Below are 57,671 nucleotides of genomic sequence, written 5' to 3' on the forward strand. Positions count from 1 at the left end.
GGGCGAAGACGTCGGTGCTGATGAAGCCCAGCGGGTGCCCGACGTGCAGGCCGGAGCCCGACGGGTACGGGAACATGTCCTGGACGAACAGCTTGTCGCTGGGCACCTGCTGCCCCTCGACGGCGAGCGGCCCGACGGGGTTGGGCGCGTGGAAGGTGCCCTGGTCGGCCCAGTGGTCCTGCCAGCGCTGCTCGATCTGACCCGCCAGCGCGGCCGTGTAGCGGTGCGCCGGGACGTCGGTCCCTGTCGCCTCAGTCATGACGTCTTCCTCCGTCGGAGCCACTCCAGAAACAACTCGACCCCTCAGCCACCAGGGCATGAGGGGTCGCCGCGCCGGCCGGGCCGGGCCCGGTCAGCGCGGCAGGCTAAGGAGCAGCCGAGCCGTGTTCATGTGCACATCGTAACTTGCTGGTCAAAGCCGTTCGGAGGGGACCGCCAGTGCGACGAACTGGGTGACCTGCGTCGCGGAGAAGTTGTTGTCGCTGACCAAGATCAAACTGCGCTCGCCGTTCGGCAGCTTCGGACCCCAGGTCATGCCCTCGAGGTTGTCTACAGTGGACAACCCGAGGTCGGCCGCGTCGAAGAGGAACCGCTTCTTCACCGGCTTGACGTGCTTGGCGCCGGCCAGGGACCTGACGTTCAGGACGTTCGTGGCGCCGCTGGTGTCGATCTCGTAGACGCGCACCTTGTTGCCGACGCCGGTGCTGAACGAGCGCTCCATCATCAGGAACTTCGTCGGGTCGGCCTGGTCGACCGCCAGCATCGAGGACACGCCGGTCGTCGCGAACGCCGTCGGCGGCACCGGCGCGGCGAACAGCGGCTCCTGCGGGTAGGCGTACTGGGCCAGGACCGGCCCGAAGCGCGACTGCAGGGTGATCCTCGAGAGCGCGCCGGACGTCGTGGTCGCCTCCGGGCCGTCCTGCAGCAGCGGGCCCTCGACTTCACTGGCGATCAGCGAACCGAACCCGGCGAACGTGAGGCCCTCGAGGACCAGGTTCTGCCGCGGCCCGGCCGTCGGCGTCATCTTCTCGTTCGCGGGGATCGGCAGGTCGCGGACGTATTTCCCGTCGCGGCGCGCCTCGCGGATCGACGGGTCGATCAACGTCGTCGCGGTGCGCTCGCCCTCCTGCGACCAGTAGTAGCCGCCGCTCCACGGGTCGACGCGCAGCTCTTCCGGGTCGATCGTCTGCTCGTTCTGCGGCTTCGAGGGGTCGTTCTGCGTGAGCGGCGGGTACGGCGTGCCGTCGGGGCGCAGGAGCGGCTTCGTCCCCGTGAGGGTGACCGGGCCGACGCCGTCCGCGGACACCGGGAAGGTCGCGGTGTAGAAGCGGGCCGGGTTGATCGCCGACCGGTCGTCGCAGATCAGCGCGTAGCCGCCGGTCCGGGGGTCGTAGTCGATGCTGGACAGGCCGCCGACCGTCGTGCCCTGGAACTGCAGGGCGTTCGGGACGATCGTTTCGCCGAGCAGCCGGACGGGCCGCTGGTGACTCTCGGTGGCACTCGCCGGCGCCGCGGCGAGGATTCCCCCGATCAGGGCAGCGGTCAGGACGGTGGGCAGTACACGCGGTGACATGGCCTGTAGCACAGTCGATCAGGGTATCCGGCAGGTTGCCGGGACGTCACGCTTATCCTTGACCGGTGTTCGCTATCGCGCTGGTTCCGGTCGTGCTGGGTCTGCTCGTCGGTTTTGGTGGGTTCCTCGGGTTCCGCGAGCGCTTGACGCGCGAGGGCGGCACCGGAGTGCGCACGGAAGCGGCGTTGCGCAGCGAAGAAGCCTTCAAGCTGGCCAACCGCGTCGCGGGCCTGCCGACCATGGCCGGGGGCGCGATCGCCGTGCTCTCCGGGCTGGCCGGGCTGGCCATGCCGACGACCGGCGGCCTGATCTCCGCCGCGCTCGCGGGCATCCTCGCCATGGTGCTGCTGGTCATGGGCGGTGGCGTGCTCGGCAACCGGGCCGCGCTGACCGTGCCCGCGTCGGCTCCGGCGGCGCCCGCCGGCTGCAGCGGCTGCGCGTGCGGCGCCGGTGGCTGCGGTGTCTTCAAGAAGGAAGACGCCTAGTTTTCGAATGTCTCAGTTCCGCTGGAGGTCGCCCGGGTGGGTGGCCAGCAGCGCGAGCGGGATGCCCTGGCGGCGCAGCACCTGGCTCCACAGGTCGCCGTGGGGCGAGGCCAGGATGTCGCTCGGCAGCGCGGGCACGATGACCCAGTCCTCGCGCTCGATCTCGCCCGCCAGCTGCCCCGAGTCCCAGCCCGCGTAGCCGGCGAAGACGCGCACGCCGCGGACCTTCGGGACCAGCGCCTCGGGGTCGGTGTCCAGGTCGACCAGCGCGACCGGCCCGCGGACCGCGATCACGCCCGGCACGCTCGCCGCCGTCTCGCCGGTGCGCAGCGCGGCCAGGCACAGCGCCGTCTTCTTCTCGACCGGACCGCCGACGAACACCGCCTGCGGCTCGGCGACGTGCCCGCCCCAGTTGGGCAGCACGTCGTGCACGGCGACGTCGCTCGGCCGGTTCAGGACCACGCCGAGCGTGCCTTCGTCCCGGTGATCGATGACGAACACCACGGTCCGCTTGAAGTTGGGGTCGACCATCGTGGGGGCGGCGACCAGGAGCGTTCCCGGCTCAACCTCGGCGTCCGCTGGCACGCGACCCATGATCTCACCTTCGGCCCGGCGAATTACTTCGGCTCGGGAACAATCGCCCCAAGAGCCTCGTTTGAAACAGTGGTCGGCGCACTCCGTGTCCCCCGGGCTCACTGAAGAACCGCCTTTGTGGAATACCGTCCGGCTGGAGCCACACTGCGCATAGCCGCCGAGAGGCGACCTCAGTGCGTCGACCACCTACTACTCTGGCTCCGTGACGATCAGCGCCGGTGCCGAGACCAGCCGACAGGGCCCCCGGGAGCTGTTGAAGGACCCGGACTTCCGGCGTCTGCTCTTCACCCGCTTCGCCGCCAGCTGGGGCGACGGCGTCTTCCGCGCCGGGCTCGCCGGAGCCGTGCTGTTCAACCCCGAGCGCGGCGCCAACCCGCTGGCCATCGCCGGCGGGTTCGCCGCGTTGCTGCTTCCGTACTCCGTGGTCGGGCCCTTCGCGGGCGCGTTGCTGGACCGGTGGGACCGCCGTCGCGTCCTGATCTTCGCGAACCTGCTCCGCGGGCTGGCGATCGTCGCCGCGTCCGCCGCTGTCGGACTCGGGTTCGGCGGGCTCGGGCTGTTTTCGCTGGCACTGGCCGCGGAAGGCATCTCGCGCTTCATCGGCTCCGGGCTTTCGGCGTCGCTGCCGCACGTCGTGCGCGCCGAGAGCGTCGTGACGGCGAACGCCTTCGCGACGACGCTCGGGTCCGTGGTCGCCGTCATCGGCGGCGGGTGCGCGATCGGCCTGCGCGCGCTCTTCGGCGGCGACGACGTCGGATCGGCCGAGACCACCGCGTTCGCCGTCGTCGGCACGCTGGTCTCGGCGTTCATCGCGCGCGGGTTCGCCAGGGGCGTGCTCGGCCCGTCCGTGGTCGACGAGCCGACGAACCCGGTGCTGGCCGTCGCGCGCGGGCTGGCGGACGGCGCCCGCCACGCCTGGCGCGCGCCCAGCGTCACGGCCGGGTTTCTGGCGCTGTTCGCGCACCGGGCGTCGTTCGGGGTGTCGCTGCTGGTCACCGTGCTGCTGATGCGCAACTACTTCACCGACCACGGGCTCTTCCGCGCCGGCCTGCCCGGGCTGGGGCAGATGGCCGCGCTCGCCGGCACCGGCCTGCTGCTGGCCGGGCTGCTGACCGCGCGGCTCATCCGCAGGTTCGGCCGGCTGCGCGCGGTGCTCGGCTCGCTGCTGCTGGCGGCGATCGCGCAGTCCGCGCTGGGCCTGCCGATGGTGCTGCCGCTGGCGCTGCTCGCGTCGTTCGTGATCACCGGGGCGGGGCAGGTGCTCAAGCTCTGCGTCGACTCGTCGATCCAGCTCGACGTCGCCGACGAGGCACGCGGCCGGGTGTTCGCGCTGTACGACACGCTCTTCAACATCACGCAGGTCGCCGCGGTGTCACTGGCCGCGCTCGTCGTGCCGGACGACGGCCGCGCGCCGGGCCTGCTCATCGCCGCGACGGCCTGCTACCTCGTCGGCGGGGCCGGGTACGCGCTGGCCCGGCGGCGCGCGATTCGCTGACGCAAAGACCCGAACCGGTCACGATGACTGCTCCATTGGCATTAGGGTGACGAGCGATCATTAGTAGGTTCGAGGGACACCGGGGGCACCTGTGACCACCGCGGGCGACGACCGTGCACGGCTCGAAGCACGCAATGCCGCGATGAAGGACCAGATGGACACCCTCCTGGAGAACTTCGAGCGGCAGACCGCGCAGCTGCGCGACGCCCAGGCCGCGGCCGCCGAGACCACCGCGCAGGTGAGTTCGCCCGACGGCCTGGTCCGCGCCACGATCGACGCCGGTGGCAGCCTCGCGAAGCTCGAATTCGCGCCGACCACCTTCGAGCGCACGACTCCCGCACAGCTCGCGAACACCGTCCAGACGTTGGTGCGGCAAGGGTCGCTGCAGGTCAAGCAGAAGATCGCGGACCTGATGGCGCCGATCACCGAAGGGCTGCCGGACCTCGCCGACCTGGTCGAGGGCGCGCCGTCGCTGGCCGGGCTGGTACCGCAGATCCCCGAGTTCGTCGAGGAAGAAGCGCCCGCGCCGCGTCCGGAGTCGTTCGAAGACGGCGGTTCGATCCTGCGCAACGAGCAAGCGCCCCCGATGCCGGCCCCGAAGCCGGCCCCCAAGCGCGTCCGCCCGCCGCGGGACGACGACGAAGAGCCGCCGTCGTCCTGGATGACGAGGGGTGACTGATGCCGGAGGGGGGATCCGGCTTCACCGCGGAACCCGACGCGGTCCTGCGCGCGTCGAACGGCCTGGTCACGGCCGCGGACGGACTCGACAACGCGGTCAAGGCGCTGCAGAGCGCGCTCGCCGCGCAGGGTGAGTGCTGGGGGACCGACGACTCCGGCAAGGAGTTCGCGAAGGACTACGTGCCGGGCGCGCAGGGCGCCGTCGAAGGGTTCACCAACCTCGTGCAGGGGCTGCGGGGGATGCAGCAGAACGTCGCCAAGTCGATGAAGGCCCTCTCGGGTGCCGACGAAGACGTGACGTCCCAGCTGAGCAAGGGGCATTGACGCGTGGGTATGGAGATGCCCGACGCGGTCAAGTGGCTGCTGCCGATCGTCGTCGGGGAGAGCTGGCCCGAGGGCGACGAGACCAAGCTGCGCGCACTGCGCGACGCGTGGCACACGGCGTCGACGGCGATCGCGCCGGCGTCCGAGGCGGGCAACCAGGCAGCGTCCGGCATCCGCGACAACTGGACCGGCGACGGCGCGGACGCGTTCGCCGAGCAGTGGAAGAAGTTTGTCGAGGGCGACGAGGCGTACTTCAAGCAGCTGGCCGACGCGGCTCGGGCGCTGGGTGATTCGTGTGATCAGACGGCGTTGGACGTCGAGTACACGAAGTACATGATCATCATCTCGCTGATCGTGCTGGCCGCCCAGATCGCGGCGATGATCGCGGCGGCGGCGGTCACGTTCGGCGGCTCGACGGCGGGGATCGCGCCGGCCCAGATCGCGACGCGGATGACCGTGCAGATGCTGTTCCGGCAGCTGCTCGAGAAGCTGGCGCAGCAGGGGTTCAAGCAGGTCGCGAAGGAGCTGCTGGAGAAGCTGCTCAAGCAGGGCCTCAAGAAGATCGGCATGGAGGTCCTCAAGAACGAGGCCATCAACCTCGGCATGGACGCGGGTATCCAAGGCCTGCAGATGGCGAAGGGCGACCGCAAGGACTGGGACTGGTCGAAGACCTCGGACGCGGCGATCTCGGGCGCGGTCGGCGGCGTCGTCGGGGCGGCTTCGGGGTCCATCGGGCGCGGGGCGACCGAGGGGTTGTCGCACAGTGCCGGTGGACAGGTCGCGGACGCTGCCATGCGGGCGGGGGCGCGGGGCGCGGTCGAGGGCGTCGCGCAGACGGTCGGGCAGGCGGCGGTTACCGGGGATCTCGGGTCGTTGACGCCGGAGCAGCTGCTGATGGGCGCTTCGAGCGGGGCGGTCGGGGGTGCGGTTGGCGGGGCGAAGGAGCAGCTGCACTCGGTTCACGAGGCGAACATTCCGCGGGCGGAGCCTGATTCGGGGTCTGATTCTGGGTCGGGCTCGCGTGGGGAGTCGGAGGGGCGGGAGTCCGCGCCCGAGGGGCGGTCCGAGTCGGCGGGTCGGTCCGAGTCGGCGCCTGAGTCGGGTGGCGAACAGGCGCGGGGGGAGTCCGCGCCTGAGTCGCGGGGTGAACGGCCTCAGCAGGAATCTGCGCCCGAGTCTCGGGATGAACAGTCGCGGCACGAGTCGGGTGGCGAACAACCTCGGCAGGAGTCCGCGCCAGAGACGCGCGGCGAACAGGCGCGGCAGGAATCTGCGCCCGAATCGCGGGCCGAACAACCTCGGCAGGAATCTGCGCCTGAGCCTCGCGGCGAACAACCTCGGCCGGAGTCGGCGCCGGAGACGCGAAGCGACCAGCCCGAGGCTCGGCGAGAGTCCGCACCCGAGTCCGGTGGCGAACAGCCGCGGCAACAGTCCGCGCCGGAGACACGGGGCGAGGCACCCGAACCTCGGCAGGAGTCCGCACCTGAATTGCGGAGTTCCGAACCCGAGGTGCGTCGGGAGCAGCCGTCGTCCGCCCCCGCCGAGCCGCGGTCGGAACCCGAGGCGCGGAGCGCACCGGATCCTGAGCCGCAGCAACGCGCGGCGAGCCCGGCTCCAGTCGCCCACCAACCCGAGTCACATCGGGCAGCAACGGAACCCCAGGGCGGCTACGGCATGGCGCCGCCCCCGGACCTCGGCCGCCAGAGCGGCGGACGTCCGCTGGACAACGTCGGGGCAGCGGGTTTCACGGGCGGCCAGAGCCAGCCGTTCGCGGCCGATGCCGGACCGGCGCCGATCCAGGGCGGTGGGTCGCCACAGTCGCCGGGTGGGTTCACGCCGCCGCCCCCACCGCCGGGCATGCCGGCCGGCGGTCAGGGGTCGATGCCGTCTCGCGGTGGCGAGCAGCCGCGGATGGCGGATCCGCGCCGGATGATGCAGGGCGGGCAGCCGCCGCTGGCGGGGCCGCCGTCGGGGTTGCCAGGTGGGCAACGGACTGGTCGACCGCAACCGGGCGGCCCGGTTCCCCACGGTGGGCAGGCTTCGCGCGGCGGGCCGGGGGCGCACCCCGGTGGGCAGGCGGGCGGGCGGCCGCCGCATGCTGCGCAGTCTTTTCGGCAGGGTGGCCAGCCACCACACGGTGGGCAGCCGCACCGGCAAGGCCAGCCACCGCTCGGGCAACCGCACCAGCTCGGCGGGCAGCCACCACACAACGGGCAGCCACTCCAGCCGGGTGGCCCTGCCCCGCACGGTGGTCAGCAACCTCAGCCACCACACGGCGGGCAGCCACTCCAGCCGGGCGTCCAAGCACCGCACGGTGGTCAGCCACCCCAGCAAGGTCAGCCACCGCTCGGCGGGCAGCCACACCAGCAAGGCGGGCAGCCACCACACAACGGCCAGCCACCCCAGCAAGGTCAGCCACCGCTCGGCGGGCAGCCACACCAGCAAGGCGGGCAGCCACCACACAACGGCCAGCCACCCCAGCAAGGTCAGCCACCGCTGGGTGGACAGCCGCATCAGCAAGGTGGGCGACCGCCGCAGGGTGGGCAGGCCGGGGGGCCGCCGCGGCAGGGTGGGCCTGCTCCGCAGGATCCGCGGTGGTTGCTGCACGGTGGGCAGCCGCCGGTGCCGGGTGGGCCGGTGGTTCGTGGTGGGCAGCCGCAGGGCGGGCCGCCGCACAGCGGCGGGCCTCAGGGTGGGCCGCCGCGAGGTGGGGCTCAGGGTGGGCCGCCGCCGGTTGGGGGGCCGGTGCATCCTCGGGGGCCTGGTGGGCAGCCGCCGCAGGGTGGGGTGCCTCCGCATGAGCCGCGGCGGATGCCGCCTGTGGGTGGGCAGTGGCCTGCCGGGTATCCGAATCAGCCTCGGGGGCCGCAGGGGCCGGGGCCGCATCCTGGTGGGCGTCCGCCGATGCCGCCTCCGCCGGGTGGGCGTCCGCCGGTGCCTTCGCACGATCCTCGGGTGGGGCCGCCGCGTGGGCCGTTCGAGCCGCCTCGGCCGGTGCACCCGGGTGAGCAGCAACCGCCTGTCGCGCACGAGACGCGCGACGAGCAGCGCCCAGCCGCACCGGCGTCGGCCGAGCGCGCCGGTGTCGAGGCGACGGCTCAGCACACCGCTGAGCAGCGCTCAGTGGAGCCGGAAACCGGCACGCAAGAGCCGCGCGCCGGCGAGCAGCCAAACGCTCAGCACGCCACCGAACAACGCCCGGCGGAGCCGGAAACCGGCACGCGCGATCAGCGGTCGGCAGAACCGGAAACGGCTACCCGCGAACAACAGCCGCCTACCAGCGACGACTCGCCGGGCGCCGCGGAGCAGCCGACGGCCGAGCGTGCTGCGGAACAGCGCCCGACTCAGCCCGAAAACGCCACGCGCGAACAACAGCCGCCTACCAGCGACGACCACGGCACAGCAGAACCGCGCGCCGCGGAGGACCCGGCGGCTGAACAGCGCGCGGAAGAACCCGAAGCGCACGCCGGCGAAGAACACCGCGAAGCGACCGCGGAACAAGCACCCCGGCCCCACGAGCCCTACCTCGACGACGGTGACTTCCACACCGATGATCCCGCTGGGATCCGGCGGGTCGAGGACACCTTCATGGACTCCGGGCGCCAAAGCCTGGAAGACGGCGAGTGGCGGCACGAACAGGTCCGCCGCGAGGCGCTCGGCAAGCGCGACGAGCACCATCCCGGGATGTCCGACGACGGGGCTTTCGCCGTCCACGCCTACACGCGGTACGAGATGGTCGGGCCGCTCAACCGGGCGCTGCGGATGGGCGGTCCAGAGCTGGTCGACCTCGCCCCTCAAGCCGGGGCGCTCGTTTCCGGGCTGAACGAACTGCCGCCGCACGTCGGGACTGTTTCGCGGCGGGTGGACTTCGGGGGGAACCCCTCGCGGCTCGAGGCCTTCATCGCGCGGTTCCATGACGGGGCGCACATCACCGAGCCGTCGTTCCTCAGCTCCTCGAAGGTCGACGCCGATCACCCGCGCAGCAAGTTCCCCGGCGAAGTCGAGATGCGGATCCAGTCCAAGACCGGGCGCGACGTCGAGTCGATGGCCAGCATCGGGCACGAACGCGAGGTGCTCTTCAAGGCCGGGACGCAGTTCAAGATCACCGGCGTCGAAGAGGGGCCGGGGCACCCCAACCACAAGCCGAAGCCGGAGCCGGGGCAGCCGCACTACGTCGTGCACGCCGAGGAGATCGCGCCCGGGGATCCGCGGCACCTGGGGCCCGACGAGGCGCGGCAAGCCATCGAGCAGCGGCGGGCCGACGAGCGCGCCGACGAGGAACGCTTCCAGCGCGAGGCCGACGAAGAACTCGAGCAGTTCTACGCCGAGCACCCCGAGCTGCGGCCGGGAGACATGTCGAAGCTGACCGCCTTCGACGACCCGAACGCCACGCCGTTGCCCGAGCGGGTGCCGCCGGCGACCGGGGAGCCGGACGGCGGGTGGTCGCGGCTCGCCGAGCCGCTGGCGCCGGGTGGGCAGCCCGTGCTGCACGCCGGGTCGGTCGAGACCCCGCAGCAGCACGCGCGGCTCGTGCGGGACGCCGTTCCCGAGCTGGGCGCGGTCAACACCCGCAACCACTACGGCCCGGACGCCCTGCAGAACGGCTTCCGGACCAACGCCGCCGAGTCGATGGTCGCGTTCGAACGGCGGATGAACGGCGAGGACGTCGTCGCCGGGCCCGCTCGGCAGCAGAGTCTCGGCGAACTGGGCGAGCAGCTCGGCGGGCAGTGGCACGGCCGGGGCAGCTTCGACGACGTCGCCCGTGACCTCGGGGAACGTCCCGTCGGCGCGCGGACGGCCGTCGCCTTCGAGACGCCGAACGGCGAGACGCGGCTGGTCGCCGGCGTGCACACCGAGCACGGGGTGCTCTTCGCCGATCCCGTGACCGGGCGGCTCGCCGAGCTGCCGCACGACGCCACCGGCATCCACGCCATGCCGCTCGGGGGCGGGGACGCGCCGCCGGTGCACCACGAGGGCATCGCCGACCGGCTCAACCCGACGACCGAACGGGTGCCGCACGACGAGGGCTACCTCTTCGACGGCGAGCACCGGGGCACCCCGGCCGACCACGAGAGCATCCGCCGCGCGGTCGGTGACGAGGACATCTACCAGCAGATCCACGACCGCGCGCTGGACCGCCGGGACGCCGCGGGGCTGCCGCTCACCGACGAGGGCGCCGTCGCGCTGCACGGCTACACCCGCGGCGAGTACGCCTACGACGTCAACGAGGCCCTGCGGCGCGGCCCGGACCATCCCGGGTTCGACCTCGCGCACGAGAACACCCGCGCGATCGTGGACGGCCTCAACCAGGTCCCCCGCACGTCCGGGGAGAGCGTGCGCGGTATCGACGTCGGCGGCGATCCGCGGCTGGCCGAGCTGGTCGCCGGGCCGTACGAGCCGGGGGCGGTCGTCGTCGAGCCCGCGTTCTCGAGCGCGTCGATCAAGACCGGCGAGTTCTCGACGTCGAAGTTCGGCGACGACGTCGAGCTGCACGTCCGGTCGGACAACCTGCGCGACATCTCCAAGCTCGCCGAGAACCCGGGCGAGCGCGAGACACTTTCCCCGCCCGGCACCCAGCTCCTGGTGCACGAACGCCGGCTCGAAATCACGCCCGAAGGCCGCCGCAAGTGGGTCATCGAGGCCGAGGAGATCGGGCCGGGCCACCCGCGCTACCTCGATCCCGAGGCCGCGCAGCAGAAGATGGCCGAGCGGCGCGCGGAAAACGACCACAACGCGGCCGAGTTCGAACGCCGCAGGCAAGCCGCGCTGATGGAGCGGCTCAACGGCTTCGACGAGCCCGAGCACGTCGCGCCGTCGCCGGAGCAGCCGACCGTCCACGACACCGTCGACGAGACGCCGGCCGAGCCGGTGCCCGCCGCCGAGCCGGGGCCAGACTACTCGCGGCTGGCGCGCTCGACGAACCCGCCCGCCGAACCGGCCATCCACGCCGGCGGGACGACGCCGAGCGAGCGCGCGGCCTACGTCCAGGACCGGCACCCGCACCTGCGCGACGTCAACCCGGGCTTCCACCAGCCTGGCGCGCTCGAAAACGGGTACATGTCGAACTGCACGCGCGGTCCCGAGGCGTACATGGACCGCATGCGCGGTGGCGACATGACGGCCGAGCCGATCCTGCTGCACGAAATGGGCACCCGCGGCACGCTCGAACACCTCGAAGGCCGGTTCGGCGAGACGTTCTCCGCGCGCGGCAGCTACGACGACGTCATCCGCGAGCTGCGGGAACGGCCGCTCGACCACCACGCCGTGGTCGCCGTGAAGTACGACGGCCCGAACGGCGTCGTGTACGGGCACGTGGCGATGGTCGTGCACACCCGCGACGGCGTCGCGTTCATCGACCCGCAGTCCGGCGACCTCATGCACCTGCCGCAACCGCCGAAGAGCATCAAGCTGATGCACCTCGGCACGCCGGACGAGGTGCACCTCGGGTCCGACCACGTCACCGGCGACCACGGCGGGTACGGGACGGCGGCCCCGCACGACGCCTTCCTGGCCCGCGACGACGTCGCCGCGGCACTCGACGGGCACGCGTCGGCGGACTACATCCGCGAGCACCTCGGGCAGCACCCCGAGCTGATCCGGATCCTGAGCGAGCCGGGCAACGACTACCTGACCCGCTCGCTGCTGGACAACCCGAAGACCCTCGAAAGCCTGCTCAAGCACCCCGAGGCGATCCCGATCCTCGAGGACGCGGTCCACGAGGTGAACGAGCGCGGCTACAGCGTGATCGACGATGTCGAGCGGTCGGAGGTCGAGCCGTTCGACCCGACGCCGGAGCAGGCGGAGATCTCCTCGGACGTCGCGCAGATCGCCGACGGCGCCTCGGCGATCTCGCGGCAACACGGCAGCTTCGACCGAAGCCGGATCGGCGATCCGGAGTACTGCGAGCAATGGGTCGCCGAGGAACGCGAGCGCTGGCCCGAAACCCAGGGCACGCTCAACCGGATCACCGAGCGGATCGCGGGCGAAACGGATGGACACGCCGGGTTCCGCCCGGAGCCGAAGGACGACGTCCGGGCACTGGCGAAGATCGCGAAGCACGAGTGGAACGGCGCGAAGCTGACCGACCTGGTCGGCACCAAGATCCAGTTCGACCAGGTCGCGGACATGTACCGCGCACTGGACGCGGTGCGCAACGATCCCGAACTCAGGATCGTCGACTTCACGGACCGGCTGGCCGAACCGAAGGACAGCGGCTACCGGGACCTGCAGCTCAACGTCCGGCTGCCGAACGGGCACGTGGCCGAACTGCGGCTGCACCTGACGCACATCGACGAGGTGGCGTCGTACGAGCACGCGCTCTACGAGGTGCGCCGCGACTTCGAGACGTTCAGCAGGAAGGACGGGCGTGAAGGACTCCTTTCACCGGAGGAGGCGGCGCTCGCCGCGGCACTGACCGAACAGGTCCGAGGCCGTTTCGAGGAAGCGTTCCGGCGGGGACTGACATCCGAGGAGAACGGCTGATGGCCTTCCAGACCCCCATGTTCTACAAGTACTACTCCCAGACCTACCGGATCGACTCGACGCCCGAGGGCGGGTTGAAGGGCACCATCCTCAACCTCCGCACGGGGTTCTTCGAAGAGGACAGCAGTCACATCCGCGAGCTGATCTGGTCGACGACCGAGTCCAACATTCGCGGCCCCTTCGGCGAAGAGAAGTTCATCCGGGAGACCGAGGTCGAGCGGAACCAGTACCTGACCGGGGACGGCCCGATCTTCGCGCTCTACGAGACGATCAACGGGATTGACAACGCAGCCTTCCGGGAGGGACGCAACCGGACCGCGCAGGAGACCGCGCTGGTCCACGCGCTGCAGAAGCGCACCTTCAAGATGTGGGAGGACGAAGCCGCTCGGCGCGCGGCCGGGCAAGCGCCGACGTTCGAAGCGAAGCCGCGCTACCCGAGGCAATGATTCACGTGGAACAACGACTTTCGCCGGACGAGCAGCGCACCCTCCTGGTGCAGCTGGGAAAGCTCCTGCGCGACCACCGGGTGGACGCCGCCGGGCCCGCGGCCGTCGACTTCCGGCAGGTCGGGGCGCACCGCGAACTCGAAGGCCACAACGCGACGACGTCGGACGCGCTCGGCGAGCTCTTCGCCCAGCTGCGCAAGGGGATGTCCACCGAAGACCGCGGCACCTGGCTGCAGGCGCGCTTCACGCTCAACCCCGACGGCACGTTCGACTTCGACTTCGCCCGCGACGACGAGCCGGTGTGGACCGAGCCGCCGCCCGCGTCCGCCTACCCCGACGAGCTCGCCGCGTTCCCGCGCGCCGACGCGCACATCCCGGACTGGTGGCGGCTGCGCGCGCAACTACCGCTCGGCCTCGAGTTCCGGCACGCCGAGATCGGCGGCCCGGACGTCGAGCGGCCGCCGCTGACCGACACCGAGGTGCCGCTCGTGCTGCAGTACCTCGAACGCGAAGCCGTCGTGCACGAAGACGCCGACCAGCGCTTCCACACCGACGGCACCTGGATCTGGTCCGAGGCGGTGCCGCTCCTGCTCGCGAAGCACGGCGTTCCGCCCGAACCGGACCTGGTGGCGCACATCCGGCGCAACCACTTCCAGCCGCCGTACGTCGAGCCGCTGGTGCGGCGGACCGCCGAGGCGGACCTGCGGGGCGAGCCGCGGCCGAAGCCGGGCCGCGCGGACGTCAAGAAGACCGCCGGGGACGTCGCCGCCGAGCTGGAGACGACGCCGGATCCGAAACTGGCCGACGACGAGCTGCTGATCGTGCTGGTCCAGCGGCTCGGCGAGCACGGCGTCTGGCCCGAGGCCTACCGGGTCGGGGACCGCGCCGACGGCACGTGGTGCCTCAACTTCACGCCCGACGGCTGGGAGGTCGCCGCCTACGCCGGCGGGAAGCCGCGCGAGCCGAAGTACTTCGACCGGCTCGAAGACGCCGCGCAGCAGCTGCTGGGCGCGTTGCTCCTGCACCCGGCCCGGATGACCGCCGGCCACGAAACACCCCTCGAGACGGCCAAAGAGCTCGACGACTGGCCGGTGCACCCGGCTCCGGGTGAGCCTCCCCTCACCCTGCTCCGCAACAAGCGCATCACCCGGCTGGTGGCGGGTACGGTCGTCCTGCGCTTCGGCGAGGAACCCGGCAACCTCGTCCACCACGGGGAGGTACGGTTCGCCACGACGTCGCTGCCGCTGGAACGTGAGCGGGAACGGCGGAGCTACCGGCTGAGACGCCCGCTGCACGTGATCACCGGCATCACGGTTCCGTGGGCGAACCTGCCGGGTGGCGCGGTGGCCTTCGTGCTGCCGAAGCCGATCGCCGAGCACGAGTCCGACGGAAGCCTGGAGAGGATCGAGTAGGTGGAAGCGGCGGAAGCGATTGCCAAGGTCGGCCAGTGGCTGCGCGCGGTGCACGGCCCGGACGTCTCCGGTCCCGCGGGCCTGCGGGTGGACACCGAGAAGGTCCTGCGCATCCCCGAGGGCTGGTCGGTGCCCTACAACACCATCGCGTTCCTCGACGAGGGCCGGCCGGAGAAGGAGATCTTCCCGCCGCCGTCGGTCGTGGTCCGCGAGCCGGACGGCGAGCTGCGCCAGGCGCACCCGCACCCCGGCGGGCTGTCCGTGCCGGTGGCGTTCCCCGGCCAGGAGAACTGGCGCGAGGTCGTCGACCCCGAGTACGTGAAGGCCGGGCTCGGCGAGCTGGGCGTGCCGCTGCAGGCCGTCGCGGGCTGGGTGAAGGTCGACGCCGAGGGCAACCAGACCGGCGAAGAGCGCGAGAACCCCGAGTACAAGGCCGGGCCGATCCGCCGCGGCTACCCGAAGCCGGAAAACACCCTCGAAACGCTGCTGTCGTTCGGCAGCGTCGGCTGGCTGACCCGGGAGCTGCTGCTCATCGGGCTGATCCGCTGCGAGGTGTTCGTCCCGCTCGACCTGGAGACCGGCAAGACCGACCGGTTCTACTTCGCCGAAGAGCGCAACGAGCTCAAGGTGTTCAGCTCGACCCGGCACCTGCCCTCGCGCGAGCACGGCTGGTGGAAGGTCGACGTCGCCACGCTCGCCGAGTTCGAGCACCCGCCGAACCTGGTCATCAACGGCGGCCCGACGACCATCGAGGACGTCTCCAGCGGCGAGCTCGCGGAGATCGTCAAGCGGTTCCCGCGCCACGAACCACGCATCGACGTGCACGGCCGCTGCCCGGAGGCCGAGGAGGACCTGATCCGCGTCGCCGCCGACACCGCGTCGCGGATGGGGCTGCCGGACCCGGTGAAGCCGCCGCTCAAGGCGGCCGAGAAGGCCCGCCGCCGCGGCTTCGAGCTGACCGCGGAGGAGTGCGCGAAGACCGTGCTCGGCGAGTCCTGGCTGAAGCGGCTGCAGATGCCCGAGCCGCCGCGGAGCAAGCCCAACGACCTGCGCGCGAACGGCCTGGCCCCGGCCTACGACAACGCCGGGCGCACGGTGCCGCGGCTCGACACGTTCGGCAAGTACCCCGAGCGCGACCTCGACGGCTTCCGCTACGGCTGGCAGCGCGTCACGGGCGCGTACGTCGGCTTCGCGCTCGGCGAGGCCCTCGGCGCGGCCGTCGACCGGATGATGCTGCACGACATCCACGCGAAGTACGGCATCGAAGGCGTCACCGAGCTGCTGCCGGCGTTCGACCAGGTGGGCCGGATCGGCTCGCTGACGCAGCGGCTGCTGTTCTACACCGAGGCCGTGATCCGCAGCCCGCACCGCGAGCAGCCGGAGTCCCGCGAGGCCGAGCAGCTCTTCCCCGGCGTCGTCCGCGGGGCACTGCAGCGCTGGCTGCGCACCCAGGGCGCGCCGATGGAGAACGCGGACGGCTGGCTCGTCCAGGTCCCCGACCTGCACGCCCGCCGCGACGCCGACGACGCCGAGCTCAACGCCTACCACCAGCTCGCGACCGAGCCGGCCGGCGCGGCGCCGCTGACCGGCCCGGCCGCGCTGATCCCGGCGCTGCCCGCCGCGCTGACCATGGCCGGGCCCGGCAGCGGGTTCAGCGGCGGCGCGCGCCAGGCGGTGCGCGACCTCGTCGGCGTCACCCACCCGACCGAGCCCGACCTGGCCGCCGCGACCTACCTGACCTGGCTGTTCGAGCACGCGCTGACCAAGGAGGCGTTCAGCTTCCCGATCTGGAACCTCAGCCGCGAGGTGCTCAACCCGGACAACCAGTTCCAGCAGGGCCCGGAGTGGACGGCGATCGGGGACATGGTCGCCGAGTCGGTGCCGTTCTTCGGCGAGCACGGACTGCCTGACCTGCGGATGGCGGAGCTGATCGGCGACGGCCAGACGACGCTGTCGGTGCTCGGACGCGCCTTCGCCGCGCTGTCCGGCTTCGAGAACTACCCGGAGCAGGCGCTGCTGCGCGCCGTCAACCACTCCGGCCGCAGCGCCCTCACCGGTGCGCTCACCGGGGCCCTGCTGGGCGCGCGCACCGGGATCCCCGGGCTGCCGCAGAAGTGGGTCGACCAGCTGGAGCTGCGCTACCTGGTCGAGAACGTCGCTTCGGACGCCTACTGGCACTTCGACCGGCACTCGGCGCTGAGCGCGCAGGGTGACGCGTGGATCGAGCGGTACCCGCGGCATTAGCCCGAGGATGGGGAGAATGGAAGAACAGGAAGCCGTCGCTCGCGTGCGGGAGTGGTTGCGCACGCGACCGGGCGGTGACCGGCTGCGGATCCGGGACGAGTTCACCGTGCGCCGCCCGGACGGCTGGCGCTTCACGGTCAACGCGGCCGCCTACCTCGACGGCACCGACATCGGCGCCGGCCTGGTGCCCAGCCCGGTGGTGTTCGTGCCGGACGACGGCGGCGAGATCACGCTCGACCAGGAATCGATGGCGAGCACCCCGGCCGAGGACCAGTGGCGGCCCGACATCGACCCCGAGTTCGACGAGAAGGCGTTCCCGGACCTGCCGGTGCGGGCGATCCGCGGCTGGACCCGGCCGACCGGCGAGTACCGGGTCAACGAGCAGTACACGCCGGGCCCGGTCTGGCGCGGGTTCCCGGTGCCGGCGACGGACGCCGCGAAGCTGCTGAACTACCTGGCCGTGGGCTGGATCAGCCGCCCCGAGTTCGCGCGGGCGCTGCTCGACTGCGAAGTGCTGGTGCCGCTGCCGGACGGCGAGCCGCTGGTGCGGCCGGTGCCCGCCACCGGCGAACGCGAAGTCATCGCCTACAGCTCGTCGGCGCTGGTGCCCGGGCGCTACCCGCGCCGGTGGCGGGTGCCGGTCCGCGAGCTGCCGCCGTCCGCCGGGCTGACGCTCGACCCCGGCAGCGGGCTGGTCCGCAGCCTGACCGCGGCCGAGCTGGGCGCGACCGGCGAACGCGGCCCGCGGGTCGAGGAGCCCGCGCCGGAAGCCGGGCCCGCGGTCGCCGAGGCGCTGCCCGCGCTGGTCGAGGAGTTCGGCGTCGAGCCGCCCGACCTGCTCGAACGGCACCTGCGGTACGCGGTCAACCACGCCCGCGACCACCACTTCGAGCTGACGCCCGAGGAGTGCGTCCGCTACCTGCGCGGGTTCGCCTGGCAGTACCGCAACGGCGTCCGGCGCCGCGCGGGCCAGGCCCCGCAATGGCCCGCCGACCTGGGCGCGAACGGCCTGATCGCGCACGTCGGCGAGGACGCGCAGCCGCGGCCCGTGCCCTGGACGTTCGGGAAGTTCTCCGCCTTCGGCACCCCGGCCGGCCGCTTCGCGTGGCACCGGATCGTCGGCGCGTACGTCGGCTTCGCGATCGGCGACGCGCTCGGCGGCGGTGCCGACCCGGCCGGCCCGCTGCCGCTCGGCGGGCTGACGCGCCACCTGCTGTTCCACACCGACATCGTGCTGCGCGGCCTGCCGCCGGTGCCGACCGGCGAAGTCCCGGCCACGCTGCCCGAACCGGACCCGGTCGGCTGGCTCGCCGTCGCGACCCGGCACGCCGGCCCGCCGCCCGCGGAGTTCTCCGCGCTGCTGGCCACGGCGCTGGCCGCGACCCCGGCCGGCGCGGTCGCGCTCGCCGACGTCGACGGCGAGCGGTACGCGAAGGACGTCGCCCGCGAGCTGACCGGCAGCGGCGCCGGTGCCGAGGTCACCGAAGGCGTCGAGCTGCTGATCGCGGTGTTCCAGGCTCTGCTCACCCGCGACGCGTTCGCGCTGCCGGTGCACGTCCGCCTGCGGGAGCTGGGCGGCGACCTCGCCGAGTCGACGCTGGCGCTGCGCGAAGACCGCGACGCCGACGACGTCGCCCAGCTCGAAAGCATCGGCGACGGCCGCAGCGTGCGCTCGGTGCTCGGCCGCGCGCTGCTCGCCGCCGCCAAGCGCGGCTACGACCCGGCGGCGGCGATCACGCTCGCCGCGCGGTCCGGCCCGGTGGCCGGCGCCATCGCCGGCGCGCTGGTCGGCGCCCGGAGCGGCCTGCCCGGCCTGCCCTGGGTGACCTCGCTGCCCGACCTCGGGCTGCTGGAAGACATCGCGAGCGACGTCTTCTGGTACTTCAACCGCAACGGCCTCCAGACGGAGACCGTGGAACACGCGCGGTGGGAGCGCCGGTACCCGAGCGGCCGGTTCACCCCGCGGCCGAAGGGACCGGACATGCGATCGCGACTGCGGGGGAGCCTGCTGGCCGGGGCGATCGGCGACGCGCTGGGCGCGAAGACGGAGTTCGACTCGATCGACCGGATCCGCGAGATCGCGGGGCCGGCCGGGATCACCGACTTCATCCCCGCGTACGGCGGCGTCGGCCGGATCACCGACGACACGCAGATGACGCTCTTCACGCTCGAAGCGCTGATCCGGGCGCACGCCCAGCAGCGGAAGACCGGGTCCGCGGACGTCGTGCACTCGCTGCAGCTGGCCTACCAGCGCTGGCTGCACACGCAGGGCGTCGCGTGGGACCGGGCGCGCGGCCCGCAGTCGGCCGTCGAGGCGCCGGACGGCTGGCTGATCACCCACCAGGAGCTGTTCAGCCGCCGCGCGCCGGGCCTGACCTGCTTCGGCGAGCTCGAGGCGTACGGCCGCTCGGGCGTCCGCGGCACCATCGAGCGGCCGATCAACAACTCGAAGGGCTGCGGCGGCGTGATGCGGGCCGCGCCGGTCGCGCTGTGGTCGGACGACCTCGCCGAGGTGTTCCGGCTCGGTGCCGAGAGCGCGGCGCTGACCCACGGTCACCCGAGCGGGTATTTGTCGTCCGGGTGCTTCGCGGTGATCGTGCACGAGCTGCTCCGCGGCAAGCCGCTGCTCGACGCGGTCGCGACCGCGCGGGCCGAGCTGGTGAAGCACGCGGGGCACGAAGAGCAGAGCGATGCGCTCGACGCGGCGCTCGCGCTGGCCGAGCAGGGGCCGCCGACGCCGGAGAAGCTCGAATCGCTCGGCGCGGGCAACATCGGCGAGACCGCGTTGTCGATGTCGGTGTACGTCGCGCTGACCACCGCGGACGCCGACACGGCGCTGCTCGCGGCGGTCAACCACAGCGGGGACAGCGACTCGACCGGCTCGGTCTGCGGCAACCTCGTCGGCGCGATGTACGGCGAGGAAGCACTGCGGAAGAGCTGGCTGGAGCAGCTGGAACTCCGCGACGTCATCGTCGGCCTGGCGGACGACGCGATCACCGAATTCGGCCCGGGTGCGCCGGCCGACGACCGGTGGTTCGCTCGGTACCCGGTCGACTAAGTTTCCTGGGGTCACTGGGGCAGGGGAGGACAAAACGTGCGTTACCGGGTTGAGGTGGCCGAACGCCCGGACGGCCTGTACGCGACGTGGGGCGAGGGGACGTTCCGCGCGCAGCGGTCCACCACGGACGGCACCGTGCTGCTGTCCGTGCTGCCGGAGGAAGAGGCGCCGGACGGGTTCGACAAGGAGCACGACGGGCGGCCCGCGCGGGTGGTGCCGGCGAGCGAGGTGCCCTCGACGTTCACGCTGCGCACCTTCGCGGAGTACGACGGCGAGGTCTTCGAGGTCGCCCCGGGCGAGCGGCCCGAGCTGACCCTGCGCTGGGTCCGCGACGACGCCGTCCGCGCGGCTCAGCTGGGGCTGACCGACTTCTCGGTCACCGTGCCGGCCAAGCAGCTCACGGCGTTGTGGCAGACGCGGCTCGACTTCACCGAGGCACCGGAGGCCCGGCCGCGGCCGGGCGGCGACGACCAGAACGCGCTGCTGCGCGCGATCGGCCGGACGCTGCTGCACACCGTGCCGGGCGGCTGGTCGCGGGTCGGGGCGCAGTTCCGGCAGGTCGGCGACTACGCGGAGATCGAGGTCCGCGCGGTCGGCGACGAGGACGGCCCGGTGTCGGTGTCGCTGCCCGCGGTGCCCCGGCTCGGCGGGCTCTTCGCGCGGCTGCGCGCCGCCATGTTCCAGCCCGAGGCCGGCACCTGGTTCCAGGGCACGTTCACGCTCGACTCGGCGTCGTCGTTCGACTTCGACTTCGACGCCGACCGCGAGCCGGACTGGCGGGTGCCGCCCAACGACGGCGGGCGCCCGTCGACCGCCGCCTACGAGCTGGAGCTGGCGACCTACCCGCGCGCGCCGAAGCACATGCCGCCGTGGCTGACCGCGAAGGCCGGGCTCCCGCTGGACCTCGCGTTCCGCCTCGCGCGGGCCGCGGACGCGCACACCGAGGGCGAGCGCCCGGTGGTCAACCGGCCGCCGGTGCCGCCGGACCAGATCCGCGGGGTGCTCGACTACCTGTTCCGCTCGCCGGTCGCGCTGCACCGGCCCGCGCCGCTGCCGGACATCTTCGGCGCGCCGGGCGCCAAGCCGGACGTGCCGAACGCGTTCCACACCGACGGCACCTGGATCTGGCCCGCCGCCGTGCCGCACTACCTGCGCAAGTACGGGGTGCCGCCGGAGCCGGAACTGGTCGAGCACATCCGGGCGGCCGGGTTCCGCCCGCCGTTCGTCGGCGAGCTCGTGCGCGCGACGGCGGAGGCGGAGGTCAACGGCTCGCCGCGGCCGGCGCAGACGCCCGCCGACCTGCCGGACGAGCGCGCGCTGACCCGCGTCGCCCGCGGTGAGCAGGTGCGGAACCTGCGCGGCGCGGAGACGCTGGAGCTGCTCCAGCAGCGGCTCGCCGAGCACGGCGTGCCGGCGGCCGCCTACCGGATCGGCGCGAACGAGGTGCCCGCCGAGGGTGTCTGGACGCTTCGCCGGGCCGAGAACGGCTGGGAGGTCTCACGGCCGCCGTTCGACGAGCCGGTGGCGTTCGGCTCGCTCGGCGACGCGGCCCGGTTCCTGCTCGGCGTGCTGCTGATGCTGCCGCCGCGCCCGGCCGAGGAGTCCGACCAGCCCGCCGACTGGCCCATCCTGCCGATGCGCGGCGAACCGCCGTTGAACTTCTACCGCGGCAAGCGCCTGATCACGCTCGCGCCGGGCACCACGGTCGTCCGGTTCGGCAACGAGACCGGCAACCTGGTGCACGCCGACGGCTCGCGGTTCGTCGAGACGTCGCTGGCGTTCGAGCGCGAACGCGAGAAGCGGCTGTACCGGGTGCTGCGCGGGGTGCGCGTGCTGACCGGCGTGACGGCGCCGTGGGGCGGGATGCCGGGCGGCGCGGTCGCGTACCTGCTGCCGCGGCCGCTCGCCCAGCACGTCGAGACGGGCGCGCTCAGCAGGCAGTGATCAGGACGGCGGGCGACCACCAGTAGTCGGCGAGCGGGGTGACGTCGACGTCGGTGAAGCCCGCCGTCTCGAGCTGCTCGACCCAGCCTTCGGCCGGTTGCTCCCAGTTCGTGCGCTCCTGCCCGGAGACGATCCCGAGCAGCACCGGCAGCAGGAAACCCTGCGCGACCAGGGAGGCGTCGTCGCCGTACTCGGCGACCCCGCGCTCGTAGCGTTCGACGAGCGAGCGCAGGTGCGCCGGCGAGCCTTCCTCGAACTCGGGGACGTCGAACTCGGCGATGACCAGCTTCCCGGTGCGCAGCTGCAGGGCGCGCAGCACGTCCGCGCGCTGCTCGGGCTCGATGGACTGCAGCGCGAACGTCGACTGGGCGAAGTCCCACCCGAGATCGTCGCGGGCCAGGAAGTCCTGGGCGGTCGACTGCCAGCACTGGGCCGAGGGCACCCGCTCGTGGACGCCGTCGAGCAGCGCGGCCGACGGCTCGACCAGGTCGATCCGCGCCGGGGTGTGCGCCGCCTGCTCCAGCGCGGGCACGACGGCGAGGCCGTCCCCGCAGCCCAGGTCGAGCAGCGATTCGGGCTTCTCGGCGTCGTAGCGCTCGGCGAGCGCGGCGCTCAGCGCCCGGTACAGGCCGACGTTGCCGCCACCGCGGATGAACGCCGTGAACGCGCCCGGCTGGTCGTACACCGGCGCCGAGCCGTCCCCGCCCAGGTAGGCCCGCAGTTCGTCGGCCAGCGAAGAGCCGGCGCGCCCGGCTTGGGCGGCGAGGGCGGCGGCCTGGTCGCGGTCACCGGCGCGGTGGGCGGCGAGGGCGTCGGCGAGCAGCTCGATCGAGGTCATGTCTCAGGGGATATCAGAACGGGACCCAGAGCGTCACTCGCGTGCCGCCCCCGGCGAGTCCCGATTCGACCCGCGAGGTCCCGCCGACCTCGGCCAGCCGCGCGGTGATGGACTCGCTGATGCCGAACCCGGCCGGGTGATCGGCGGCGCTGAAGCCGCTGCCGTGGTCGCGGGTGATCACCGCGATGCCGCCGTCGCGCTCCTCGACCCGGACCACCACCCGGTCGGTGCCGGAGTGCTTCATCGTGTTCCGCAGCGCCTCGCGCACGGCGTCGCGGATCGCGATCTGCCGGACCTCCGACAGCGTGTCGTCGTCCAGCTCCGCCACCACGAGCTGGGCGCGCAGGCCGTCGCGCGCCATCTCGGCGGCGAGCGCGGCGAGCTTCTCGCCCAGCGGCCGGGCCCCCGCCTCGGCCCGCTCGGACTTCGCAGTCTCGATCGTCTGCCGGATCTCCATCGCCTGCGCCCGCGCGAGCCGCTGGATCTCGACCAGCCGCTCTTCGGGGTTCGCGGTCCCGGACAGCGCCATCGCCTCGAGCGTCTGCAGCACGGTGTCGTGCAACATCCGGTGCTGCTGGGCGCGTTCGGCGAGCCGTCCGTTGCGGGTGCCGTACGCCAGCGCCAGCCGGGTGCCGAGGCCGGTCAGCAGCAGCGCGGCGGTGGCCAGGAACAGCTCCGCGAGCAGCACCGAGTACGTCGAGAACGCGGCGCCGACCTCGAACCGGCCGGTGTTGAGCCAGTTCGCGAGCATCCGCAGCGGGAAGCTCGCCAGCCCGAACACCAGCCCGCTCGGGACGCCCAGCGCGAGCGTCAGCAGCCCGGCCTCGCCGAAGAGGTGGACGCTGCTCACCGCGAGCGCGTCGAAGTAGCCGTCCGCCGGCACGGTCACGGCGAGGACGAGCGGCGAGAGCACGGTGAAGACCAGGTCGACGGCGAGGAGCTTTCCGGCGTCCCGGCCGCGGAACGGCGCCGAGCGGAACATCCAGCGGAGGCCGATCACGTTCAGCGCCACCGACAGCAGCGTGAACACCCCGACCGGCAGCAGCCCGGTCGAGCCGTGGTGGGCGGCGTAGACGCCGAACTGGCCGGGCACGGCGAGCAGCCGGTAGGCCAGCGGGATGAGCACGACGTACCGGGTGGCGCGCAGCAGCAGGCCGTCCCGCTCGCCCGGGTCGATCGGGCCGTTCATCCGCGAGATGCGCCGCAGCGCGTGCATCGGCGTGGGGTCGGCGATCTCGTCGGGCAGCTCGCTCGTGGCGGCGGCGATCGCGGGGGCGCCGCGGCGCATCAGCGCCACCAGGAAGCTGCCCCCGCCCCCCGTCACGGCTCAGCCGTTCCCGATGCCGTTTTCCGCGGCCCACTGCCTGAGCTCGGCCACGGCTTCGTCGTGCGCCAGCGGCCCCCGGTCCAGCCGGAGGTCCTTGAGGAACTTCCACGCCTTCCCGACGTCCGGCCCCGGCTGGATGCCCAGCAGCTCCATGATCTGCTCGCCGTTGAGGTCCGGGCGGACGCGGTCGAGGTCCTCCTTGGCCTTCAACGCCGTGATCCGGGCCTCGAGGTCGTCGTACGTCGCCTGCAGCGCGGCCGCCTTCCGGCGGTTGCGCGTGGTGCAGTCGGCGCGGACCAGCTTGTGCAGCCGGGTCAGCAGGTGGCCGGCGTCGGTGACGTACCGGCGGACCGCCGAGTCCGTCCACTCGCCCTTGCCGTAGCCGTGGAACCGCAGGTGGAGGAACACGAGCTGGGAGACGTCGTCGACGATCTCCTTCGAGTACTTCAGCGCCCGCAAACGTTTGCGGGCCATCCGCGCGCCGACGACTTCGTGGTGGTGGAAGCTGACGCCGCCGCCCGGCTGGAACTCGCGCGTCGCCGGCTTCCCGGCGTCGTGCAGCAGCGCCGCCAGCCGCAGGATGAGGTCCGGCTCCGACGTCGGCTCGTGCGACTTCTCCAGCTCGATCGCCTGGGCGAGCACGGTCAGCGAGTGCTGGTAGACGTCCTTGTGCTGGTGGTGCTCGTCGATGGCCAGCCGCATCCCGGGCACCTCGGGCAGCACCCGGTCGGCGAGCCCGGTGTCGACCAGCAGCTCCAGGCCCGGCCGCGGGTCGTCGGCCAGCAGCAGCTTCGACAGCTCGGCCTGCACGCGCTCGGCGGTGATCCGGTCGATCTCGCCCGCCATCGACGTCATCGCGTCGACCACCCGCGGCGCGGCGGTGAAGCCCAGCTGCGCGGCGAACCGGGCGGCCCGCAGCATCCGCAGCGGGTCGTCGGCGAACGACTCCTGCGGCGTCGCGGGCGTGTCGAGGACCTTCTCCTTCAAGGCGCTCAAGCCGTCGTGCGGGTCGATGAACGTCCCGGACGCCAGCTCGACGGCCATCGCGTTGACCGTGAAGTCGCGGCGGAGCAGGTCGCCCTCGATGCTGTCGCCGAAGGTGACCTCGGGGTTGCGGCCGACGCGGTCGTAGCTGTCCGCGCGGAACGTCGTGATCTCGAGCTGCATGCCCTTCTTGGTCACGCCGATGGTGCCGAAGGCGATCCCGACGTCCCAGACCGCGTCGCCCCACTCGCTGACGATCTTCAGCACCCGGTCCGGCCGGGCGTCCGTGGTGAAGTCGAGGTCGCCGGAGCGCCGGCCGAGCAGCGCGTCGCGCACGCTGCCCCCGACCAGGTAAAGGCGGTGGCCGGCACTGGCGAACCGCTCCGCCAGTTCCTCGGCCAGGGGGGAGACCCGCATCAGCTCCACCACCGCGTTCTGCTTGACGACCACGTCGTTCACGAAAATCCCACTACGTTCCAGGTGCGCTTGCTCCGAGCACCGCCGGACACGGACACGGAGAGCCAGCCTACCGGGGCAACCGTTTGCTCTAGCATCGCAGCATGTCTGGATCAGCCGGCCGACCCGGCGCCTCGAAGCCGCGGAGGCGGCGCAGGCGTCAGCGCGGCAGGCGCCTGACCACGGTCGACGAGACGTCGGCCGGCGGCCTCGTGGTGGACGCGGCACGCGAACAGGCGGTGCTGATCGGCCGGCTCGACCGGCACGGCAGACTGCTGTGGTCGCTGCCCAAGGGCCACATCGAGGACGGTGAGACGGTGGAACAGACGGCCGTGCGCGAGGTGAAGGAGGAAACCGGCATCTCCGCGCGCGTCATGCGGCCGCTGGGCACCATCGACTACTGGTTCGTGGCCGAGCGGCGGCGCATCCACAAGACCGTCCACCACTTCCTGCTCGAGGCGCTCGGCGGTGAGCTGTCCGACGAGGACGTCGAGGTCACCGAGGTGGCCTGGGTCCCGCTGGCCGAGCTGGAGACCAAACTCGCCTACTCCGACGAGCGCAAGCTCGTCCGGAAGGCCAAGGAACTTTTCGCGCGCCCGGACGTCCACGGACGAGACGAGCACGCCCCTGAGGGAGCCCCCGAGTGAAGCGGTTCGCCGCAGCCTTCCTTTCCGTCCTCTTCCTGGCCGTCCCCGCCTTCACCGGAGCCTCGGTGGCCCAGGCGGAAGAGGGCGCCCGCCTGCGCGTCGACCTGAACGAGCTCGCCCCGCGCGTGCTCACCGGGTCGACGACGACGCTGACCGTCGCGGGCACGGTAACCAACACCGGCGACCGGAAGATCACCCGGCCGCAGGTCCGCCTGCAGGTCGGCGACCGGGTCACGACCTCGCGCGGGGTCAACGACGTGCTCTCCGGCGCCGTCGTCAAGGACAGCCCGCTGACCGACTTCGCCCCGGTCGCGGACGCGCTGGAGCCGGGGCAGACCGCGCCGCTGAACATCACGGTGAACCTGACCGGCGCCCGCGCGGAGCGGTTCAGCCGCCCCGGCGTCTACCCGCTGCTGGTGAACGTGAACGGCACGCCGGAGTTCGGCGGGCCCGCGCGGCTCGGCGCGGTCAGCATGCTGATGCCGGTGCTGGCCGCCCCCGGCAAGCAGGCCACCGGCCGCGCCGGCGCGCCGAGCATGACCATGCTGTGGCCGCTGACCAGCAGCGTCCCGCAGGTGTACGCGGCGCCGTACGGCCAGCCGCTGGTGCTGCGCGACGACCGCCTTGCCGCCGAGATCGAGGGCGATGGCCGGTTGAACGCGCTGGTCACCGCCGCGGCCGCGGCCGTGCACGGCAACTCGAACCTCGCGAAGTCGATGTGCTTCGCCCTCGACCCGGACCTCCTGACCACGGTCGACGCGATGAGCCGCGGCTACCAGGTGCACACCGACGGCGGGAACGTCCAGGGCAAGGGCACCGAAGCCGCGAAGACGTGGCTCGCCTCGCTCAAGACGCTGCTGACCGGCCGGTGCGTCGTGGCCCTGCCCTTCGCCGACGCCGACCTCGACGCCGTCGCCAAGATCCGCCCGGGCGACACCTCCCTGGTGACCGCCGCGGTCTCGGGCGCGGCCACCATCCAGCAGCTGGCGGGTGTCACGCCGCAGACCGGTGTGCTCTGGCCGGGCGGCACGCCGAGCGAAGCGGTGCTCGCGGCGTTGTCCCAGGCCGGCGTCCGCACGGTGCTGACCGACGCGGGCAAGCTCGCGCCCGCCGCGGCCGGCGGCGGCGTGACCGTGCAGGGCAGCTCCGTGCGCGCGCAGCCGACCGACTCGCTGGTGTCGGCCGCCATGACGGGCGTGCCGACCGTGCCCGACTCGGTCACCGTGCCGGCGAACACCGAGCGCGCGATCTCGAGCCAGAACGGCCTCGGCGCCCTCGCCTTCCGGGCCGGCCTCGGCCAGCCCGCCGGCCAGGAGCGGCCCGACCACCTGCTGGTCGCCCCGCCGCGGCGCTGGGACGCGCCGGCCGCGGAGCTGACCGCGTACCTCGAGCAGGTGGCCGGCTTCATCAGCGCCGGCGTGGTCACCCCGATCGCCCTCCCGTCGCTGCTCTCGGCCGACCCGGCCGCCACCGGCGCGGTCGGCGACACCGGCCAGGACCCGAGCGCGGCGGTCGACCCCCAGGTCGTCTCGACGCTCTCGGCCGTCGAAGGCCAGGCCGCCGGCATGGCGTCCTCGATGCAGCTCGACGCCACCAAACGGGTGAAACCGGACGACGTCGTCGCCCCGGTCCGGCTGGCCGAGCTCCGCGGCACGTCGACGGCGTGGCGCGGCCTGCCCGCCGACGCGGCGACCGCGAACGCCCAGGCGGAGATCGCGGCGATCAGCGACCGCGTGAGCGTCCAGCAGCCGCGGCAGACGATCGCGCTGGCGTCCGGCAACTCCCCGCTGCCGGTGTACGTGGTGAACGACCTGCCGGTCGGCATCAACGCGCGGTTCACCCTGAGCAACAACACGGGCCTGCGCGCGGACGTCAGCAAGGAGGTCTCCTTCCCGGCGGGCGGCGGCCGGCAGTACCTGCTCCCGGTCGAGGCGCTGCGGGCCGGCCGGTTCAGCGTCGATGTGTCGTTGAGCACGCCCAGCGATACCCCGCTCGGGTCATCCGCGCGGTTCGAACTGACCTCCACGGAGTACGGCGCGATCACCATCATCGCGACCGTCGCCGCAGGTGTGGCGCTGCTTCTGCTCGCGTCGAGGCGCATCTACCGGCGGGTAAAGGACGCCCGGGCCGGACGCGATGTAGTGGACTGATCCCTCGGCCTTCGAGTGTTCCGGGCGGTTCCCGATTACCCTTGGTCCGCACGTGCGCGGCACCGGGCCGCGGCGACGGAGTAGAGCACCGAGGATTGGGCGCGCGTTGGAGAGAGAGCCGGGCTTACCACCCGAGCGTGCGAGTCGTCCTCGGCGCGAAGCCGGTCCGCCCCCGCAACGGGGGGACGGGCCCCCGCGCGCGTCCCAGCCGGCCCGCCGCCAGCAGCCGCCACCCCCGGAGGAGCGCGGCCGCAGGCAGCCGCCCCGAAACGGCCACACCCGCCAGCTGCCGACCCCGGACGACCCCCCGCGCCCGCCCCGCGACGGCCAGCCCCGCCGCGACGACCGCGCCCCGGCCGACGACCGCCAGCGGCGCCGGGGCCGGGACGACCTCCCGCCTCGCGACGACCGCCGCGACCGCGCGCCTCGCCCGGCCCGCGACGACCGCGCCCCGCGCGGCGACCGGCCGGTCCGGCCCCGCCGCGACGACCGAGTTCCCCAGGGCGAACGACCGCGCGACGACTGGCCCCAAGAAGACCCGCCACGCGACGACTGGCCACCGGACGAGCGCGCCCCCCGCGGCGGCGACCGCCCCGTCGACGACCGCGCCCTCCGCGAGGACCGGCCGCAGCGCCGCGGTCCGCAGGGACCACCACCTCAGCAGCTCCCGCCACGCGGCGGGCAGCCACCTCGCGGCGCCGGTGGCCCGGCGCCGACCCGGGTCCAGCCCGTGCCACCGCTCCCGCCACAGCCGGGCGGCCGCCCGCAGCCACCGGGTGGCGACCGCCTGGGCGGGTTGCAACCGGGTCAGCCGCTGAGTGGTGCCCAGCCCGTCACGTCCCAGCCAGGCGGCCAGCAGCCGGGCGGCGACCGCCCAGGCGGACCACCGCCGGGCCAGCCACCGGGCGGCGACCGCCCGGGTGGGCCACAGCAAGGCCAGCCACCGGGCGGCGACCGCCTCGGCGGATTGCAGCCAGGTCAGCCGCTGAGCGGTGCCCAACCCGTCACGTCACAGCCAGGCGGCCTGCCGCCGAGCGGCGACCGCCCAGGCGGGCCACCGCCGGGCCAGCCACCGGGTAGCGACCGCCTGGGTGGCGGCCAGCAGCCGGGTGGCGACCGCGCGAGCGGGTCACAGCAAGGCCAGCCACCGGGCGGCGACCGCCTCGGCGGGTTGCAACCGGGTCAGCCGCTCAGCGGTGCCCAGCCCGTCACGTCACAGCCGGGCGGCCTGCCGCCGGGTGTGCCGCCGAGCGGCGGCCAGCCCGTCGCGCCTCCGCCGAACCAGCCGCCGGCCGGTGACCGGCTCGGTGGGCTCCAGCCGGGTCAGCCGCTGAGCGGTGCCCAGCCCGTCGTCTCGCCGAGCGGTGACCGGCCGGGTGGCCCGCACCAGGGGCGGCTGCCGCAGCCGAGCCCGCCCGCGACCCCGCCGCCCGGCACGCCGGTTCCGCCGCGTGGTCGCGGTACCCGGCGGCCGGCGCCGGTACGGCCGTGGCAGGACGAGGCCCAGCGCCCGCCCGACCCGGAGGCCACGCGGTTCATCCCGCGCACCGCCGGCGTGCCGATGAACTCGCGGTGGCCGGTCGCCGACCCGGACGTCATGCGCCCGTACGACGCGCTGGCGACCCAGGTCATGCCGGCGCTCAAGGGGCCGCTGGTCAAGCCCCGGCCGGACGGGGAAGCGCCGGAGGCGCCGGCCAAGGCGCCGTCGCTGGCGAAGGCGTCCGGGCGGATGGCGATCGCGTCGCTGATCAGCCGGATCACCGGCTTCCTGTGGAAGCTGCTGCTGGTCGGCGCGATCGGCCAGGGCATCGCGAACGACTCGTTCAACGTCGCCAACACGATGCCGAACATCATCTTCGAGCTGCTGATGGGTGGCGTGCTCGCCAGCGTGGTGGTGCCGCTGCTGGTGCGCTCGCAGGACGACGACGACGGCGGCACGGCCTACACCCAGCGCCTGATCACCGTGGCGTTCACGCTGCTGCTGGTCGGCACGGTCGTCGCGGTGATCGCGGCACCGGCGTTCACCAGCCTCTACGTCGACCAGTCCGGCAAGGCGAGCGCGGAGCTGACCACGGCGTTCGCCTACCTGCTGCTGCCCGAAATCTTCTTCTACGGCGTCTTCGCGCTGCTCTCGGCGGTGCTGAACGCCAAGCAGATCTTCGGCCCCACCGCGTGGGCGCCGGTGATCAACAACCTGGTCGTCATCTTCACGATCCTGGTCGTCTGGATCATGCCCGGCGACATCAACACCGAGCAGGTGTCGATCACCGACCCGAAGGTGCTGACGCTGGGCATCGGCGTGACCGGCGGCATCGTCGCGCAGGCGCTGCTGCTGGTGCCGCCGCTGCTGCGGTCCGGCTTCCGGTTCAAGTGGCGCTGGGGCATCGACAAGCAGATGAAGGAGTTCGGCGGCCTCGCGCTCTGGATCCTCGGCTACGTCGCCGTCAGCCAGATCGGCTACACGATCAACACGCGCGTCCTGACCAGCGGTTCACCCGGTGGTGTGACGGCCTACAGCAACGCCTGGCTGCTCTTCCAGCTCCCGTACGGCGTCATCGGCGTCTCGCTGCTGACGGCGATCATGCCGCGGATGAGCCGCGCGGCCGCCGACGGCGACCACAAGAAGCTGATCGGCGACCTCTCCTACGCGTCGCGGATCTCGACGGTGATGCTCGTGCCGATCTCCGCGGTGATGACCGTGGTCGGCGGTTCGATCGGCATCGCGCTGTTCACCTTCGGCAAGGGCACGGTCGAGACCGCCGAGCGGCTCGGCGACGCGCTGGCCATCTCGGCGTTCGCGCTGCTGCCGTACGCGCTGGTGATGCTGCAGATGCGCGTGTTCTACGCGATGAAGGACGCGCGCACGCCGACGCTGATCATGATCGTGATGACGCTGGTCAAGGTGCCGCTGCTGTACCTGTGCCCGGTGCTGCTGTCGCCGGACAACGTCGTGCTCGGCGTCATGATGGTCAACGCGCTGACGTTCGTGGTCGGCGCGATCCTCGGCCAGGTGTGGCTCTGGGTGACGCTGGGCAACCTGCGGAGCAAGCGGGTGATCGGCGTGATCCTCTTCACGGTGGTGGCGAGCGTGCTCGGCGTCGCCGCGGCGTGGGTCGCGGGCAAGCTGGTGCCGGAGTCGTTCGGGCCGACATTCGGTGCGTGGGTGAAACTTCTCCTGCAGAGCGTCGTGGGCATCGTCGTCTCGTTCGGCGTGCTGATGGCGCTCAAGGTGGAGGAGCTGAAGCCGGCCACTTCGAGGTTCACCCGGTTGATCAAGCGCGGGTAACGATTCCGGTACGGATGGCGACGACTCGTGCGTCGTATTCTGGGTACCCTCGACAGCGGGGATCGAGCGGGAGCGAGTGAGGGTGGACACGAGGCGGAGCGAACAGGCGGGGGGTGCGAACCACGTGGGCAAGGCCCAGGTCGGATCGCTGGCCCCCGGGCGTGTGGTCGGCGACGGCCGCTACCGCCTCCTCGCGCAGTTCGGCGTGGACGAGCGGGGCGACGCGCACCTTTGGCGCGCCCGGGACGGGCAGCTGAAGCGGGACGTCGCGCTGACCCTGCTGGTCGGCGACCCGGCCGATCCCGAAGCCGCCCGGCTGGCCCGGCGCACCCTGGAACGCGCCACCCACGCGTCCAAGTTCGGCCACGGCGGCGTCGCCCGCGTGCTGGACGTGCTCGCGCTCGGCAGCGGCATCACCTCCAGCGAAGGCCTGCTCGGCGTTGTCGTCGCGGAGTGGACCAAGGGCAGCGACCTGGTCGACCTCGTCGCGCAGCGGCCGGTGGCGCCCGCCGCGGCCGCGCGGATGGTGCAGGCGCTGGCCGAAGCCGTCGAGCAGGCGCACCAGAACGGGCTCGTCCTCGGGCTCGACCACCCGCAGCGCCTCCGCCTGACGCCGAACGGCGCGCTCAAGCTCGCCTTCCCCGGCCCGCTGCCGGAAGCCACCCTCCGCGACGACGTCAAGGCGCTCGGCGCGGTCCTCTACCTGCTGCTGACCGGCCGCTGGGCGCTGCCCGGCGGCCCGCCCGCGATCCCGGCGGCGCCGCAGTCGCCGCAGGGGCGGATCGTCCCGCCCCGCCAGCTGGTGCCGACGGTCCCGGCGGACCTGTCGTCACTGGCCGTCCGCACGATCGAGGACGGCGGCAACGGCGGCATCCGCACCAGCGCGGCCATCCTCCGGATGCTCGACCAGGTGGCCGAGGAGGAAGAGCGCACCCAGCTGATCAAGGCCGTCGGGGGTGACCCGGCCGAGGGCGAAGGCACCGTCTGGACCACGAAGAAGCCGGTCAAGGACGTCGCCCGGCGGCGCAAGCTCGCGCTCGGCGTCACCGTGCTGGTGGTCGCGACCGTCGTCATCCTCGCCTGGGGCGGGCTGATGCTGATCAACGTCTTCCAGGGCGACTCGAAGGCGAGCGGGCCGACGATCAACGTCGCCGCGCCGCCGGCGTCGAGCCAGCCCGCCGGGCAGCCACCCGCCTCGAGCCAGCCGGCCCCGCCGCCGTCGCCCACCGTCGGCGCGCCGGTGAAGCCGCAGGCCATCGCCGTCTACAACCCCGAGGGCAAGGGCGACAACACCGCGCGGGCGAAGTACGCGATCGACGGCAAGGCCGAGACGCAGTGGCGGACCGAGCAGTACAAGCAGCAGTTCCCGGCCATCAAGCCGGGCGTCGGGCTGGTCGTCACCTTCAAGGACCCGATCACCCTCAGCCAGGTGCAGGTGTCCGGCGGCACCGCGGGCACCAAGGTCGAGATCCGCTCGGCAACCGAGAAGAACCCCGATCTGGCCGACACGAAGGTGGTCGGGAACGGCGATCTGAAGGACGGCGACACCACGATCCCGCTGGCCCAGCCGACCCAGGGTGAGTACTTCATCGTCTGGATCACCCAGCTGGGTGGAGCCGACGACGAGTTCCAGACGGAAATCGCGGACCTGACCTTCCTGCCTGCGGGGTGACGCACCCGACAGGGTCAGTAGGCTCTGCCGGGTGACAGCTGCAGCTCCCACGGATGCGGATCTGATAGCGGCTCACGCCGCGGGGGACCCCCATGCGTTCAGCGAACTCGTCCAACGGCACCGCGACCGCATGTGGGCGGTCGCCCTGCGCACGGTCCGCGACCCCGAAGAGGCCGCCGACGCGTTGCAGGACGCGTTCATCTCGGCGTTCCGGGCCGCCGACAAGTTCCGGGCGGAGTCGCAGGTCACGACGTGGCTGCACCGGATCGTGGTGAACGCCTGCCTCGACCGGATCCGCCGCCGCCAGGCCCGCCCGACCGTCCCGCTGCCGGAGACCGGCTTCAACGAGCCGGCGTCGCCGCGCGACTCGATGGCCGAGCGCGAGACCAGCCTGCTCGTGCGCGAAGCCCTCGAGCAGCTGCCCGAGGACCAGCGCGCCCCGATCGTGCTCGTCGACGTCGAGGGCTACTCGGTCGCCGAGACGGCGAAGCTCCTGGGCATCGCCGAAGGCACCGTGAAGAGCCGGTGCGCGCGGGGCCGCGGAAAACTCGCGAAGGTTCTCGGGCACCTGCGGAACCCCGATGCGATTGCGAACGTCCCAACTCACGAAAGCAAACGGGCCGGGCGTCAGCCGGGTAGCGGGGAGGGACGATGACGGACGAAAGCCGGGGGATCGGGGGGACCGTCGGTCCGCCCTGGTCTGTCGACGTGCTCGCCGACCTCCACGCCGGGGTACTGGACGACGCTCAGGCGGCCGAGCTGTGGCCGCTGGTCCACGCGGATCCGGAGGCCCAGGCGATCCTGGACGCCCTCGACGCCACGCAGGCCGACCTGGCCTCGTTCGCCGACGCGCCCGCGCCGCCGATGCCCGCGGAGTTCGCGGCCCGGCTGGACGCGGCGCTGGCCGCCGAAGCAGCGGCCAGGTTTCCCGAAGCCCGGCCGTCAGCTCCGGCACCGCGGGACGCCCAGGTGGTGGACCTCGCGGCGGCCCGGCGGCGGCGGACCAAGCGGCTCGGCTGGGCGGCCGGGGTGCTGACCGCGGCCGCGGCGGCGGTCGTCGCCGTGACGGTCGCCATCCCGGGGACGTCGCAGCAGAGCGGCACGCCGGACGTCGCCGCGCCGGCGCCTTCGGGCCCGTCGGTGGGCAACGACGGCGCCGGGGCGCAGGCACTGGTCGGCAAGGCGATCGGCGTCCGCGACTTCGGCCCGCTGCGGACCGAGGACAAGCTGGACGCGTGCATCGCGGCCGCCGGCCTCGACCCGAAGGTGCGGCCGGAGGGCATCCGCCCGGTGAACGTCGGCGGCAAGGCCGGGGTGATGATCATCCTGACCACCGGGAAGCTCGCGCAGTTCCGCCTGGTGGCCTTCGGCGCCGACTGCGGGCCCGGTAACCCGGCTGTGTTGTTCGACAAGGTCGTTGGGGAGAAGTAGCGGCTGTCACGGCTGGGAACATGGCCACCTACCATCGTGTTGAGCCTGGTACACGGGTCACTACGAGCGGAGGTCACGGGTGGCTGCCGAGGAAATCAGGAACCTGATCATCGTGGGGTCGGGTCCTGCCGGATACACCGCTGCCGTCTACGCGGCGCGGGCCCAGCTGGAACCGCTGGTGTTCGAGGGCACGCAGTTCGGCGGCGCGCTGATGACGACGACCGAGGTCGAGAACTTCCCCGGGTTCCGCGACGGCATCATGGGTCCCGACCTGATGGAGGAGATGCGCAAGCAGGCGGAGCGCTTCGGCGCCGAGCTGCGCGCGGAGGACGTCGAGTCGCTGGAGCTGACCGGGGACGTCAAGTACGTCCACGCGAACGGCAAGCGCTACGCCGCCCGCGCGGTCATCCTCGCCATGGGTGCGGCGGCGCGGTACCTGAACGTGCCGGGTGAGCAGGAACTGCTCGGCCGCGGGGTGTCGGCCTGTGCGACCTGTGACGGCTTCTTCTTCCGCGACCACGACATCGTGGTCGCCGGCGGTGGCGACTCGGCGATGGAGGAGGCGACCTTCCTGACGAAGTTCGCGAAGTCCGTCACCGTCGTCCACCGGCGCGACGAGTTCCGCGCGTCCAAGATCATGCTCGAGCGCGCCCGCGCGAACGAGAAGATCAAGTGGCGGCTGAACTCCCAGATCACCGAGGTGCTCGGCGACGGCAAGGTCGAGGGCCTGCGGCTGAAGGACACCAAGGACGGCAGCGAGTCCACGCTGGACGTCTCGGGCTTCTTCGTCGCGATCGGCCACGACCCCCGCAGCGAGCTCGTGCGCGGGCAGGTCGACCTGGACGAGGACGGCTACGTCATCACCCAGGGCCGCACCTCCTACACCAACGTCGACGGCGTCTTCGCGGCCGGCGACCTGGTCGACCGCACGTACCGGCAGGCGATCACCGCCTCGGGCTCCGGGTGCAGCGCGGCGATCGACGCGGAACGATGGCTCGCGGAGCACGGCGAATCGGACGCGCACGAGGCGGCCGAGCTCGTCGGCGGCGGCTACGGCGCCGGCACCAACTGACTTTCCGGCGTTCACTCACCCCTGAAGGAGAAACCATGGCCAACACCGTGAAGGTGACCGACGCGACGTTCGTCGACGAGGTCCTGACCAGCGAAAAGCCGGTTCTCGTCGACTTCTGGGCCACCTGGTGCGGGCCGTGCAAGATGGTCGCCCCGGTGCTCGAGGAGATCGCGGCCGAGAACGGCGAGAAGCTGACCATCGCCAAGATCGACATCGACGAGAACCCGAACACGCCGCGTGACTACCAGGTGATGTCGATCCCGACGCTGATCCTGTTCCAGGGCGGCAAGCCGGTGAAGCAGATCGTCGGCGCCAAGCCGAAGGCCGCGCTGCTGTCCGACCTCGCCGACGTTCTCTGAGCCCAGGCACACCCGGCGGACCCGGGGCCTGCGGGAATGCTCCCGCGGGTCCCGGGTCTTCGTCGTTCGGGGGAATCACACCGGTGTGGGTCGATCGAGCGTGACGAGGACCACTGAAGGTTCAGCACGAACGGGTTCTTGACGCACCTACCGGGCCTGCGCTGTCACCGAGAGTTCGCAAGGCACAATAGAAGACCTGGGCTTGTCCCAGCGAAGGTTTTCTGCCACGCACCGAGCCCCCGATTCGGTGCCTTAGGAAGAGCGAGGAGTGCATGCGGGTACTCCGCCGCGGTGACGCCGGTCCGGACGTCGCCGAGATCAGGTCCATCCTGGCCGGGATGGACCTGCTCCCGCCGGTCACCGGTACCGGCGACTACGGCACGTTCGACGTCGCCGTCGAGCACGCCGTCCGTGCCTTCCAGCAGCGCCGTGGGCTCATCACCGACGGCGTCGTGGGTCCGGCGACGTTCCAGGCGCTCAAGGGCGCCAGCTACCACCTGGGCAGCCGTCCGCTGTCCTACATGATCGCGTCGCCCGTCCACGGCGACGACGTCTTCACGCTCCAGGAGCGGCTGACCGAGCTGGGCTTCGACGCCGGCCGCCCCGACGGCTACTTCGGCCCGGCGACCGAGCGCGCGCTCAAGACGTTCCAGCGCGACATGCGCCTGACGCCGGACGGCATGTGCGGCCCGGCGACCATCCGCGAGCTGCACCGCCTGTCCTCGCCGCGCGCCCGCGGCGGCCGCCCCGTCTTCCTGCGCGAGCAGGAGCAGGTGCGCCAGGCCGGCCCCCGGCTGCGCGGCAAGCGCATCGTGATCGACCCCGGCCACGGCGGCGACGACCTCGGCGTGGTCGCCGGCAGCCTGCGCGAGGCCGACATCGCGTGGGACCTCGCGCGCCGCCTGGAAGGCCGGATGAAGGCCACCGGCATGGAGGCGCTGATCTCCCGCGGCCCGAACCACAGCCCGACCGAGCTGGAGCGCGCCCGCTTCGCGAACGACGCCGGCGCCGACCTGTTCCTGTCCCTGCACAGCGACGGCAACCCCTCGCCGCGCGCGCAGGGCATCGCGAGCTTCCACTTCGGCACCGGCAACGGCACGACGTCGACGGTGGGCGAGCTGCTGGCCGGCTTCATCCAGCGCGAGGTCGCGGCCCGCACGGGCATGCTGGACTGCCGCACGCACTACAAGACGTGGGAGATCTTCACCCGCACCCGCTGCCCGGCGGTCCGCGTGGAGATCGGCTACCTGACGAACCCGGACGACAGCCGCAAGCTGGCCGACCCGGCGTTCCGCGACATCGTCGCCGAGGGCATCCTCATCGCCGTCAAGCGGTTGTACCTGCTCGGCGAGGGCGACCAGCCGACGGGAACGTTCACGTTCGCCGACGTCCTGGCGCACGAGCTCGCGAAGGCCGAGTAGGCCCGACCACAACCCCTAGCGGCTCACCTTCACCTGCTCCACCACACCTGGGGACGCGCGCTCGCCGTCCCCAGGGTGGAGGGCAGTTCTCCACAGCTTGTCCACCGCTCCTATCAGCGCTCTGTGGATAACTCGGCACTTCATCCACAGTTGTGCACAGCACAATTTCGAGCGTGACGAAACGCAGGCGCAAACGTTTGCGGAGAGGGTCAGGCGCGGCCGAGACTCGGCTCGGCGGTGGTGATCGTCACCTGGCCGAGGAGCCGCTCCAGCGCGGCCTCGACGTCTTCCTTCCAGGTGATCGCCGAGCGCAGCTCGAGGCGCAGGCGCGGCCACTTCGGGTGCGGGCGGACCGTCTTGAAGCCGACGCTCTGCAGGAAGGCCGCGGGCAGCACGCAGCTGTGGCCGCCGTCCGGGTCCGTCTCGTCGGGGCGCGCGTCGCCGAACGCCTCGATCGCGCGGACGCCGCGCTTGGTGAGGTCCTTGGCGACCGCCTGGACCAGCATCCGGCCGAGCCCGCCGCCGCGGAACTCCGGGAGGACCTGGAAGGACGTGAGGAGCACCGCGTCCGCGCTCGGCGGGGACGTCGGGAAGGCCAGCGCGCGCGGGACGGCGTTCGGCGGGGCGTACAGCACGAACCCGACCGGCAGCGTGTCGCTGTAGACGATGCGGCCGCAGGAACCCCACTCGAGCAGCACGCTCGAGACCCAGGCTTCCTTCTCGACCTCGGTGGCGCCGAACTCCTCCGCCTGGTTCTTCAGGTGCGGGGCGAGCTCCCAGTACACGCACCGGCGGCAGCTCTTCGGCAAGTGCTCAAGGTTGTCCAGTGTGACGCCCACGACGCGACGCGACACCCGCGACCTCCCTGACCTGCGCTCCCGACCGGCTGCCCGGCCGTCAAGCCGCGCGGGACCACAGCACGAACACGGGAGCCATGGTCGAGGATAGGCCGATGTGACGAGCGCCGAAAGGCCAGGGGTCCCGGATGGGTGCACGGTTACACTCGACGGGATCTGTTAACCGAGCCCCGGGTGAATCGTCGATGACCGAGAACCGCCCCAGCAAGCCGCACAGCGGCCGCCAGAACCTCGATCCGCACCTCGAGCGGTACGCCGCCCGCACCGCGGGGATGACCGCCTCGGAGATCCGAGCGCTCTTCGCGGTCGCCAGCCGGCCCGAGGTGGTTTCGCTGGCCGGCGGCATGCCGAACCTGGCGGCGCTCCCGCTCGACACGCTGTCGGCGCAGGTGGCGGAAATCATCGCCGAAGACGGCCTCGTGGCGCTGCAGTACGGCTCGGCGCACGGCGTCCCCGTGCTGCGCGAGCAGATCTGCGAAATCATGGCACTCGAAGGCATCAAGGCGCACCCGGACGACGTCGTCGTGACCGTCGGCTCCCAGATGGGCCTGGACATGGTCACCCGGCTGTTCTGCGACCCCGGTGACGTCGTGATCGCCGAAGGCCCGTCCTACGTCGGCGCGCTGGGCTCGTTCGCCGCCTACCAGGCGCAGGTCGTGCACGTGGCGATGGACGACAACGGCCTGGTGCCTTCGCTGCTCCGGGAAGCACTCGATCAGGCGAAGAAGGCCGGCCGCCGGGTCAAGTTCCTCTACACGATCCCGAACTTCCACAACCCCGCCGGCGTCACGCTGGCCGTCGAGCGCCGCGCGGAGATCCTCGAGATCTGCCGCGAGCACGGCGTCCTGGTCGTCGAAGACAACCCGTACGGGTTGCTCGGCTTCGACGGCCAGACGTACCCGGCGCTGCGCTCGACCGACCCCGAGAACGTCGTCTACCTCGGGTCGTTCTCCAAGACGTTCGCCTCCGGCCTGCGCGTCGGCTGGGTGCTCGCGCCGCACGCCGTGCGCGAGAAGCTGGTGCTGGCCGCGGAGTCGGCGACGCTGTGCCCGCCGACGTTCAACCAGATGATCGTGTCGCGCTACCTGGCCACGCACGACTGGAAGGGCCAGATCAAGAAGTTCCGGGAGAACTACCGCGACCGGCGCGACGCGATGCTGTCCGCGCTGGAGCAGTACCTGCCCCCGGGCTGCTCGTGGACGAAGCCGGACGGCGGGTTCTACGTCTGGGTGACGGTGCCGGAAGGCGTTGACACCAAAGCGATGCTGCCGCGCGCGGTGACCGCCCGGGTGGCGTACGCGTCCGGCACCGGCTTCTACGCCGACGGCTTCGGCAGCCGCCAGATGCGGCTGTCGTACTGCTACCCGACACCGGAGCGCATCCGCGAGGGCGTGCGGCGGCTGGCGGCCGTGCTGGAGTCCGAAATGGACCTGGCCCGCACCTTCGGTAACGTGAGCGCGCGCCAGATCCAGGGGCCGCAGACACCGTCCCCGGACACGGTTTAGTTCTTTTCTAAGGAGTTTCCACGGTGGTCGACCGTACCGTTGCCGTGCTCGCCGGCGGGCTTTCGCACGAACGCGACGTCTCGCTGAGGTCCGGGCGACGGCTTTCCGCGGCGCTCAAGTCCGAAGGCCTCGGCATCGAGGAGTGGGACACCGACGCGGGCCTGCTGGAGCGCCTGCGCACCCAGCGGCCGGACGCGGTGGTCGTCGCGCTGCACGGCGGCGAGGGCGAGAACGGCTCGGTGCAGACGGTGCTGGAGATGCTGGACGTGCCGTTCGTCGGCACCGGCTCCCAGGGCTGCCGCCGCGCGTGGGACAAGCCGACCGCGAAGGCGTTGCTGCAGAACGCCGGGTTCGCCACGCCGGGCTGGGTGGTGCTGCCGCACAGCACGTTCCGCGAGCTGGGCGCCCAAGCGGTGCTCGACGCGATGGTGGAGCGCCTCGGCCTGCCGCTGATCCTCAAGCCCGACCAGGGTGGCTCGGCGCTCGGCACCCAGGTGGTCCGCGAGGCCGCGGAGCTGCCCGCGGCGATGGTCGGCTGCTTCGCCTACGGCGACACGGTGCTCGCCGAGCGGTTCGTGGACGGCGTCGAGGTGGCCGTGACGGTCATCGAGGGCGAGGACGGCCCCGAGGCCCTCCCGGCGGTCGAGATCGTCCCGGAGAGCGGCGTGTACGACTACACGGCCCGCTACACGGCCGGCCTGACCGACTTCTTCACCCCGGCCCGCCTCGACGACACCGCGGCCAAGGCGGTGGCCGAGCTGGCCGTCGCCGCGCACCGCGTGCTCGGCCTGCGCGACATCTCCCGCACCGACGCGGTCGTCGCTCCGGACGGCACGGTGCACTTCCTCGAGGTGAACCCGTCGCCGGGCCTCACCGAGACGTCGACGGTCCCGATGGCGATCGAGGCCGCGGGCAAGTCGCTCGGCACGGTGTTCGGCGAACTGATCGGGCGCGCGATCTCCCGCTGACTCAGAGGTACGGACTGAAGTGGTCGGCCACCAGGCCGGCCACTTCTTCTGCGTTCCGGGAGCCGTCGACCTCCACCACCCGGATGCCGTGTTCGCGCGCGGTGCGGACGGCGTCGTCGGCGAGCAGCCGGTCCCGCGCGATCCGGTTCTGCTGCGCGCGCACGGGATCGCTGACCTTGGTCGTGACCACACCGGCCCGCGGCAGGGACTTCAGCTGGTGCTGCCGGAACTCCTCGGTCGGCACCAGCACCACCATCCGCCGCGGCGAGTCGAGCAGCGGCGCCACGAACTCCGGGCGCAACCCCCACCCCTCGGCGAGCAACGGCCGGCCGGAGTCGAGTGCGCGCAGGTCGTCGAGCGCCCACTCGAACCGCAACGCGAAAACCTCGCGCGTCGCGGCCGCCATCTCCTCCGGCGTCGAGCGCACCCACATCCGTTCCGGATCGCGCGGGGGTGCGCCGGTGGCGAGCAAGCGATCGTTGTGGCCGCGCGCGTCGTGGTAGTCGTAGTGGTACGCCGTCAGCCCGTGCCGGACGGCGAGCAGCCGGGCGACGGTCGACTTGCCCGCCCACTGCGCGCCGCCGATCCAGAGCGCGCGGGCGATCGAACCGGTCGGGTCCCACACGTTTCCCCCCGTTGCTCAGCGTCGCGGCGGAGTGATCCCTCCGCAATCATCACCGTGACGAAACACCCCGGGGTGATCCCTAATCGGTTTTCGGCGTCTGATTCGTCCCATTCGCATCGATGATCGCGACGATCCGCTCGAGGTCGTCGACCGAGCCGAACTCGAGCGTGATCCGGCCCTTGCGGCGGCCGAGGTCGACCTTCACGCGGGTGTCGAACCGGTCCGAGAGGCGGTTCGCGAGCTCCTGCAACCCGGGCGCCTGGATCGGCTTGCGCGGCGCGGGCTTCGGCTTGGCCGGCTTCTCGCTCTTCTTGAGCGTGACGGCTTCCTCGGTCGCCCGGACCGACATGCCTTCCGCGACGATCTTGGCGGCGAGCTCTTCCTGGCTTTCCGCGTCCTCCAGCGACAGCAACGCGCGCGCGTGCCCGGCGGACAGGACGCCCGCGGCGACCCGGCGCTGCACCGGCAGGGGGAGCTTGAGGAGCCGGATCGTGTTGGTGATGACCGGGCGGCTGCGGCCGATCCGGCTCGCCAGCTCCTCGTGCGTCACCGCGAACTCGTCGAGCAGCTGCTGGTACGCCGCCGCCTCTTCGAGCGGGTTCAGCTGGACGCGGTGGATGTTCTCCAGGAGCGCGTCGCGCAGCATCGACTCGTCGGCGGTCTGCCGGACGATCGCCGGGATCGCCTCGAGCTCCGCCTGCTGCGATGCCCGGAGCCGCCGCTCGCCCATGACGAGCTCGTACTCGTCGTTGCCGAGCTCGCGGACCACGATGGGCTGCATGAGCCCGAACTCGCGGATCGAGTGCTCGAGTTCGGCGAGCGCGTCCTCGTCGAAGACCTGCCGCGGCTGCTTCGGGTTGGGCTTGACCGAGCCGACCGGGATCTCGCGGTAGACGGCGCCGGCGACCTCGCCGCTGTGCTGCTTCGCCTGACCGTTGGCCGCGAACCAGCCCTTGTCTTCGGTCGCCTTCTTGTCCGCCGCCGCGTCGCCGCCCGCGGGCAGGGGACCGCCGGTGGCGGGTCCGGTCGGGATCAGGGCGGCGAGGCCGCGCCCCAGCCCTCCTCGACGCTCGGTCATGTCGAACTACCCCTCTCCAACTGTGCGCCGCGCTCGGCGATCTCCTTGGCCGCGTCGACGTAGCTCATCGCACCACGCGAACCGGGATCGTAAGCGAGGACGGTCTGGCCGTACCCGGGCGCCTCCGACACCTTCACGCTGCGGGGGATGACGGTCTTCAGCACGGTGTCGCCGAAGTGGTTGCGGACCTCGTTCGTCACCTGGTCGGCCAGCTTGGTCCGGCCGTCGTACATGGTGAGGAGGATCGTCGAGACGTGGAGCTCGCGGTTGAGGTGCTGCTGCACGAGCTCGATGTTGCTCAGCAGCTGCCCGAGTCCTTCGAGCGCGTAGTACTCGCACTGGATCGGGATGAGCACCTCCTGCGCGGCGACCATCGCGTTGACCGTGAGGAGGCCGAGCGACGGCGGGCAGTCGATGAAGACGTAGTCGACGCCGATCTCGTTGAGGATCTCCGAGGAGATCGCTTCCTTGAGCCGGGACTCGCGGGACGCCATCGAGACGAGCTCGATCTCGGCGCCGGCGAGGTCGATCGTCGCGGGGACGCAGAAGAGGTTCGGCGACTGCTCGGTCGGCTGCGCGGCGTCCGCGAGCGTCACCTCGCCGATCAGCACCTCGTAGATGGACGGCGTCCCGGACCGGTGGTCAACGTCGAGCGCGGTGCTCGCGTTGCCCTGCGGGTCGAGGTCGACGACGAGCGTCTTGAGCCCGTGGACGGCGAGCGCGGCGGCGAGGTTGACCGTGCTCGTGGTCTTGCCGACGCCGCCCTTCTGGTTGGCGACGGTCAGCACGCGACGGCGACCGGGGCGGGGGAGTTCCCCCTCCTTCGGGTGCAGCAGACGCGCGGCGCGGGCGGCTTCTTCGGCGATCGGGGTCCAGCCCACGTCGGGGGTGGTCTCCGTGGAGTCGGACGGCGGGGGATTCACCGGTCTCGACACCTCCTCCATGTAGACGTCTGGTCGGTGGTCGAGTCGCGTCGTTTCACGTGGAACATGGCGACCCGTTAACGCTTCCTGCTCCGCGCCTTCGGCTTGGTTGCCGTCGGCAGGCGACGGATCTTCACAACCGTGCTGGGGACCTCTAGTACTGCGGCACCGCATTCGACGATCAGCGGATCGGCCCCGCCGGCCTTGCGGATGGCGGCGCCGTCCCGGTCGATCTCCTCCGCCGCGCTGGCGCCCTTGAGAGCTACCAGGAAGCCATCGGGACGAACGAGCGGCAAGCACCAGTCCGTGAGCTTGGCGAGCGGGGCAACCGCGCGAGCGGTGACGATGTCGGCGCCACCGAGCTGCTCACGCACAGGCCGCTCCTCCGCGCGTCCACGGACGACGGTGATCGGGAGTTCCAGCTTCTCGGCCACCTCGGCCAGCCAGTCCACCCGGCGAGCCATCGGTTCAAGCAAGACGATATCGAGGTCCGGTCGCGCGATCGCGAGCGGTACTCCCGGAAGCCCCGCCCCCGAGCCGACGTCGACAACACGAGCCCCTTCGGGCATCTGCTCACCGATGACGGCCGAGTTGAGGACGTGCCGCTCCCACAGCCGCTCGACCTCCCGCGGCCCGATCAGCCCACGCTCGACGCCGTGACGCTCCAGGAGTTCGACGTACCCAGCCGCTTGGTCGACGTGCTCTCCGAACACCCGCTCCGCCGCGGCCCGTACCGCCACCGCGGCCTGCTCCAAGCTCACTCCGTCTACTCCTCGTCCGCGCGTTTCACGTGAAACGCGCTCGTTCGATTGTCCCTGATGTCGGAGCGAAAACGAGCCGACAGACCGCAGATGTGGACAAGTCCACTCACCCGGCGGCCCCCCTGTGGGTGGTTCCACGTGAAACACGGCGGTCGCGTCGTCGGGCGGGAGTCAGTTCCACGTGAAACATCACCGCTGTAATTCGCTCGGCCGCGGCCGGGCGTCTCACAAGCAGATCCCGCTGAAGCCGAGCGAACTCGTCGACGTGAAGCGCGAGCAGATCGCCGACGGGCTCCGCGGCGACACCACGAGTGGTCCGCGGCGGTTGTCGTCGAAACCGGCCAAGCCAACGCGCGGGGGTACTGGCGCGGGAACCACCTGGCTACAAAGAAGCGGCCCCACCCGACCGAAGTCGAGTGGGGCCGCTTCGCCAAACCGGGTCTCAGGATTCCGGGAAGATCACCACGCGGCGCTTCGGGTCTTCGCCCTCGCTCTCGCTGGTGACGCCGGCGACCGTCGCCACCGCGTCGTGGACCACCTTGCGCTCGAACGGGCTCATCGGCTGGAGCCGCACCCGCTCGCCGCTCTGGAGGACCGACTCCGCCGTCGAGCGGCCGAGCTCGCGGAGCTCCTCGCGGCGGTCCGCGCGCCAGCCCGCGATGTCCAGCATCAGCCGGCTGCGCGAGCCGGTCTCCTGCTGGACCGCGAGGCGGGTCAGCTCCTGCAGCGCCTCGAGCACCGTGCCGCGGGGGCCGACGAGCTTCTCGAGGTCTTCGCCGCCGTCGATGCTGACGATCGCGCGGCCCGCTTCGACGTCCAGGTCGATGTCGCCGTCGTAGTCGAGCAGGTCGAGCAGGCGCTCGAGGTAGTCGCCGGCGATGTCGCCCTCTTGGACGAGGACGTCATCACCGCCGCCCGCCTTCTGCTCGCCGGCTTCGTCGGCGGCGGGGGTCACGTCGTCCTTATCGGCGTCGATCGTCTCGATCGTCTCCGACATCATTCGTCTCCTCTCCGAACCGGTCGCGCCTCAGCGGCGCTTCCGGCCCGACTTCCTGGTCGAGTCTTTGAGAAGGCCCGGCACGCCGGTGCCGTTGTCCTTCGAGCCGTTCTGGCCGTTGGTCTCGGTGGGCGTCGAATCGCTCGCCGAAGACGTCTGGGCGAAGCCGTGGGCCGAACCCGCCTTCGTGACCTTCTTCGCGGTGCCGCCCTGGGCGGGCTGGTTCTTCTTCTGCTGGACCGGCTTCTGACCGACCTTCGGCGCGGTCGGCTTCTGGCCCGGCTTCGGGCCGAGCGACGCGCGCTTCTCCGCGGCCTCCGCCTTGCGGGCCGCCTCTTCCTTGTCGATCTTCGTGTAGACGAGCCGCTGCTGCATCAGGGTCCAGCCGTTGTTCGCCAGCCAGTAGAAGAGGAGGCCGAGCGGGAACAGCGCACCGAAGACGAGCACACCGAGCGGGAAGATGTACATCGTCAGCTTGTTCATGATCGCGGTCTGCGGGGTGGCCGACGCGGCGTTCTGGCGGGCCACCGAGTGGCGCGCGGTGAGGTGCGTGGCGATCGACGCGACGATCATCAGGGGCAGCGCGACCGGGAGCACGCTCCAGTGGAAGCCGACGTTCGTGGCGCCGCCGCTGACGACGCCGACACCGTTGTAGACGGCCTCACCGAGGTTGACGCCGAAGAGCTTCGCGTTGACGTAGGACTCGACGTCGTGCTGGCTGAAGAAGTAGTTCTCGGTCTTCGGCCCGCCACCGGGCGGCGGCATCGTGAACGCGCGCAGGACGTGGTTCAGGCCGATGAAGACCGGGATCTGGAGCAGCATCGGCAGGCAGCTGCCGAGCGGGTTGACGCCGTGCTCGCGCTGGAGCTTCTGCATCTCCTGCGCCTGGCGCTGCCGGTCGCTCGCGTACTTCTTCTGGATCTTCTTCATCTCCGGCGCGAAGTCCTGCATCTTCTTCATCGACCGGACCTGGTTCACGAACGGCTTGAACATGATGCCGCGGACCGTGAACGTGAGGAAGATGATGCCGAGGATCCAGGCGACCGCCGTCGACTCCCCGAAGATGAACCCGAAGACCTTGTGCCAACACCAGAGGATGAAGGACACGGGGTAGTAGATGAAATCGAGCACTGCTGCTACTCCTCGATCGGTGTTTCAGGTCGTCGGTGGCGCCACGAGAACTCCTCGGGCACGGGGTCGCGGCCGGGTGGCGTCCAGGGGCCGCAGCGCAGCAGCCGGCGCAGCGCGAGGTAGGAGCCACGGCCGGCACCGTGCCGGGTGAGGGCTTCGACTGCGTACGCGCTGCAGCTCGGGTAGAACCGGCAAGCCGGCGGGAGGAAGGGCGAGATCGCCTTGCGGTAGAGCTTGATGGGGAGCAGCAGGACCCAGGCGACGGGACCGGGGCGCGGGGGCGCGGGTTCGACGTCGTGGTCGTGGTCGTGCTCGGGGGTGGCTCGCATGCCGGTCACACCGCTGATCCGTGGTCGGGGGTCGCGTCCGCGGGACGCGTCGGGCGGGGGACATCCCCGGCCGGACGGCGCGACAGCAGCCCCAGTCGACGGAGTGCGGCGTCGAGATCGGCACCCAGCTCGGCGCTGGACGCGGTCGACGACGGCGGCAATGCCCTAACGACCAACGCACAGCCGGGCGGCAGGGTTCCGAGCCGCGCGGAAACGAGGTGACGCAGCCGCCGGGTGACGCGGTGGCGGACCACCGAGTTGCCGACGGCCTTGCTCACCACAAAACCCGCCCTGGCCGCCGACAGCACAGCGTCGGCGGCCCCGGACGGGTCCGTGGTCAGTGCGTGGACGACGAGGCGACGCCTGCCTGCCCGGGACCCGCGACGGAGAACCACGCGGAAATCCTCGCTCCGCCGCAGACGTGCGGCAGCCGGCAGCACGGCGCGCCCCGACGTGCCGGATCAGGCGGACAGCGCGGCGCGGCCCTTGCGACGACGGCCAGCCAGGATGGCCCGGCCGGCACGCGTCCGCATGCGCAGGCGGAAGCCGTGCGTCTTGGCGCGGCGGCGGTTGTTCGGCTGGAAGGTGCGCTTACCCTTGCTCACTGCTTCTCCTGTGTGTCGCGTCGGGCGGGAAGAATCTCTTCCCCCCACCTGGCGTGTCGTGCGGGCGCACGGCAGTCTCTGGTGTCTCCTACCAACGTGTGGCCTCGTCACGACGAGCGACGACAACGTGGGCACGCGAATAGCACCCGTCGCATACGGGAGACCTTACGAGGGTACGCACCCCCGTCGGGCGGCCGGTAAGCACCCCCTCGGCCACGGTACGCGACCGGCTCGCGGGGCCGAGATCATCGACGCCGCGGCACCGAATGGCAACACGCCGTACACCGTGAAATGCTGGCCGCCGAGGATGCCTTGTGGCAGCGGGCGGGGCTTGTTAGCGTGCCCCTCTCGGGTCACCGGTCGAGGTGCACGAGTATCCGGGTGGTGGAGTGCCCACCGGCGTACGACGAGCCCGCAGGTGGCGTCGCCGCGGGTCGCCGTACATTAGTGCACAGCTGTGGACAACTATGTGGATATTCGCTGTGCCGGTGCACACGCGGGTCCGCTGCGGAGCGCGGGCCGCGTGACCAGGGGCGTTCGGCCGTCCACGCCGACGAGGGGAGGGGAGCCAGTCAGGTGTCGGAGCACCAGCACAATCTGGGTGTCATCTGGGAACAGGTGGTACGCGAACTTTCGGACGGGACCCTGTCCCCGCAGCAGCGCGCGTGGATGCGCGTCACCCGCCCGATCGGCCTGCTCGACGGCACCGCTCTGCTGGCGGCTCCCAGCGACTTCGCGAAGGAAGCGATCGAACGCGGCCTGCGCGGCGCGATCACGGACGCGCTCTCCCGGCGGCTCGGCCGCGCCATCTCGCTCGCGGTGAAGGTCGACAGCGCCGAAGCGGTCGCCCCGGCCCCCGCTCCCCGCTACGCGCCGTCACCCGGCCGGGTGGAAAACGGCGCGAGCCCCGAGCCCGTCCCGTCGCTGCCGGCCAACGGCGCGCCGATGATGCCCCCGCCGCGTCCCGAACCCGTTCCGCCGCTGCCGCCGCACCAGGCCGTCGCCGCGAAGCCGGACGAGGGGGACGACACCGACGAAGAGGTGGACGAAGAAGGCGACGCGCTCGCCGCCGTCCACGAGATCTGGCCGACGTTCTCCGGGCAGCCGATCGCCGGCCAGCCCTACACCGCGCCGGCGCAGCCGCAGACGTCGAAGACGAAGCTGAACGAGAAGTACACGTTCGACACCTTCGTCATCGGCGCGTCCAACCGCTTCGCGCACGCGGCCGCGGTCGCCGTCGCCGAAGCGCCCGCCCGCGCGTACAACCCGCTCTTCATCTGGGGTGAGTCCGGGCTCGGCAAGACGCACCTGCTGCACGCGGTCGGCCACTACGCGCAACGGCTCTTCCCCGGCATGCGCGTCCGGTACGTCTCGACCGAAGAGTTCACGAACGACTTCATCAACTCGCTGCGCGACGACCGCAAGGTCGCCTTCCAGCGGCGCTACCGCGACATCGACATCCTGCTCGTCGACGACATCCAGTTCCTGGAAGGCAAAGAAGGTACGCAGGAAGAGTTCTTCCACACCTTCAACACCCTCCACAACGCGAACAAGCAGATCGTCGTCAGCTCCGACCGCCCGCCGAAGCGCCTCGAGACGCTGGAAGACCGGCTGCGGACCCGGTTCGAGTGGGGCCTGATCACCGACATCCAGCCGCCCGAACTGGAGACGCGCATCGCGATCCTCCGGAAGAAGGCGGCGCAGGACAGGCTGGCGGTGCCCGGCGAGGTCCTGGAGTTCATCGCTTCGCGCGTCGAGGCGAACATCCGGGAGCTCGAAGGCGCGCTCATCCGCGTCACGGCGTTCGCGTCGCTGAACCAGCAGCCGGTCGACGTCGGGCTCGCGGAGATCGTGCTGCGGGACCTGATCCCGGACTCGCACGCGCCTGAGATCACCGCGCCGACCATCATGGGCGTCACGGCCGAGTTCTTCGACGTGACGCTCGACGACCTGTGCGGCCCCGGCAAGACGAAGGCGCTCGCCACGGCCCGCCAGATCGCGATGTACCTCTGCCGCGAGCTGACCGACATGTCGCTGCCGAAGATCGGGCAGACGTTCGGCGGCCGCGACCACACCACCGTCATGCACGCGGACAAGAAGATCCGCAAGGAGATGGCCGAGCGCCGGCGCATCTACGACCAGGTGCAGGAGCTGACGTCGCGCATCAAGCAGCGCGCCCGCCAGTAGCACTTCTCCCTTACCGCACAACGGCTTCGGGGCGTCCGCACACAGTGGACGCCCCGAAGTCGTCTTCGGCGTGCGCTGGCGAAATTCGTGGAACTTCTTTGTACACAGCCGAGTTTCCCCATGGTGTGGGCAGTTTGCCCACAGTGCCAACGGATCCCCCAACAGCGACGACGCGGATTCCGTCCACACCCCGTCCCCAGGTGATCCACAGCGCATCCACACCCTTGTCCACGCTGATTCCACAGGTTGCCCACATTCTGTGCACAGGCGGAGCCGATCACTCGGTAGGGCGATTCGGACCCCTCCCGGCACCCCCAGAGCCTGGGGACGGATCGCCCCACACCTGGGGACAACCGTGGGGACAACTGGGGATGACTGTGGACGGATCGGCGACCGCCCGAATCCATCCACCGACGCCCCGATCTGCCCACAGGTCCGCCACCAGGGTTCTCCACACGCCCGCGAGCGCCCCGACCTGCGCGAACGAGCTCCATCCACACAATCCACAACGCTTACTACTGCTACTGCCCTTAGATCTTTTCCAAGAGAGAACAAAACAAAAACAGGCGATGGACGAAGTTGGGGACAGCCGCGAGAACGTGTCGTCAAGTCGACAAAGTCAAGGGGAGGCCGAGGTGACGTCGGCCGCCGCGACGGCCTAACGTGGACGCCTGCACCTGGTCCGCGCTCCGGCCGCTCGCGCGGAGGGCGGACCGGCCGGAGGGGGCAGCCGGTCACTGTCCCGCGAGAAGAGGCCTGGCCCGAGCCACCGCGGCTCGGTCGTCGAAAGGATGCGCGCATGAAGATCCGCGTCGAGCGTGACGGGCTCGCCGACGCCGTCGCGTGGGTGGCCAGAAGCCTCCCCTCCCGGCCTCCCGTGCCGGTTCTCGGCGGTGTCCTCCTCGACGCCGGTCCGGACGGCGACACCGACGCACTGACCGTCTCGGGCTTCGACTACGAGGTTTCCGCGACCGTGGGCGTCCCGGCGACCATCGCCGACGGCGGCCGCCTGCTGGTCTCCGGCCGCCTCCTCGCCGACATCACCAAGGCGCTGCCCGCGCAGCCGGTCGAGATCTCCGTCGACGGCGCGCGCGCCACCATCACGTGCGGCAGCGCGCGCTTCTCCCTGCCGACCATGCCGGTCGAGGACTACCCGCAGCTGCCGTCCCAGCCCGCCTTCGCGGGCGAGCTCGCCGGCGACGCGTTCGGCCAGGCCGTCACCCAGGTCGTCGTCGCCGCGGGCAAGGACGACACCCTGCCGATGCTGACCGGCATGCGGCTCGAGATCTCCGGCAGCTCGCTGACCCTGGTCGCGACCGACCGCTTCCGGCTCGCCATGCGCGAGTTCACCTGGCAGCCGGCCGAGGGCCTGGCCGACGCCGCGGTGCTCGTCCCGGCGCGCACCCTCGCCGAGGCGGCCAAGACGCTCGGCGCGAGCGGCGCCACCATCCGCCTCGCCCTCGCCAGCGGCGAAGGCCTGCTCGGGCTGTCCGGTTCCGGCCGCTACACGACGACCCGCCTGCTCGACGCGGAATTCCCGCCGTACCGCCAGTTGCTGCCCGCGTCGCACACCTCACGCGCGGTCATCGACGTGTCCGCTCTCACCGAGTCCATCAAGCGCGTTTCGCTGGTGGCGGAGCGGGGGACTCAGGTACGACTGGAGTTCGGGGACAACACGCTGCGGTTGTCCGCGGGCGGCGACGACGAGGGAAGCGCCGAAGAGGAGCTTCAGGTCGAGTACGAAGGTGATCCGGTGACCATCGCGTTCAACCCGGGTTACCTCGTCGACGGCCTCGGCGCGCTCCACAGCGACCGGGCGGAACTGACGTTCACCACGCCGAACCGCCCCGCGCTGATCAAGCCCGCCGACGCCGAGGGCAACGTCGTCCCCGGCTACCTCTACCTCCTGATGCCGGTCCGCCTGCCGGGCTGACCCGCACCTTTTCCTGAGCACGTAAGGGGATCTCATGGTTCAGCTCGGTCTGATCGGCCTGGGCAAGATGGGCTTCAACATGCGTGAGCGGCTGCGCGCGGCCGGTCACGAGGTGGTCGGCTACGACCGCAACCCGGACGTCTCCGACACGACGTCGCTCGAAGACCTGGTGTCCAAACTGGACGGCCCGCGGATCGTCTGGATCATGGTCCCGGCCGGCGAGCCGACCCGGCAGACCGTCACCGAGCTGAGCAACCTGCTCGCCGACGGCGACATGGTCATCGACGGCGGCAACTCGAAGTACACCGACGACAAGCTGAACGCCGACCTGCTCGCGGCGAAGAACATCGGCTACGTCGACTGCGGCGTGTCCGGTGGCGTGTGGGGCAAGGACAACGGCTACGGCCTGATGGTCGGCGGTGCGGCCGCCGACGTCGAGAAGGCGATGCCGATCTTCGACGCGCTGCGTCCGGAGGGTCCGCGCGAAGAGGGCTTCTCGCACGCCGGCGACGTCGGCGCGGGGCACTACGCGAAGATGATCCACAACGGCATCGAGTACGGCATGATGCAGGCCTTCGCCGAAGGCTTCGAGCTGCTCGAGGCCGCGAAGGTCGTCAAGGACGTACCCGCGGTGATCAAGGGCTGGCAGCGCGGCACGGTCGTCCGGTCCTGGCTGCTCGACCTGCTCGTGCGCGCGCTCGACGAGGACCCGGAGCTGGACGACCTCGAAGGCTACGTCGAGGATTCCGGCGAAGGCCGCTGGACGCTGGAAGAGGCGATCAACAACGCGGTGCCGGCGCCGGTCATCTCGGCGGCGCTCTTCGCGCGGTTCGCTTCGCGCCAGGAGCACTCGGCCGCGATGCGCGCGGTCGCCGCGCTGCGCAACCAGTTCGGCGGGCACGCCGTGAAGAAGGTCGGCGGATAAGGAGCAGCTGGTGTATCTGCGTCACCTGCAGGTCACCGACTTCCGCTCCTGGCCGCAGGCCGATCTCGCGCTCGAACCGGGGCCGACCGTGCTGGTCGGCCAGAACGGTCGCGGCAAGACCAACCTGCTGGAGGCGATCGGGTACGTCGCGACGCTGGGCTCGCACCGCGTCGCGACGGACGCGCCGCTGATCCGGCACGGCTGCGAGCGCGCGCTGGTGCGGGTCGCGGTGGTCAACGACGACCGCGAGCTGACCGTCGAGCTGGAGATCACGGCGGGCCGCGCGAACCGCGCCCGGGTCAACCGCGGCCAGGTCAGCAGGCCGCGGGACGTGCTCGGGATCCTGCGCACGGTGCTGTTCTCGCCGGAGGACCTGGCGCTCGTGCGGGGCGATCCCGGCGAGCGCCGCCGGTTCCTCGACGAGCTGCTCGTGCTGCGGGCGCCGCGGTACGCCGGGGTCCGCGCGGACTACGAGAAGGTGCTGAAGCAGCGCAACGCCCTGCTCAAGACGGCCGGGAAACGGCGTACGGGCCGCGAAGACCCGTACGCGCTTTCGACGCTGGAAGTCTGGGACGACCACCTCTCGGTGGCGGGCGCGGAGCTGCTGGCCGCGCGCCTGAACCTCGTCGCGGACCTCGGGCCGCACGCGGCCGCGGCGTACCTGGGGGTGGCGCCGGACTCCCGGCCGGCGAAGATCGCGTACCGCTCGTCGCTGGGTGCCGCCCTGCCGCCGACGTACGGCGTCCCGGACGGGGAACGCGCGCAACCCGATGTCCTCAAGGACGTCTTGCTCAAGGCGCTCGGTGAAGCCCGGAAGGCCGAACTCGAGCGCGGGATCAGCCTGGTCGGCCCGCACCGGGACGAGCTGGAGCTGATCCTGGGCGAGGCGCCGGCCAAGGGCTACGCGAGCCACGGCGAGTCGTGGTCGTTCGCGCTGGCCCTCCGGCTCGGCAGCTACGAGCTGCTGCGCGGGGAGGCAGGCGAACCGGTGCTGCTGCTCGACGACGTGTTCGCCGAGCTGGACCGCAAGCGCCGGGCCCGGCTGGCCGAGGTGGCGGCGAGCGCCGAGCAGGTGCTGGTGACCGCCGCGGTCGACGAAGACGTGCCCAGCGAGCTGGCCGGCGGCCGGTTCGTGGTGGCGGATGGCGAGATCACGCGTGGCTGAGCCGAACGAGAGAGCACCCGGTGTGACGGGCCGCACAAACCGCACCCGATCTGGGGACAAACCTGTGGACAGTGTGGATAACACGGTGAATGAGTTATCGCTGCCCGTGACCGTGCGGCCAGATAGGTGGCATAAAACGCCCGAAACCGACAGTGGGCCTACCGTCGGTAGTGAGGGTGACGGCGGCGTTGCGTCGAACGGGGCAGCGCCGACCGGCCGCGACCTCGCCCACGCCGCGCTCGAAGCGGCCAAGGCGAAGGCCAAGGAACGGGGCACCTCGCCGGGCTACCGGCGGCGCGCCGTCGGGGGTGGCGGCGGGCAGAACCCCCGGCGTCGCCGCTGGTCAGGGCCGGGAGCGGACCCGCGCGACCCGCAGCCGCTCGGCCGGCTCGTCTCCCGGCTGGTCACCGACCGGGGCTGGAACGAGAGCGTCACGAGCGCCCGCGTCTTCGCCCAGTGGGCGCGGCTGGTCGGCGAAGACGTCGCGGAACACGCCCAGCCGGTCGCGCTGAAAGACGGCGAACTCACCGTCCGCGCCAGCTCCACGGCGTGGGCCACCCAGCTGCGGTTGCTGCAGGGAAAACTGCTGCACAAGATCGCCGCGGGCGTCGGGAACGGCGTCGTCAAGCGGATGCGGATCCAGGGTCCGACCGCCCCGAGCTGGCGGAAAGGCCCCCGGCACGTGCCGGGGCGCGGCCCGCGTGACACGTACGGCTGACCCGGGTTGCGCGTTGCTCGGTTGAATGCCCCGAGAACGCATCCAGACCTCCCGAGATACGTCAAGACTCGGCTCGAACCGATTTCGTTCGTCTGTGACGCGTTCAGGGGTGTCCTTGCCGCATGTCAGCGGACGCGGCCAAGTACACTGGGAGGGAGCGAGCGTCCGCTCGGGCGAGACGAGGAGAAACAACGCCGGTGACCGAGAACAAGAGCGAGTACAACGCGTCGTCGATCACGGTGCTCGAAGGCCTCGAAGCGGTCCGCAAGCGCCCCGGCATGTACATCGGTTCCACCGGTGAACGCGGGCTGCACCACCTCGTCCAGGAAGTCGTGGACAACTCCGTCGACGAGGCGATGGCCGGGTACGCCACCAAGGTCGAGGTTACCCTCCTCGCCGACGGCGGGGTGCGCGTCGTGGACGACGGCCGCGGCATCCCGGTCGACATGCACCCCAAGGAGAACAAGCCGACCATCGAGGTCGTGCTCACCCAGCTCCACGCGGGCGGCAAGTTCGACAGCGACTCCTACGCGGTGTCCGGCGGTCTGCACGGCGTCGGCATCTCCGTGGTGAACGCGCTGTCGACGAAGCTGCTCGCCGAGGTCAAGTACGGCGGCCGCAGCTGGCGCCAGGAATACACGAACCAGATCCCGGGGCCGCTCGAAGACCTCGGCCCGGCCACCGAGACCGGGACGACGATGACGTTCTGGGCCGACGGCGGCATCTTCGAGACCACGACGTACAACTTCGAGACGATCTCGCGCCGGCTCCAGGAGATGGCGTTCCTCAACAAGGGGCTGACGCTGTCCCTGCGCGACGAGCGCGTCGCCGACGAGGAGACCGAGGAGGACGCGGAGGGCAAGGTCGCCCGCGTCAAGGAGAAGGTCTACTGCTACCCGGGCGGGCTCGAGGACTTCGTCAAGCACATCAACGGCAGCAAGGACCCGATCCACCCCAGCGTGATCTCCTTCGACGCGAAGGGCACCGGCCTCGAGGTCGAGGTCGCGATGCAGTGGAACACCGGGTTCACGCCGTCGGTCTACACGTTCGCCAACACGATCAACACGCACGAGGGCGGCACCCACGAAGAGGGCTTCCGCGCCGCGCTGACCCGCGTCGTCAACGCGTACGCGCGCGACAAGAAGCTGCTCAAGGAGAAGGACGCCAACCTGACCGGTGACGACGTGCGCGAGGGTCTCGCCGCCATCGTCTCGATCAAGCTGGGCGAGCCGCAGTTCGAGGGCCAGACCAAGACCAAGCTGGGCAACAGCGAGGCCAAGACGTTCGTGCAGCAGCAGTCGAACGAGTGGCTGGCGGACTGGTTCGAGCGGAACCCGGCCGAGGCGAAGACGATCATCAACAAGTCGATCTCCTCGGCGCAGGCCCGGATGGCCGCCCGCAAGGCGCGCGACCTGGTCCGCCGCAAGGGCGCGCTCGACATCGGCGGCCTGCCGGGCAAGCTCAAGGACTGCCGCTCCACCAAGCCGGAGGAGTGCGAGCTCTACATCGTCGAGGGTGACTCGGCGGGCGGCTCGGCCAAGGAGGGCCGGGACTCGATGTACCAGGCGATCCTGCCGATCCGCGGCAAGATCATCAACGTCGAGAAGGCGCGCATCGACCGCGTCCTCAAGAACACCGAGGTCCAGTCGCTGATCACCGCGCTCGGCACCGGCATCCACGACGAGTTCGACCTGTCGAAGCTGCGCTACCACAAGATCGTGCTGATGGCCGACGCCGACGTCGACGGCCAGCACATCACCACGCTGCTGCTCACCCTGCTGTTCCGCTTCATGACCCCGCTGATCGAGCACGGCCACGTCTTCCTGTCGCGGCCGCCGCTGTACAAGATCAAGTGGCCGCGGATGGAACCGGAGTACGCGTACTCCGACCGCGAGCGCGACGCCGTCATCAAGGCGGGTGTCGAGGCCGGCAAGAAGCTGCCGAAGGACGACGCGATCCAGCGGTACAAGGGTCTCGGCGAGATGAACGCCGAAGAGCTGTGGGAGACCACGATGGACCCGGCGAACCGCCTGCTGGGCCGGGTCACCATGGACGACGCCGCACAGGCCGACGACCTGTTCTCGGTCCTGATGGGCGAGGACGTCGAGGCCCGCCGCTCGTTCATCACGCGCAACGCCAAGGACGTGCGCTTCCTGGACGTGTGAGCGTCCCCCGACCTTGTCCCGCCAGGACCCACCCGAGAAGGACCAGATGACGGAAACCCTGCCGCCGGCTCCGGAGAACGACCGGATCGAACCGGTCGACATCCAGCAGGAGATGCAGCGCTCCTACATCGACTACGCGATGAGCGTGATCGTGTCGCGCGCGCTGCCCGACGTCCGCGACGGCCTCAAGCCGGTCGCGCGCCGCATCCTGTACTCGATGTTCGACTCCGGCTTCCGGCCGGACCGCGGGTACAACAAGTGCTCCCGCGTCGTCGGCGACGTCATGGGCAACTACCACCCGCACGGCGACTCGGCGATCTACGACGCCCTCGTGCGGCTCGCCCAGCCGTGGTCGCTGCGCTACCCGCTGATCGACGGCCAGGGCAACTTCGGCTCGTCGGGCAACGACCCCGCGGCCGCCATGCGGTACACGGAGTCCCGGCTCGCGCCGCTGGCCATGCAGATGCTGGCCGACATCGAAGAAGACACCGTCGACTTCTCCGACAACTACGACGGCCGCACGCAGGAGCCCGACGTCCTGCCGTCGCGGTTCCCGAACCTGCTGGTCAACGGTGGTTCCGGGATCGCGGTCGGGATGGCGACCAACATCCCGCCGCACAACCTGCGCGAGGTCTCCGAGGGCGTCGTCTGGGCGCTGGAGAACCCGGACGCGACCGACGACGAGCTGCTGGCCGCGCTGCTGGTCCGCATCAAGGGCCCGGACTTCCCGACCAAGGCGATGATCCTCGGCACGTCCGGCATCGAAGACGCCTACCGCACCGGCCGCGGCTCGATCCGCATGCGCGCGGTCGTCGAGGTCGAGGAAGACGCGAAGGGCCGCACGATCCTGGTCGTGTCCGAGCTGCCGTACCAGGTCAACCCGGACAACCTGGTCGAGAACATCGCGAACCTGGTCCGCGACGGCAAGCTCACCGGCATCGCCGACATCGCCGACGAGTCCAACAGCCGCTCCGGCATGCGGATCGTCGTCACGATCAAGCGGGACGCGGTCGCGAAGGTCGTGCTGAACAACCTGTTCAAGCACACCCAGCTGCAGCAGAACTTCGGCGTCAACATGCTGGCGCTGGTCGACGGCGTGCCGCGCACGCTGCGGCTCGACCAGATCATCCGGCACTACGTGAAGCACCAGGTCGACGTCATCGTCCGGCGGACCAGGTTCCGCCTGAAGAAGGCCGAAGAGCGGGCCCACATCCTGCGCGGGTACGTCAAGGCGCTGGACATGCTCGACGAGGTCATCGCCCTCATCCGGCGGTCGCCCTCGGCGGACGAAGCCCGGCCGGCCCTGATGGAGCTGCTGGACGTCGACGAGATCCAGGCCACCGCGATCCTCGACATGCAGCTGCGGCGCCTGGCCGCACTGGAGCGCCAGCGGATCATCGACCAGCTGGCCGAGATCGAGC

Annotated in this window: 48 protein-coding genes and 1 pseudogene (2 of these 49 cut by a window edge); 29 read left to right on the forward strand and 20 right to left on the reverse strand. The window is 71.5% G+C overall.

Annotated elements, in window-relative coordinates; translation table 11 throughout:
- Both leuS and EIY87_RS17750 read right to left on the reverse strand, forming a co-directional pair.
- Positions 1-259: the 5' portion of a leucine--tRNA ligase gene (gene leuS / locus EIY87_RS17745; RefSeq protein WP_125309291.1), read on the reverse strand. It extends 2,582 nt beyond the left edge of the window; only the first 259 of its 2,841 coding nucleotides appear in the window; its start codon is at positions 257-259; the stop codon falls past the left edge of the window.
- A gap of 153 nt (positions 260-412) precedes the next feature.
- Entirely contained in the window at positions 413-1,573 is a 1,161-nt protein-coding gene (locus EIY87_RS17750; RefSeq protein WP_125309293.1) for an esterase-like activity of phytase family protein, read from the reverse strand.
- Positions 1,574-1,638: 65 nt separating this feature from the next.
- On the opposite strand from EIY87_RS17750, the gene EIY87_RS17755 reads away from it, so the two are divergent.
- Positions 1,639-2,058 (forward strand): SdpI family protein, encoded by a 420-nt coding sequence (locus EIY87_RS17755; RefSeq protein ID WP_125309295.1) that lies wholly within the window; start codon positions 1,639-1,641, stop codon positions 2,056-2,058.
- Between the two features lie 12 nt (positions 2,059-2,070).
- Here the strand turns inward: EIY87_RS17755 and EIY87_RS17760 are convergent, their stop codons facing one another.
- Positions 2,071-2,652 carry a YqgE/AlgH family protein gene (locus EIY87_RS17760; protein WP_191984135.1) on the reverse strand — a complete coding sequence of 194 codons (582 nt, stop codon included), beginning with the start codon at positions 2,650-2,652 and terminating at the stop codon, positions 2,071-2,073.
- A 202-nt stretch (positions 2,653-2,854) separates the two neighbouring features.
- On the opposite strand from EIY87_RS17760, the gene EIY87_RS17765 reads away from it, so the two are divergent.
- The 4 genes and pseudogenes from EIY87_RS17765 to EIY87_RS49390 form a co-directional block, all read left to right on the forward strand.
- The gene (locus EIY87_RS17765) at positions 2,855-4,147 is read left to right on the forward strand and encodes an MFS transporter (protein WP_191984136.1); all 1,293 of its coding nucleotides are present in this window, start codon (positions 2,855-2,857) and stop codon (positions 4,145-4,147) included.
- 142 nt (positions 4,148-4,289) lie between these two features.
- Entirely contained in the window at positions 4,290-4,826 is a 537-nt protein-coding gene (locus tag EIY87_RS17770; RefSeq protein WP_125309297.1) for a YbaB/EbfC family nucleoid-associated protein, read from the forward strand.
- Positions 4,826-5,149, forward strand: coding sequence for a WXG100 family type VII secretion target (locus EIY87_RS17775; RefSeq protein WP_125309299.1), 324 nt, complete (start codon positions 4,826-4,828; stop codon positions 5,147-5,149). Before EIY87_RS17770 ends, EIY87_RS17775 begins: the two co-directional genes overlap by 1 nt.
- A gap of 15 nt (positions 5,150-5,164) precedes the next feature.
- Positions 5,165-5,542: pseudogene (locus EIY87_RS49390) on the forward strand (WXG100 family type VII secretion target); the annotation flags it as partial.
- Here the strand turns inward: EIY87_RS49390 and EIY87_RS17780 are convergent.
- The 3 genes from EIY87_RS17780 to EIY87_RS17790 form a co-directional block, all read right to left on the reverse strand.
- On the reverse strand, positions 5,449-5,718 hold the full coding sequence (locus EIY87_RS17780) for a hypothetical protein (RefSeq protein WP_125309301.1): 270 nt from the start codon (positions 5,716-5,718) through the stop codon (positions 5,449-5,451). The pseudogene EIY87_RS49390 and the gene EIY87_RS17780 overlap by 94 nt on opposite strands.
- Before the next feature lie 1,066 nt (positions 5,719-6,784).
- Entirely contained in the window at positions 6,785-7,825 is a 1,041-nt protein-coding gene (locus EIY87_RS17785) for a hypothetical protein (RefSeq protein WP_125309303.1), read from the reverse strand.
- A 444-nt stretch (positions 7,826-8,269) separates the two neighbouring features.
- Positions 8,270-8,827, reverse strand: coding sequence for a hypothetical protein (locus tag EIY87_RS17790; protein WP_125309305.1), 558 nt, complete (start codon positions 8,825-8,827; stop codon positions 8,270-8,272).
- A gap of 6 nt (positions 8,828-8,833) precedes the next feature.
- Between EIY87_RS17790 and EIY87_RS17795 the strand changes: the two genes are divergently transcribed.
- The 6 genes from EIY87_RS17795 to EIY87_RS17820 are packed head-to-tail and all read left to right on the forward strand — an operon-like array spanning position 8,834 to position 21,735.
- The gene (locus EIY87_RS17795) at positions 8,834-12,631 is read left to right on the forward strand and encodes a toxin glutamine deamidase domain-containing protein (RefSeq protein WP_404800052.1); all 3,798 of its coding nucleotides are present in this window, start codon (positions 8,834-8,836) and stop codon (positions 12,629-12,631) included.
- Entirely contained in the window at positions 12,631-13,077 is a 447-nt protein-coding gene (locus EIY87_RS17800) for a hypothetical protein (protein WP_125309309.1), read from the forward strand. The genes EIY87_RS17795 and EIY87_RS17800 overlap by 1 nt, the downstream gene beginning before the upstream one ends.
- The gene (locus EIY87_RS17805) at positions 13,074-14,489 is read left to right on the forward strand and encodes a TNT domain-containing protein (protein ID WP_191984137.1); all 1,416 of its coding nucleotides are present in this window, start codon (positions 13,074-13,076) and stop codon (positions 14,487-14,489) included. The genes EIY87_RS17800 and EIY87_RS17805 overlap by 4 nt, the downstream gene beginning before the upstream one ends.
- Positions 14,490-16,733, forward strand: coding sequence for an ADP-ribosylglycohydrolase family protein (locus EIY87_RS17810; protein WP_125309311.1), 2,244 nt, complete (start codon positions 14,490-14,492; stop codon positions 16,731-16,733). It abuts the gene before it with no gap.
- Between the two features lie 16 nt (positions 16,734-16,749).
- Positions 16,750-19,791 carry an ADP-ribosylglycohydrolase family protein gene (locus EIY87_RS17815; RefSeq protein WP_125309313.1) on the forward strand — a complete coding sequence of 1,014 codons (3,042 nt, stop codon included), beginning with the start codon at positions 16,750-16,752 and terminating at the stop codon, positions 19,789-19,791.
- A gap of 36 nt (positions 19,792-19,827) precedes the next feature.
- Positions 19,828-21,735: a TNT domain-containing protein gene (locus EIY87_RS17820; RefSeq protein ID WP_125309315.1), complete on the forward strand. Its 1,908-nt coding sequence runs from the start codon at positions 19,828-19,830 to the stop codon at positions 21,733-21,735.
- Here the strand turns inward: EIY87_RS17820 and EIY87_RS17825 are convergent.
- The 3 genes from EIY87_RS17825 to EIY87_RS17835 are packed head-to-tail and all read right to left on the reverse strand — an operon-like array spanning position 21,722 to position 25,343.
- Positions 21,722-22,573 (reverse strand): class I SAM-dependent methyltransferase, encoded by an 852-nt coding sequence (locus tag EIY87_RS17825; protein ID WP_125309317.1) that lies wholly within the window; start codon positions 22,571-22,573, stop codon positions 21,722-21,724. The two genes, EIY87_RS17820 and EIY87_RS17825, sit on opposite strands and share 14 nt — an antisense overlap.
- A gap of 13 nt (positions 22,574-22,586) precedes the next feature.
- Complete coding sequence (locus EIY87_RS17830) at positions 22,587-23,861, reverse strand: sensor histidine kinase (protein ID WP_125309928.1); 1,275 nt, start codon at positions 23,859-23,861, stop codon at positions 22,587-22,589.
- A 39-nt stretch (positions 23,862-23,900) separates the two neighbouring features.
- Positions 23,901-25,343 carry a CCA tRNA nucleotidyltransferase gene (locus EIY87_RS17835; RefSeq protein ID WP_125309319.1) on the reverse strand — a complete coding sequence of 481 codons (1,443 nt, stop codon included), beginning with the start codon at positions 25,341-25,343 and terminating at the stop codon, positions 23,901-23,903.
- A gap of 101 nt (positions 25,344-25,444) precedes the next feature.
- Here EIY87_RS17835 and EIY87_RS17840 point away from each other — a divergent pair, with 101 nt between their 5' ends.
- Positions 25,445-25,987, forward strand: coding sequence for an NUDIX hydrolase (locus EIY87_RS17840; RefSeq protein WP_163046934.1), 543 nt, complete (start codon positions 25,445-25,447; stop codon positions 25,985-25,987).
- Positions 25,984-28,137: a DUF6049 family protein gene (locus EIY87_RS17845; RefSeq protein ID WP_125309321.1), complete on the forward strand. Its 2,154-nt coding sequence runs from the start codon at positions 25,984-25,986 to the stop codon at positions 28,135-28,137. Before EIY87_RS17840 ends, EIY87_RS17845 begins: the two co-directional genes overlap by 4 nt.
- Positions 28,138-28,261: 124 nt before the next feature.
- On the opposite strand, the gene EIY87_RS17850 is transcribed toward EIY87_RS17845, so the two are convergent.
- Entirely contained in the window at positions 28,262-29,137 is an 876-nt protein-coding gene (locus EIY87_RS17850) for a hypothetical protein (RefSeq protein ID WP_125309323.1), read from the reverse strand.
- A 561-nt stretch (positions 29,138-29,698) separates the two neighbouring features.
- Here EIY87_RS17850 and murJ point away from each other — a divergent pair.
- The 7 genes from murJ (at position 29,699) to EIY87_RS17885 (ending at position 37,378) form a co-directional block, all read left to right on the forward strand.
- A complete protein-coding gene (murJ, locus tag EIY87_RS17855; RefSeq protein WP_225439933.1) occupies positions 29,699-31,423 on the forward strand; it encodes a murein biosynthesis integral membrane protein MurJ in 1,725 nt (574 codons plus the stop codon).
- 82 nt (positions 31,424-31,505) lie between these two features.
- Entirely contained in the window at positions 31,506-33,095 is a 1,590-nt protein-coding gene (locus EIY87_RS17860; RefSeq protein ID WP_125309325.1) for a protein kinase family protein, read from the forward strand.
- Between the two features lie 31 nt (positions 33,096-33,126).
- Entirely contained in the window at positions 33,127-33,750 is a 624-nt protein-coding gene (gene sigM / locus EIY87_RS17865; protein ID WP_125309327.1) for an RNA polymerase sigma factor SigM, read from the forward strand.
- Positions 33,747-34,526 carry a hypothetical protein gene (locus EIY87_RS17870; protein ID WP_125309329.1) on the forward strand — a complete coding sequence of 260 codons (780 nt, stop codon included), beginning with the start codon at positions 33,747-33,749 and terminating at the stop codon, positions 34,524-34,526. Before sigM ends, EIY87_RS17870 begins: the two co-directional genes overlap by 4 nt.
- Positions 34,527-34,605: 79 nt before the next feature.
- A complete protein-coding gene (gene trxB, locus EIY87_RS17875; protein ID WP_125309331.1) occupies positions 34,606-35,598 on the forward strand; it encodes a thioredoxin-disulfide reductase in 993 nt (330 codons plus the stop codon).
- Between the two features lie 35 nt (positions 35,599-35,633).
- Positions 35,634-35,957: a thioredoxin gene (trxA, locus tag EIY87_RS17880; protein WP_003082899.1), complete on the forward strand. Its 324-nt coding sequence runs from the start codon at positions 35,634-35,636 to the stop codon at positions 35,955-35,957.
- A gap of 272 nt (positions 35,958-36,229) precedes the next feature.
- Complete coding sequence (locus EIY87_RS17885; RefSeq protein WP_086857097.1) at positions 36,230-37,378, forward strand: N-acetylmuramoyl-L-alanine amidase; 1,149 nt, start codon at positions 36,230-36,232, stop codon at positions 37,376-37,378.
- Positions 37,379-37,587: 209 nt separating this feature from the next.
- Here the strand turns inward: EIY87_RS17885 and EIY87_RS17890 are convergent, their stop codons facing one another.
- Positions 37,588-38,232, reverse strand: coding sequence for a GNAT family N-acetyltransferase (locus EIY87_RS17890; RefSeq protein ID WP_125309333.1), 645 nt, complete (start codon positions 38,230-38,232; stop codon positions 37,588-37,590).
- 188 nt (positions 38,233-38,420) lie between these two features.
- On the opposite strand from EIY87_RS17890, the gene EIY87_RS17895 reads away from it, so the two are divergent.
- Positions 38,421-39,740, forward strand: a complete 1,320-nt coding sequence (locus EIY87_RS17895) for an aminotransferase-like domain-containing protein (RefSeq protein WP_125309335.1) — start codon at positions 38,421-38,423, stop codon at positions 39,738-39,740.
- A gap of 23 nt (positions 39,741-39,763) precedes the next feature.
- Entirely contained in the window at positions 39,764-40,708 is a 945-nt protein-coding gene (locus EIY87_RS17900; protein WP_125309337.1) for a D-alanine--D-alanine ligase family protein, read from the forward strand.
- A gap of 1 nt (position 40,709) precedes the next feature.
- On the opposite strand, the gene EIY87_RS17905 is transcribed toward EIY87_RS17900, so the two are convergent.
- The 9 genes from EIY87_RS17905 to rpmH all read right to left on the reverse strand — a co-directional run bounded on the left by EIY87_RS17905 (position 40,710) and on the right by rpmH (position 47,157).
- Positions 40,710-41,333 (reverse strand): hypothetical protein, encoded by a 624-nt coding sequence (locus tag EIY87_RS17905; RefSeq protein ID WP_225439918.1) that lies wholly within the window; start codon positions 41,331-41,333, stop codon positions 40,710-40,712.
- A 79-nt stretch (positions 41,334-41,412) separates the two neighbouring features.
- On the reverse strand, positions 41,413-42,411 hold the full coding sequence (locus EIY87_RS17910) for a ParB/RepB/Spo0J family partition protein (protein ID WP_125309339.1): 999 nt from the start codon (positions 42,409-42,411) through the stop codon (positions 41,413-41,415).
- On the reverse strand, positions 42,408-43,334 hold the full coding sequence (locus EIY87_RS17915; protein ID WP_125309341.1) for a ParA family protein: 927 nt from the start codon (positions 43,332-43,334) through the stop codon (positions 42,408-42,410). Before EIY87_RS17915 ends, EIY87_RS17910 begins: the two co-directional genes overlap by 4 nt.
- Positions 43,335-43,411: 77 nt before the next feature.
- The gene (rsmG, locus tag EIY87_RS17920) at positions 43,412-44,095 is read right to left on the reverse strand and encodes a 16S rRNA (guanine(527)-N(7))-methyltransferase RsmG (protein ID WP_125309343.1); all 684 of its coding nucleotides are present in this window, start codon (positions 44,093-44,095) and stop codon (positions 43,412-43,414) included.
- Positions 44,096-44,537: 442 nt separating this feature from the next.
- Positions 44,538-45,092 (reverse strand): Jag family protein, encoded by a 555-nt coding sequence (locus EIY87_RS17925; protein WP_191984138.1) that lies wholly within the window; start codon positions 45,090-45,092, stop codon positions 44,538-44,540.
- 30 nt (positions 45,093-45,122) lie between these two features.
- Positions 45,123-46,223, reverse strand: a complete 1,101-nt coding sequence (gene yidC, locus EIY87_RS17930) for a membrane protein insertase YidC (RefSeq protein ID WP_125309347.1) — start codon at positions 46,221-46,223, stop codon at positions 45,123-45,125.
- Between the two features lie 5 nt (positions 46,224-46,228).
- Complete coding sequence (yidD, locus tag EIY87_RS17935; protein ID WP_125309349.1) at positions 46,229-46,552, reverse strand: membrane protein insertion efficiency factor YidD; 324 nt, start codon at positions 46,550-46,552, stop codon at positions 46,229-46,231.
- A 5-nt stretch (positions 46,553-46,557) separates the two neighbouring features.
- Entirely contained in the window at positions 46,558-46,992 is a 435-nt protein-coding gene (rnpA, locus tag EIY87_RS17940; RefSeq protein ID WP_125309351.1) for a ribonuclease P protein component, read from the reverse strand.
- Positions 46,993-47,013: 21 nt separating this feature from the next.
- A complete protein-coding gene (gene rpmH / locus EIY87_RS17945) occupies positions 47,014-47,157 on the reverse strand; it encodes a 50S ribosomal protein L34 (protein WP_003082934.1) in 144 nt (47 codons plus the stop codon).
- Between the two features lie 576 nt (positions 47,158-47,733).
- Here rpmH and dnaA point away from each other — a divergent pair.
- From dnaA to gyrA, 7 genes are all read left to right on the forward strand, one after another.
- A complete protein-coding gene (gene dnaA / locus EIY87_RS17950) occupies positions 47,734-49,344 on the forward strand; it encodes a chromosomal replication initiator protein DnaA (RefSeq protein WP_125309353.1) in 1,611 nt (536 codons plus the stop codon).
- Between the two features lie 799 nt (positions 49,345-50,143).
- A complete protein-coding gene (gene dnaN / locus EIY87_RS17955) occupies positions 50,144-51,277 on the forward strand; it encodes a DNA polymerase III subunit beta (protein WP_125309355.1) in 1,134 nt (377 codons plus the stop codon).
- Positions 51,278-51,311: 34 nt separating this feature from the next.
- The gene (gene gnd / locus EIY87_RS17960) at positions 51,312-52,202 is read left to right on the forward strand and encodes a phosphogluconate dehydrogenase (NAD(+)-dependent, decarboxylating) (protein WP_125309357.1); all 891 of its coding nucleotides are present in this window, start codon (positions 51,312-51,314) and stop codon (positions 52,200-52,202) included.
- A 10-nt stretch (positions 52,203-52,212) separates the two neighbouring features.
- On the forward strand, positions 52,213-53,367 hold the full coding sequence (gene recF / locus EIY87_RS17965; protein ID WP_125309359.1) for a DNA replication/repair protein RecF: 1,155 nt from the start codon (positions 52,213-52,215) through the stop codon (positions 53,365-53,367).
- Positions 53,368-53,452: 85 nt separating this feature from the next.
- A complete protein-coding gene (locus tag EIY87_RS17970; RefSeq protein ID WP_225439920.1) occupies positions 53,453-54,085 on the forward strand; it encodes a DciA family protein in 633 nt (210 codons plus the stop codon).
- Between the two features lie 197 nt (positions 54,086-54,282).
- The gene (gyrB, locus tag EIY87_RS17975; protein ID WP_125309361.1) at positions 54,283-56,250 is read left to right on the forward strand and encodes a DNA topoisomerase (ATP-hydrolyzing) subunit B; all 1,968 of its coding nucleotides are present in this window, start codon (positions 54,283-54,285) and stop codon (positions 56,248-56,250) included.
- A gap of 46 nt (positions 56,251-56,296) precedes the next feature.
- Positions 56,297-57,671, forward strand: partial view of a DNA gyrase subunit A gene (gene gyrA / locus EIY87_RS17980; protein ID WP_125309363.1) — the 5' portion only. The gene runs 1,181 nt beyond the window's last position; only the first 1,375 of its 2,556 coding nucleotides appear in the window; its start codon is at positions 56,297-56,299; the stop codon falls past the right edge of the window.

The organism is Amycolatopsis eburnea (assembly GCF_003937945.1).
GTDB classification, from domain to species: domain Bacteria; phylum Actinomycetota; class Actinomycetes; order Mycobacteriales; family Pseudonocardiaceae; genus Amycolatopsis; species Amycolatopsis eburnea.

What these genes read in the sequence shown, in the direction of transcription:
- EIY87_RS17750 (WP_125309293.1), bottom strand. Translation starts at nt 1,573, where the DNA reads ATGTCACCGCGTGTACTGCCCACCGTCCTGACCGCTGCCCTGATCGGG.
- EIY87_RS17815 (WP_125309313.1), top strand. Translation starts at nt 16,750, where the DNA reads ATGGAAGAACAGGAAGCCGTCGCTCGCGTGCGGGAGTGGTTGCGCACG.
- EIY87_RS17825 (WP_125309317.1), bottom strand. Translation starts at nt 22,573, where the DNA reads ATGACCTCGATCGAGCTGCTCGCCGACGCCCTCGCCGCCCACCGCGCC.
- murJ (WP_225439933.1), top strand. Translation starts at nt 29,699, where the DNA reads ATGAACTCGCGGTGGCCGGTCGCCGACCCGGACGTCATGCGCCCGTAC.
- EIY87_RS17790 (WP_125309305.1), bottom strand. Translation starts at nt 8,827, where the DNA reads ATGGTGCTCGTCGCGCTTGCCGAGCGCCTCGCGGCGGACCTGTTCGTG.
- EIY87_RS17870 (WP_125309329.1), top strand. Translation starts at nt 33,747, where the DNA reads ATGACGGACGAAAGCCGGGGGATCGGGGGGACCGTCGGTCCGCCCTGG.
- EIY87_RS17840 (WP_163046934.1), top strand. Translation starts at nt 25,445, where the DNA reads ATGTCTGGATCAGCCGGCCGACCCGGCGCCTCGAAGCCGCGGAGGCGG.
- EIY87_RS17775 (WP_125309299.1), top strand. Translation starts at nt 4,826, where the DNA reads ATGCCGGAGGGGGGATCCGGCTTCACCGCGGAACCCGACGCGGTCCTG.
- EIY87_RS17800 (WP_125309309.1), top strand. Translation starts at nt 12,631, where the DNA reads ATGGCCTTCCAGACCCCCATGTTCTACAAGTACTACTCCCAGACCTAC.
- EIY87_RS17910 (WP_125309339.1), bottom strand. Translation starts at nt 42,411, where the DNA reads ATGACCGAGCGTCGAGGAGGGCTGGGGCGCGGCCTCGCCGCCCTGATC.
- EIY87_RS17760 (WP_191984135.1), bottom strand. Translation starts at nt 2,652, where the DNA reads ATGGGTCGCGTGCCAGCGGACGCCGAGGTTGAGCCGGGAACGCTCCTG.
- EIY87_RS17830 (WP_125309928.1), bottom strand. Translation starts at nt 23,861, where the DNA reads ATGCGCCGCGGCGCCCCCGCGATCGCCGCCGCCACGAGCGAGCTGCCC.
- EIY87_RS17805 (WP_191984137.1), top strand. Translation starts at nt 13,074, where the DNA reads ATGATTCACGTGGAACAACGACTTTCGCCGGACGAGCAGCGCACCCTC.
- EIY87_RS17925 (WP_191984138.1), bottom strand. Translation starts at nt 45,092, where the DNA reads ATGTCGGAGACGATCGAGACGATCGACGCCGATAAGGACGACGTGACC.
- EIY87_RS17895 (WP_125309335.1), top strand. Translation starts at nt 38,421, where the DNA reads ATGACCGAGAACCGCCCCAGCAAGCCGCACAGCGGCCGCCAGAACCTC.
- EIY87_RS17770 (WP_125309297.1), top strand. Translation starts at nt 4,290, where the DNA reads ATGAAGGACCAGATGGACACCCTCCTGGAGAACTTCGAGCGGCAGACC.
- gnd (WP_125309357.1), top strand. Translation starts at nt 51,312, where the DNA reads ATGGTTCAGCTCGGTCTGATCGGCCTGGGCAAGATGGGCTTCAACATG.
- EIY87_RS17795 (WP_404800052.1), top strand. Translation starts at nt 8,834, where the DNA reads ATGTCCGACGACGGGGCTTTCGCCGTCCACGCCTACACGCGGTACGAG.
- EIY87_RS17885 (WP_086857097.1), top strand. Translation starts at nt 36,230, where the DNA reads ATGCGGGTACTCCGCCGCGGTGACGCCGGTCCGGACGTCGCCGAGATC.
- EIY87_RS17780 (WP_125309301.1), bottom strand. Translation starts at nt 5,718, where the DNA reads ATGCCGATCTTCTTGAGGCCCTGCTTGAGCAGCTTCTCCAGCAGCTCC.
- dnaN (WP_125309355.1), top strand. Translation starts at nt 50,144, where the DNA reads ATGAAGATCCGCGTCGAGCGTGACGGGCTCGCCGACGCCGTCGCGTGG.
- yidD (WP_125309349.1), bottom strand. Translation starts at nt 46,552, where the DNA reads ATGCGAGCCACCCCCGAGCACGACCACGACCACGACGTCGAACCCGCG.
- trxA (WP_003082899.1), top strand. Translation starts at nt 35,634, where the DNA reads ATGGCCAACACCGTGAAGGTGACCGACGCGACGTTCGTCGACGAGGTC.